Source organism: Rhodanobacter sp. G1 (assembly GCF_055397855.1).
This window is the reverse complement of sequence record NZ_AP039674.1, coordinates 853,691-907,791: the sequence shown is the minus strand read 5'-3', so window position 1 is coordinate 907,791 and position 54,101 is coordinate 853,691. Positions and strand designations below refer to the sequence as shown.

At 67.6% G+C, this 54,101-nt stretch carries 57 protein-coding genes and 1 pseudogene (2 of these 58 running past the window's edge); 18 read left to right on the top strand and 40 right to left on the bottom strand.

Features of this window, described 5'->3' with window-relative positions:
• Both ACZ5Z2_RS03935 and yjgA read left to right on the top strand, forming a co-directional pair.
• Positions 1 to 129 carry the 3' portion of a DUF1653 domain-containing protein gene (locus ACZ5Z2_RS03935; RefSeq protein ID WP_464760681.1) on the top strand. It extends 126 nt beyond the left edge of the window, so 129 of the gene's 255 nt are visible here — the last part of the coding sequence; its start codon lies beyond the left edge, outside the window; the stop codon is at positions 127 to 129.
• Positions 126 to 659, top strand: coding sequence for a ribosome biogenesis factor YjgA (gene yjgA, locus ACZ5Z2_RS03930; protein WP_464760680.1), 534 nt, complete (start codon positions 126 to 128; stop codon positions 657 to 659). The genes ACZ5Z2_RS03935 and yjgA overlap by 4 nt, the downstream gene beginning before the upstream one ends.
• Before the next feature lie 34 nt (positions 660 to 693).
• On the opposite strand, the gene ACZ5Z2_RS03925 is transcribed toward yjgA, so the two are convergent.
• The 4 genes from ACZ5Z2_RS03925 to lgt all read right to left on the bottom strand — a co-directional run bounded on the left by ACZ5Z2_RS03925 (position 694) and on the right by lgt (position 3,959).
• The gene (locus tag ACZ5Z2_RS03925) at positions 694 to 1,647 is read right to left on the bottom strand and encodes a Nudix family hydrolase (RefSeq protein ID WP_464760679.1); all 954 of its coding nucleotides are present in this window, start codon (positions 1,645 to 1,647) and stop codon (positions 694 to 696) included.
• A gap of 8 nt (positions 1,648 to 1,655) precedes the next feature.
• Positions 1,656 to 2,144: a dihydrofolate reductase gene (locus ACZ5Z2_RS03920; protein ID WP_464760678.1), complete on the bottom strand. Its 489-nt coding sequence runs from the start codon at positions 2,142 to 2,144 to the stop codon at positions 1,656 to 1,658.
• A 100-nt stretch (positions 2,145 to 2,244) separates the two neighbouring features.
• Positions 2,245 to 3,060 (bottom strand): thymidylate synthase, encoded by an 816-nt coding sequence (locus ACZ5Z2_RS03915; RefSeq protein ID WP_464760677.1) that lies wholly within the window; start codon positions 3,058 to 3,060, stop codon positions 2,245 to 2,247.
• Positions 3,057 to 3,959 carry a prolipoprotein diacylglyceryl transferase gene (gene lgt, locus ACZ5Z2_RS03910; protein WP_464760676.1) on the bottom strand — a complete coding sequence of 301 codons (903 nt, stop codon included), beginning with the start codon at positions 3,957 to 3,959 and terminating at the stop codon, positions 3,057 to 3,059. Before lgt ends, ACZ5Z2_RS03915 begins: the two co-directional genes overlap by 4 nt.
• A gap of 333 nt (positions 3,960 to 4,292) precedes the next feature.
• Between lgt and ACZ5Z2_RS03905 the strand changes: the two genes are divergently transcribed.
• On the top strand, positions 4,293 to 6,302 hold the full coding sequence (locus ACZ5Z2_RS03905; RefSeq protein ID WP_464760675.1) for an alpha/beta hydrolase family protein: 2,010 nt from the start codon (positions 4,293 to 4,295) through the stop codon (positions 6,300 to 6,302).
• Between the two features lie 46 nt (positions 6,303 to 6,348).
• Here the strand turns inward: ACZ5Z2_RS03905 and ACZ5Z2_RS03900 are convergent, their stop codons facing one another.
• From ACZ5Z2_RS03900 to ACZ5Z2_RS03885, 4 genes are all read right to left on the bottom strand, one after another.
• A complete protein-coding gene (locus tag ACZ5Z2_RS03900; protein ID WP_464760674.1) occupies positions 6,349 to 6,852 on the bottom strand; it encodes a TPM domain-containing protein in 504 nt (167 codons plus the stop codon).
• A 1-nt stretch (position 6,853) separates the two neighbouring features.
• Entirely contained in the window at positions 6,854 to 7,741 is an 888-nt protein-coding gene (locus ACZ5Z2_RS03895; protein WP_464760673.1) for a TPM domain-containing protein, read from the bottom strand.
• A gap of 1 nt (position 7,742) precedes the next feature.
• A complete protein-coding gene (locus ACZ5Z2_RS03890) occupies positions 7,743 to 8,363 on the bottom strand; it encodes a LemA family protein (protein WP_464760672.1) in 621 nt (206 codons plus the stop codon).
• Positions 8,364 to 8,425: 62 nt separating this feature from the next.
• A complete protein-coding gene (locus tag ACZ5Z2_RS03885; RefSeq protein WP_464760671.1) occupies positions 8,426 to 8,794 on the bottom strand; it encodes a diacylglycerol kinase in 369 nt (122 codons plus the stop codon).
• 182 nt (positions 8,795 to 8,976) lie between these two features.
• Here ACZ5Z2_RS03885 and ACZ5Z2_RS03880 point away from each other — a divergent pair, with 182 nt between their 5' ends.
• The 6 genes from ACZ5Z2_RS03880 (at position 8,977) to ACZ5Z2_RS03855 (ending at position 16,549) form a co-directional block, all read left to right on the top strand.
• On the top strand, positions 8,977 to 10,524 hold the full coding sequence (locus ACZ5Z2_RS03880; protein WP_464760670.1) for a peptide MFS transporter: 1,548 nt from the start codon (positions 8,977 to 8,979) through the stop codon (positions 10,522 to 10,524).
• 54 nt (positions 10,525 to 10,578) lie between these two features.
• Entirely contained in the window at positions 10,579 to 11,853 is a 1,275-nt protein-coding gene (locus tag ACZ5Z2_RS03875) for an ATP-binding protein (protein ID WP_464760669.1), read from the top strand.
• Positions 11,854 to 11,904: 51 nt separating this feature from the next.
• On the top strand, positions 11,905 to 12,495 hold the full coding sequence (locus tag ACZ5Z2_RS03870) for a response regulator transcription factor (protein ID WP_464760668.1): 591 nt from the start codon (positions 11,905 to 11,907) through the stop codon (positions 12,493 to 12,495).
• A gap of 87 nt (positions 12,496 to 12,582) precedes the next feature.
• Positions 12,583 to 14,817: a TonB-dependent receptor gene (locus ACZ5Z2_RS03865; protein ID WP_464760667.1), complete on the top strand. Its 2,235-nt coding sequence runs from the start codon at positions 12,583 to 12,585 to the stop codon at positions 14,815 to 14,817.
• Between the two features lie 98 nt (positions 14,818 to 14,915).
• The gene (locus ACZ5Z2_RS03860) at positions 14,916 to 16,085 is read left to right on the top strand and encodes a sialidase family protein (RefSeq protein ID WP_464760666.1); all 1,170 of its coding nucleotides are present in this window, start codon (positions 14,916 to 14,918) and stop codon (positions 16,083 to 16,085) included.
• Entirely contained in the window at positions 16,085 to 16,549 is a 465-nt protein-coding gene (locus ACZ5Z2_RS03855) for a thioredoxin domain-containing protein (protein ID WP_464760665.1), read from the top strand. Before ACZ5Z2_RS03860 ends, ACZ5Z2_RS03855 begins: the two co-directional genes overlap by 1 nt.
• A 66-nt stretch (positions 16,550 to 16,615) precedes the next feature.
• On the opposite strand, the pseudogene ACZ5Z2_RS03850 reads toward ACZ5Z2_RS03855, so the two are convergent.
• The 3 genes and pseudogenes from ACZ5Z2_RS03850 to ACZ5Z2_RS03840 all read right to left on the bottom strand — a co-directional run bounded on the left by ACZ5Z2_RS03850 (position 16,616) and on the right by ACZ5Z2_RS03840 (position 19,438).
• Positions 16,616 to 17,629 (bottom strand): annotated as a pseudogene (locus ACZ5Z2_RS03850) (isoaspartyl peptidase/L-asparaginase family protein).
• A gap of 122 nt (positions 17,630 to 17,751) precedes the next feature.
• Positions 17,752 to 19,080, bottom strand: a complete 1,329-nt coding sequence (locus ACZ5Z2_RS03845) for a M56 family metallopeptidase (RefSeq protein ID WP_464760664.1) — start codon at positions 19,078 to 19,080, stop codon at positions 17,752 to 17,754.
• Entirely contained in the window at positions 19,073 to 19,438 is a 366-nt protein-coding gene (locus tag ACZ5Z2_RS03840) for a BlaI/MecI/CopY family transcriptional regulator (protein WP_464760663.1), read from the bottom strand. Before ACZ5Z2_RS03840 ends, ACZ5Z2_RS03845 begins: the two co-directional genes overlap by 8 nt.
• Before the next feature lie 398 nt (positions 19,439 to 19,836).
• On the opposite strand from ACZ5Z2_RS03840, the gene ACZ5Z2_RS03835 reads away from it, so the two are divergent.
• On the top strand, positions 19,837 to 21,195 hold the full coding sequence (locus ACZ5Z2_RS03835; protein WP_464760662.1) for a 3-oxoacid CoA-transferase subunit B: 1,359 nt from the start codon (positions 19,837 to 19,839) through the stop codon (positions 21,193 to 21,195).
• A gap of 38 nt (positions 21,196 to 21,233) precedes the next feature.
• Here the strand turns inward: ACZ5Z2_RS03835 and ACZ5Z2_RS03830 are convergent, their stop codons facing one another.
• Positions 21,234 to 21,962, bottom strand: a complete 729-nt coding sequence (locus ACZ5Z2_RS03830; RefSeq protein WP_464760661.1) for a response regulator transcription factor — start codon at positions 21,960 to 21,962, stop codon at positions 21,234 to 21,236.
• Between the two features lie 76 nt (positions 21,963 to 22,038).
• Complete coding sequence (locus ACZ5Z2_RS03825; protein ID WP_464760660.1) at positions 22,039 to 22,656, bottom strand: arylesterase; 618 nt, start codon at positions 22,654 to 22,656, stop codon at positions 22,039 to 22,041.
• Here ACZ5Z2_RS03825 and ACZ5Z2_RS03820 point away from each other — a divergent pair.
• A complete protein-coding gene (locus tag ACZ5Z2_RS03820) occupies positions 22,655 to 23,341 on the top strand; it encodes an ABC transporter ATP-binding protein (protein WP_464760659.1) in 687 nt (228 codons plus the stop codon). The genes ACZ5Z2_RS03825 and ACZ5Z2_RS03820 overlap by 2 nt on opposite strands.
• Before the next feature lie 215 nt (positions 23,342 to 23,556).
• Here the strand turns inward: ACZ5Z2_RS03820 and ACZ5Z2_RS03815 are convergent, their stop codons facing one another.
• Genes ACZ5Z2_RS03815 through ACZ5Z2_RS03800 form a run of 4 tightly spaced genes read right to left on the bottom strand, consistent with a single transcriptional unit; the run spans position 23,557 to position 34,372 of the window.
• A complete protein-coding gene (locus ACZ5Z2_RS03815; protein ID WP_464760658.1) occupies positions 23,557 to 24,405 on the bottom strand; it encodes a hypothetical protein in 849 nt (282 codons plus the stop codon).
• A 3-nt stretch (positions 24,406 to 24,408) separates the two neighbouring features.
• A complete protein-coding gene (locus ACZ5Z2_RS03810; RefSeq protein ID WP_464760657.1) occupies positions 24,409 to 27,855 on the bottom strand; it encodes an SPRY domain-containing protein in 3,447 nt (1,148 codons plus the stop codon).
• Complete coding sequence (locus ACZ5Z2_RS03805; protein ID WP_464760656.1) at positions 27,852 to 29,150, bottom strand: Ig domain-containing protein; 1,299 nt, start codon at positions 29,148 to 29,150, stop codon at positions 27,852 to 27,854. The genes ACZ5Z2_RS03810 and ACZ5Z2_RS03805 overlap by 4 nt, the downstream gene beginning before the upstream one ends.
• Positions 29,147 to 34,372 carry a tape measure protein gene (locus ACZ5Z2_RS03800; RefSeq protein WP_464760655.1) on the bottom strand — a complete coding sequence of 1,742 codons (5,226 nt, stop codon included), beginning with the start codon at positions 34,370 to 34,372 and terminating at the stop codon, positions 29,147 to 29,149. The genes ACZ5Z2_RS03805 and ACZ5Z2_RS03800 overlap by 4 nt, the downstream gene beginning before the upstream one ends.
• A gap of 17 nt (positions 34,373 to 34,389) precedes the next feature.
• Between ACZ5Z2_RS03800 and ACZ5Z2_RS03795 the strand changes: the two genes are divergently transcribed.
• On the top strand, positions 34,390 to 34,581 hold the full coding sequence (locus ACZ5Z2_RS03795; protein ID WP_464760654.1) for a hypothetical protein: 192 nt from the start codon (positions 34,390 to 34,392) through the stop codon (positions 34,579 to 34,581).
• Here ACZ5Z2_RS03795 and ACZ5Z2_RS03790 read toward each other — a convergent pair.
• From ACZ5Z2_RS03790 to ACZ5Z2_RS03685, 22 genes are all read right to left on the bottom strand, one after another.
• Complete coding sequence (locus ACZ5Z2_RS03790) at positions 34,559 to 34,837, bottom strand: hypothetical protein (RefSeq protein WP_464760653.1); 279 nt, start codon at positions 34,835 to 34,837, stop codon at positions 34,559 to 34,561. The two genes, ACZ5Z2_RS03795 and ACZ5Z2_RS03790, sit on opposite strands and share 23 nt — an antisense overlap.
• 74 nt (positions 34,838 to 34,911) lie before the next feature.
• Complete coding sequence (locus tag ACZ5Z2_RS03785) at positions 34,912 to 35,250, bottom strand: hypothetical protein (protein ID WP_464760652.1); 339 nt, start codon at positions 35,248 to 35,250, stop codon at positions 34,912 to 34,914.
• Between the two features lie 82 nt (positions 35,251 to 35,332).
• On the bottom strand, positions 35,333 to 36,274 hold the full coding sequence (locus tag ACZ5Z2_RS03780) for a phage tail tube protein (protein ID WP_464760651.1): 942 nt from the start codon (positions 36,272 to 36,274) through the stop codon (positions 35,333 to 35,335).
• Positions 36,275 to 36,277: 3 nt separating this feature from the next.
• Complete coding sequence (locus ACZ5Z2_RS03775) at positions 36,278 to 36,460, bottom strand: hypothetical protein (RefSeq protein WP_464760650.1); 183 nt, start codon at positions 36,458 to 36,460, stop codon at positions 36,278 to 36,280.
• A gap of 22 nt (positions 36,461 to 36,482) precedes the next feature.
• Complete coding sequence (locus ACZ5Z2_RS03770; protein WP_464760649.1) at positions 36,483 to 36,947, bottom strand: hypothetical protein; 465 nt, start codon at positions 36,945 to 36,947, stop codon at positions 36,483 to 36,485.
• The gene (locus tag ACZ5Z2_RS03765) at positions 36,944 to 37,453 is read right to left on the bottom strand and encodes a hypothetical protein (RefSeq protein ID WP_464760648.1); all 510 of its coding nucleotides are present in this window, start codon (positions 37,451 to 37,453) and stop codon (positions 36,944 to 36,946) included. Before ACZ5Z2_RS03765 ends, ACZ5Z2_RS03770 begins: the two co-directional genes overlap by 4 nt.
• 11 nt (positions 37,454 to 37,464) lie before the next feature.
• Positions 37,465 to 38,148, bottom strand: coding sequence for a hypothetical protein (locus ACZ5Z2_RS03760; RefSeq protein WP_464760647.1), 684 nt, complete (start codon positions 38,146 to 38,148; stop codon positions 37,465 to 37,467).
• Positions 38,149 to 38,207: 59 nt separating this feature from the next.
• Positions 38,208 to 40,538, bottom strand: a complete 2,331-nt coding sequence (locus ACZ5Z2_RS03755; protein WP_464760646.1) for a phage major capsid protein — start codon at positions 40,536 to 40,538, stop codon at positions 38,208 to 38,210.
• The gene (locus ACZ5Z2_RS03750; RefSeq protein WP_464760645.1) at positions 40,528 to 40,830 is read right to left on the bottom strand and encodes a hypothetical protein; all 303 of its coding nucleotides are present in this window, start codon (positions 40,828 to 40,830) and stop codon (positions 40,528 to 40,530) included. Before ACZ5Z2_RS03750 ends, ACZ5Z2_RS03755 begins: the two co-directional genes overlap by 11 nt.
• An 86-nt stretch (positions 40,831 to 40,916) precedes the next feature.
• A complete protein-coding gene (locus tag ACZ5Z2_RS03745; RefSeq protein WP_464760644.1) occupies positions 40,917 to 41,780 on the bottom strand; it encodes a hypothetical protein in 864 nt (287 codons plus the stop codon).
• 2 nt (positions 41,781 to 41,782) lie between these two features.
• Complete coding sequence (locus ACZ5Z2_RS03740) at positions 41,783 to 43,285, bottom strand: hypothetical protein (protein WP_464760643.1); 1,503 nt, start codon at positions 43,283 to 43,285, stop codon at positions 41,783 to 41,785.
• Positions 43,286 to 43,289: 4 nt separating this feature from the next.
• Positions 43,290 to 44,957 carry a hypothetical protein gene (locus tag ACZ5Z2_RS03735; protein ID WP_464760642.1) on the bottom strand — a complete coding sequence of 556 codons (1,668 nt, stop codon included), beginning with the start codon at positions 44,955 to 44,957 and terminating at the stop codon, positions 43,290 to 43,292.
• Entirely contained in the window at positions 44,954 to 45,535 is a 582-nt protein-coding gene (locus tag ACZ5Z2_RS03730; RefSeq protein WP_464760641.1) for a phage protein Gp27 family protein, read from the bottom strand. Before ACZ5Z2_RS03730 ends, ACZ5Z2_RS03735 begins: the two co-directional genes overlap by 4 nt.
• A gap of 1 nt (position 45,536) precedes the next feature.
• Positions 45,537 to 45,827: a hypothetical protein gene (locus ACZ5Z2_RS03725; RefSeq protein ID WP_464760640.1), complete on the bottom strand. Its 291-nt coding sequence runs from the start codon at positions 45,825 to 45,827 to the stop codon at positions 45,537 to 45,539.
• Positions 45,824 to 46,231, bottom strand: a complete 408-nt coding sequence (locus ACZ5Z2_RS03720; protein ID WP_464760639.1) for a hypothetical protein — start codon at positions 46,229 to 46,231, stop codon at positions 45,824 to 45,826. The genes ACZ5Z2_RS03725 and ACZ5Z2_RS03720 overlap by 4 nt, the downstream gene beginning before the upstream one ends.
• Positions 46,231 to 46,467 (bottom strand): hypothetical protein, encoded by a 237-nt coding sequence (locus tag ACZ5Z2_RS03715; protein ID WP_464760638.1) that lies wholly within the window; start codon positions 46,465 to 46,467, stop codon positions 46,231 to 46,233. Before ACZ5Z2_RS03715 ends, ACZ5Z2_RS03720 begins: the two co-directional genes overlap by 1 nt.
• Position 46,468: 1 nt before the next feature.
• Positions 46,469 to 46,903 (bottom strand): hypothetical protein, encoded by a 435-nt coding sequence (locus tag ACZ5Z2_RS03710; RefSeq protein WP_464760637.1) that lies wholly within the window; start codon positions 46,901 to 46,903, stop codon positions 46,469 to 46,471.
• Positions 46,900 to 47,598, bottom strand: coding sequence for a transglycosylase SLT domain-containing protein (locus tag ACZ5Z2_RS03705; protein WP_464760636.1), 699 nt, complete (start codon positions 47,596 to 47,598; stop codon positions 46,900 to 46,902). The genes ACZ5Z2_RS03710 and ACZ5Z2_RS03705 overlap by 4 nt, the downstream gene beginning before the upstream one ends.
• Entirely contained in the window at positions 47,595 to 47,924 is a 330-nt protein-coding gene (locus ACZ5Z2_RS03700) for a putative holin (RefSeq protein WP_464760635.1), read from the bottom strand. The genes ACZ5Z2_RS03705 and ACZ5Z2_RS03700 overlap by 4 nt, the downstream gene beginning before the upstream one ends.
• Positions 47,925 to 48,040: 116 nt before the next feature.
• Complete coding sequence (locus tag ACZ5Z2_RS03695) at positions 48,041 to 48,667, bottom strand: hypothetical protein (RefSeq protein ID WP_464760634.1); 627 nt, start codon at positions 48,665 to 48,667, stop codon at positions 48,041 to 48,043.
• 356 nt (positions 48,668 to 49,023) lie between these two features.
• Positions 49,024 to 49,422: a hypothetical protein gene (locus ACZ5Z2_RS03690; protein ID WP_464760633.1), complete on the bottom strand. Its 399-nt coding sequence runs from the start codon at positions 49,420 to 49,422 to the stop codon at positions 49,024 to 49,026.
• Positions 49,423 to 49,516: 94 nt separating this feature from the next.
• Entirely contained in the window at positions 49,517 to 49,933 is a 417-nt protein-coding gene (locus ACZ5Z2_RS03685; RefSeq protein ID WP_464760632.1) for a helix-turn-helix domain-containing protein, read from the bottom strand.
• 137 nt (positions 49,934 to 50,070) lie between these two features.
• Here ACZ5Z2_RS03685 and ACZ5Z2_RS03680 point away from each other — a divergent pair, with 137 nt between their 5' ends.
• The gene (locus tag ACZ5Z2_RS03680) at positions 50,071 to 50,346 is read left to right on the top strand and encodes a helix-turn-helix domain-containing protein (protein WP_464760631.1); all 276 of its coding nucleotides are present in this window, start codon (positions 50,071 to 50,073) and stop codon (positions 50,344 to 50,346) included.
• Positions 50,347 to 50,615: 269 nt separating this feature from the next.
• On the opposite strand, the gene ACZ5Z2_RS03675 is transcribed toward ACZ5Z2_RS03680, so the two are convergent.
• Positions 50,616 to 50,894, bottom strand: coding sequence for a hypothetical protein (locus tag ACZ5Z2_RS03675; RefSeq protein ID WP_464760630.1), 279 nt, complete (start codon positions 50,892 to 50,894; stop codon positions 50,616 to 50,618).
• Positions 50,895 to 51,056: 162 nt separating this feature from the next.
• Between ACZ5Z2_RS03675 and ACZ5Z2_RS03670 the strand changes: the two genes are divergently transcribed.
• The 5 genes in view from ACZ5Z2_RS03670 to ACZ5Z2_RS03650 are tightly spaced (at most 12 nt apart) and all read left to right on the top strand, a layout consistent with a single transcriptional unit that may run on beyond the window.
• A complete protein-coding gene (locus tag ACZ5Z2_RS03670) occupies positions 51,057 to 51,506 on the top strand; it encodes a hypothetical protein (RefSeq protein WP_464760629.1) in 450 nt (149 codons plus the stop codon).
• Complete coding sequence (locus ACZ5Z2_RS03665; protein ID WP_464760628.1) at positions 51,503 to 51,736, top strand: hypothetical protein; 234 nt, start codon at positions 51,503 to 51,505, stop codon at positions 51,734 to 51,736. Before ACZ5Z2_RS03670 ends, ACZ5Z2_RS03665 begins: the two co-directional genes overlap by 4 nt.
• Positions 51,736 to 52,044, top strand: coding sequence for a hypothetical protein (locus tag ACZ5Z2_RS03660; protein WP_464760627.1), 309 nt, complete (start codon positions 51,736 to 51,738; stop codon positions 52,042 to 52,044). Before ACZ5Z2_RS03665 ends, ACZ5Z2_RS03660 begins: the two co-directional genes overlap by 1 nt.
• A 12-nt stretch (positions 52,045 to 52,056) precedes the next feature.
• Positions 52,057 to 52,902: a hypothetical protein gene (locus ACZ5Z2_RS03655; RefSeq protein WP_464760626.1), complete on the top strand. Its 846-nt coding sequence runs from the start codon at positions 52,057 to 52,059 to the stop codon at positions 52,900 to 52,902.
• Positions 52,903 to 52,905: 3 nt separating this feature from the next.
• Positions 52,906 to 54,101 carry the 5' portion of a transposase gene (locus ACZ5Z2_RS03650; RefSeq protein ID WP_464760625.1) on the top strand. It continues 556 nt past the right edge of the window, so the window shows 1,196 of its 1,752 coding nt (coding positions 1–1,196); the start codon lies at positions 52,906 to 52,908; its stop codon lies beyond the right edge, outside the window.

Sequence of the window (54,101 nt, the reverse complement as noted above, 5' to 3'; positions counted from 1 at the left end):
CTGTGGGTACGCCCCGTGGCGATGTTCGCCGAAAGCGTGACCGTGGACGGCGCAACCGTGCCCCGTTTCGCGCTGGAACAGGCCGAACTTGGCTTGCTCGAAAATCCGGGCCTGCTGGAAAACCCATGAACCGCAACTACACCGACGATCCCGACCACGACTACGGCCCTACCCGCACCCAGCAGCGCCGCGACGCGCTGGCTGTGCTGGAGCTGGCCGGCCTGCTGGTCGAACTGCCGCCGACGCGGCTGGCGAAGCTGGAGCTGCCCGACGACGTGCGCGACGAGATCGCCCACGTGCGCCGCATCACCTCGCACATCGCGCGCAAGCGCGAGCTGGCCTTCCTCGCCAAGCTGATGCGCCGCCACGACAGCGCGGCCTTCGATTCGGTGCGCGCCGCACTGGGCGAGAACCGCGACCGCCAGCGGCAGGAAACCGCCGCGATGCACCGCATGGAAGCGCTGCGCGAGCGCCTGCTGGGCGACGACGGCGACACGGCGGCCTCCGAACTGATCGAGCAATACCCGGACGTGGATCGCCAGCACCTGCGCGCCTTGATCCGCCAGGCGCGCGTGGAGAAAGCCACGCCGAACAAGCCGCCGCGCGCGTTCCGGGAGCTGTTCCAGTTACTCAAGTCGCTGCAAGGCGACGAAGCCTAGGCGCAGCGGCAGCCAGTGCGCGCCAGCGGCGCCGCTACGCTGCGGGCCAGAAACCGCGGATGCCCGCCACGCCCTGCGCGCCTGCCGCGTGTGCCTGCGGCAGTTGCACCGGCGACATGCCGCCCAGCGCGTAGACCGGCATCGCGGCGGCTTCGGCCAACGTTTCGAAGCGTGCCCATCCCAGCGGCACTGCATCCGGGTGGCTGGCCGTGGCCGTCACCGGCGACAGCGTGACGAAATCCGCGCCCAGTTGCAGCGCTTTCGCTAGCTGCGTGGCGTCATGGCAACTCGCGCCGACGGTTTGCCGCAGCGGCAACGGGCGCGCATCGAGCGCCGCCAGCTGCGCGCCGGTCAGATGCACGCCCACGCCCAGCGACAGCGCGCCTTCGATATCCGCATTGAGCAGCAACTGCGCGCCATGTCCGTGCGCCACGGGCGACAATGCCACGGCAAGTTCGCGCACGGCATCGCGCGGCCACAGCGGCAGGCGCAACTGCAGCAGGCGCTCGCCGGCTTCGATGGCGCCTGTGATGCGCTCGAACCATGCATTGCGTTCCTGCAATGCCACATCCGCCGGCGTAATGAGGTAACGCGGCGGCAGGCGCAGCGCCTGCAGGATCGCGTGGTCGGCGGGCGCCAGCGTCGCCGGATCCACCTCCGCCGGCAGGCGCCAGCACAGGCCCTGCCCTTCCAGTGGGCGCGGCTCGCCGCGCCAGTGCGTCACGACCCACGCATCCAGCAGCAGCATGCGTTCGCCATAGCACCAGGGCACGCGGATCAGCGGCGCGGCCTCGACCGGCGTGACGCCGAGTTCCTCCTCCAGCTCACGCGCCAGCGCCGCCAGCTGCGTCTCGCCGGGCTCGCGTTTGCCGCCGGGGAATTCCCACAGGCCCGCCAGATGCTTGCCCGCAGGCCGCTCGGCCAGCAGCACGCGGCCATCGCGGTCGCGCAGCGCGCCGGCCAGCACGTGCAACGGCGCGTCGCTCACCGGCCTGCTCAGCTGCCGCGCACGTACTCGACCATGTCGAAGTCGTAGGCGTGCTCGGCGTCCCGCTTGTGGTGCACGCGAGAGACTTCCGTCCAGTCGCTGAAATGCACGCCGGGGAAGAAGGCGTCCGCGCCATCCACCGCCGCACTGACCCAGGTGAGGTACAGCCGGCGCGCCAGCGGCAAGGCCTCGCGGAACACCTGGCTGCCGCCGATCACCATCAGCCCGCTGTGGTCGCTGCGCACCTGCGCTTCTTCGATGGAACGCACGGTGATCTGGCCGGGAAACGGCGCCTCGTGCCGGCGCGACAACACCAGGTTGGTGCGATCCGGCAGCGCACGGCCGATCGACAGTGCCGTGTTGTAGCCCATCAGCACGTGCTTGCCCACGGTGAGCTGCTTGAACCAGCGCAGGTCGTCCGGCAATTGCCAGGGCAATTGCCCCTTGCGGCCGATGGCGAAGTTCTCGTCCAGCGCAGCAATCAACGAAATAGCCATCTGAACTCCCTGCTGGGTTCACGAAATCGAATCGCGCCACCGTGGCGCGATCAGTGGAACATTGTAGCGATTCGTGGATGCGTGGCGCGTGACGGCGCCGCTACACCGCCACCGGCGCCTTGATCGCGGGGTACGGCTCGTAGCCCTCGATGGCGACGTCCTCGTAGCGAAAATCCTCCAGCGCACGCACGCCGGGGTTCAGCACCAGCCGCGGCAAGGGGCGCGGTTCGCGCGTCAGTTGCAGCCGCGCCTGTTCCACGTGGTTGCTGTACAGGTGCGCGTCGCCCAGCGTGTGCACGAAGTCGCCCACGCCCAGGCCGCAGACCTGGGCCACCATGTGGGTGAGCAGCGCGTAGCTGGCGATGTTGAACGGCACGCCGAGGAAGATGTCGCCGCTGCGCTGGTAGAGCTGGCAGCTCAACTTGCCCACCTGCCCCGGGGCCGCCGCAGGGGCCACGTAGAACTGGAACAGCGTGTGGCAGGGCATCAGCGCCATCTTCGGCAGCTCGCCCACGTTCCACGCGCTGACGATCAGCCGGCGCGAATCGGGGTTGCGCCGGATCTCGTCCACCACCCAGCGGATCTGGTCGACCGCCCCGCCGTCGGCGGTGGGCCAGGCGCGCCATTGCTTGCCGTAGACCGGGCCGAGGTTGCCGGCGGCATCGGCCCATTCATCCCAGATGCTGACGCCGTTTTCCTTGAGATAGGCGATGTTGGTGTCGCCTTTCAGGAACCAGATCAGCTCGTGGACGATGGACTTCAGGTGCAGCTTCTTCGTGGTGACCAGCGGGAAGCCTTCGGCGAGGTCGAAGCGCATCTGCCAGCCGAACACGCTGCGCGTGCCGGTGCCGGTGCGATCCATCTTCCCGGCGCCGTGCTCCAGCACGTGGCGCAGCAGGTCGAGGTAGGCCTTCATCGATCGCCCTGAGCCGGCAACGCCACTTCGTACAGGCGCAGCGTGGGCGCCTTGCGCGACAGCCACAGCAGCCACAGGCCCGCGACGATCAGCGGCAGCGAGAGGATCTGCCCCATCGTGAGCCAACCGAAGGCGAGATAACCGAGCTGGATGTCGGGCAGGCGCACGAACTCCACCCCGAAGCGGAAGCAGCCGTACATCAGCGCGAACAGGCCGGAGATCAGGTAGCGCGGCCGCGGCTTCATCGACACCAGCCACAGCACGGCGAACATCACCACGCCCTCCAGCGCCAGTTCGTACAGCTCCGAGGGCTGGCGCACCAGCCCGCCGAACTGCTGCAACTGCGCCTGCCACGCCGGATGCGCGGCGGCGTAGGCCACGTCCTCGCCATGCGCATTCGGAAAGATCATGCCCCACGGCAGGTGCGTGGGCTTGCCCCACAGCTCGCCGTTGATGAAGTTGCCCAGCCGGCCCAGCCCCAGCCCGATCGGCACCAGCGGCGCCACGAAGTCCACCGTGTCCATGAAGTGCAGCTTGTGCCGGCGCGACCACCACAAGCCGGCCACCAGCACGCCGACCAGGCCGCCGTGGAAGCTCATGCCGCCGTCCCACACGCGGAACAGCGCCAGCGGATCGGCCCAGATCCAGCGCAGGCCGCCGGTGTAATAGAACAGCATGTAGCCGATGCGCCCGCCGGCGATCACGCCCATCATGCCGTAGAAGAACAGGTCGCTGAGCGCATCGCGCGTCACCGGGAGACGCCCCTGGCGGCGCCGGTATTCGCCCAGCACGGCGGCGCTGAGGAAACCGACCAGGTACATCAGCCCGTACCAATGCACCTGCACGGGGCCGAGGTGGAAGGCGATGGGGTTGATGTCGACGATTGGAGGTGTGCCCATGCTTGCCGAGCGTAGCCGCGAAAACGGGCAGTGTAGCGGACGCATCCCAAACCGCGTAACACCGCCAGTTCCCGCTGCCGTCGCGGGTGCGATGCATCCGGAATTGATCTAGACTCGTGGCCAGATCGATGCGACGCGCCCGTCGCGACGCGTCGATCGCGACGGCACCTGCAATGCCGTACGCCGGGGAATCAGGGGGAATCCATGTCGTCTTGCGCCGGGTCTGTGGTCGCGCGGTTGTCCGTGCCCGATCGCACCCGATGTCGCGATACGCTGCATGCCCCCGCCCTTCGGCGCCGCTGCGGAAAGTTCACGACATTCAAGGAATCGATCATGCCCTCCACCCCATCCCGCCTGCCCATTCGCGTGCTGCTTGCGCTGGCACTGGCGTCTCCCTTCGGGCTGCTCGCGGCACCGGCCGCGCCCGTCGACTCGCCACTGCCGATCTCGGACTTCGCGCGCAGCGGCCAAATCAGCAACCCGAGCATCTCGCCCGACGGCCAGTTGCTTGCCGTCACCGTGCGCATCCCCGGCAAGGACGCCGGCGATCGCAGCAACTACCAGCTCGCCGTGCTGCACCTGCCTGACCTCAAGCCGGTGAGCCGGCTGGACATGGCGCCGCACAACCTGCCGGCGCGCGCCGTTTGGGTGAGCAACCAGCGGCTGGTGGTGGCGGTGGCCTACGAATCGACCTGGCTGGACGTGCCGCAACTGACCGGCGAGATCGTCGCGGTGAACTACGACGGCAGCCACAAGGCGACACTGTACGACCTGGCCACGCGCGGCAAGACGCTGCACTCGCAGGACATGCCGCGCGGCTTCGCCAGCATCGCCGGCGTGCCGGCCACGCGCAACGGCCATATCTATCTGGACTTCAGCCCCGAATCCTCGGGCAACTTTACGGTGTACGAGGCCAGCAAGAGCATGGTCTACGACGTCGACAGTTCGAACGGCAAGGCGGTGGAAGTCGGCGAGATCGATCGCGGCGGCATGAGTTTCGTGCTGCACGATGGCGTAGCCCGCTACGCCTATGGCACTCCGGGCAACGCAGTAACGATGGAAACCTGGATCCGCGACGGCAAGGGCAAGCCCTGGCGCAAGCTCGACGTCGGCGGCCAGTTGCGACCGCTGCGCCTCAGCGCCGACGGCAGCACGCTGTGGTCGCTGTACGCCGCCAACGGCGGCCCCGAGGCGCTGGTGGCCAGCAAGCCCGATGGCAGTGGGCGCAAGGTGCTCGCAGGCGACGATTTCGCCTCGGTGATGGATGTGCTGTATGCCCCGAAAGGCGGCGCTCCCTATGCGGCCGCCATCGGCGGCGGCCGGCCGCGCTTCGTCGACTTCGGCAACGACCCGCTGGCGCAGATCCATCAGGCGCTCAGCGGCAAGTTCCCGGACGAGTTCATCAACATCACGGGCGCGAGCGACGATGGCAACATCCTGCTGATCCACGCCGCCAGTGATCGCGACCCCGGCACCTATGCGCTGTTCGAACGCTCCACGATGAGCCTGCGCCCGCTGTTTCAGGTGGAGCCGTGGATCAAGCCCGCGCAAATGGCGCAACGCGAACCCATCCGCTTCAAGGCCAGCGACGGACAGGAACTGGGCGGCTTCCTCACCTTGCCCGCCAGCGGCAGCAAGCCTTACCCGCTGGTACTGGTTCCACATGGGGGCCCGATCGGCATCGAGGACAGCTGGTTTTACGACAACGATGCCCAGTTCCTCGCCAGCCGCGGCTACGCGGTGCTGCAGGTGAACTACCGCGGCTCGGCCGGACGCGGCCCCGCCTTCCTGCATGCGGGCTTCAAGCATTTCGGCGACCGCATCCAGCAGGATCTGGCCGACGGAGTGCGCTGGGCCATCGCCCAGGGCGACGCAGACGCCAAGCGCATCTGCGTCTACGGCGGCAGCTTCGGCGGCTACTCCTCGCTGATGCAACCGATCCTCGCGCCGGATCTATACAAGTGCGCCATCGACTACGCCGGCGTATCCGACTGGACCATCGGCATGGACAGCAGCGACACCAGCCACTTCGCCTCCGGCCTGCGCTATTTCGCCGACGCCATCGGCGACAAGGCTGCCGCGCGCGCGATCTCGCCCCTGTACATGCTCGACCGCTTCAATGTGCCGGTGCTGATCGCCCACGGCGAATCCGACCCGCGCGTGCCCTACCGCAACGCCACCGCATTGCGCAGCGCGCTGGACAAGGCCGGCAAGCCCTACGTGTGGCTGAGCAAACCCAAGGAAGGCCACGGCTTCTATACCGAGCAGGATCGCACCGACATGTACCAGCACATGCAGGACTTCCTGGCCAAGTACATCGGCAAAGGCGCCACCGCGCCCTGATCCGCACAACCATCTGCCGCGCCCATAACCGGGCGCGGCAAACGGCTCAGAGCAGCACCGGCCTGTCCGGCAGCTCGTCCCTTCGCGGCTCGCCGTCGGCGGGGAAATGCCGTTCGAGCAGCGCATGCACGGCCTCGATGCCGCGCAGGCTGCCTTCGCGCCACTGGCCGCACGCATAGGCTTCGCGCATGCGCTCGCATGCCGCCACCCACTCGCTGGGCGCCACGTGCCGCGCGATGCCGCGGTCGGCGACGATCTCGATGCGGTGCTCGGCCAGCAACACATAGACCAGCACGCCGTTGTTGTGCTCGGTATCCCACACGCACAACTGCTCGAACACCTGGCGCGCGCGCGTGGGCGCATCCAGCCCGGCAAGCACGGCCAGCGGCGACAGCCGCGATTCCACGGCAAGGCGGACTTCGCCCAGGTGCCGGCGCTCGCCCTCGGCGACCGCGACGGCGATCTCGTCGAGCAGGCTGGAGGGAAAACGGCGGCGCAGCTGGAACCAGCCTTCGCCGAGATTCGTCAGCAGGCGTTGCAGGCGGCCCATGTCACCAGCTCCCTGAGGCGCCGCCGCCGTTGAAGCTGCCGCCGCCACCGCTGAACCCGCCACCGCCGCCGAATCCACCGCCGCCGCCAAACCCGCCGCCGCCCCAGCCACCGAAGCCGCCCCAGCCACCACCGCCGATGGAGCGCCCGGCACCGGCCGGCAGCAACATCAGCAGGCCGCCAGCGATACCGCCGAAGATGCCCATGCCGGCGGAGGCCATCAGCCAGAACAGCCCTCCGATGACCAGCCCGCCCAGCGGCGCGCGCACGAAGGCATGCGCACGCCCCAGCACGCCGCGCAGGAAGATCCACGCGAAGAAGCCCACGGTGAGCAGGGTTTGCAGATCCAGCCCCCGCTTTTCGTGCGGAGCGCCCTGCACGGGCGGCGGCAGGGATTCGCCGTCGATGAGCAGCGTGAGCGCACCCACCGCATCGTTGATGCCGCCGGCGTAATCGCCCTGGCGGAACTTCGGCGCGATGTATTCGCGGATGATCCGCGCACAGGCCGCGTCGGGGATCGCTCCCTCCAGCCCCGCACCGACCTCGATGCGCACGGCATGGTCGTCCTTGGCGACCAGCAGCAGCACGCCGTCGTCGATGCCCTTGCGGCCCACCTTGTTCGCCATCGACACGGCTAGCGAATAGGCATCGAGATCCTGCGGTTGGGTGCTGCCCACCATCAGCACCACCAGTTGCGCGCCCTTGGCCTTCTCCAGCGCCGTCAACTGCGCGTCGAGGCTGTCCACCTGCTGCGCGCTGAGCGTGCCGGTGAGGTCGGTGACGTGCCGCACAAGCTTGGGCACGGCGGCATCGGCGTGCAGCAGCGCCGGCAGCAGCAAGGCCACTGCCAGCAGCCATGCCCACAGCGCATGCGGGCGGCGAGCGGTCATCTCAGTGCGCCGAGGCGGCAGGTGCCGGCGCGGCGCCCCCGAAATCGACCTTGGGCGCGCTGGAGATCGCCTGCTCGTTCTGCACGCTGAAGTTCGGCTTCACGGTGTAGCCGAACATCTTGGCGGTGAGGTTGTTGGGGAAGGTGCGGATCATCGAGTTGTAGTCCTGCACCGCCTGCACGTAGCGCTGGCGCGCCACGGTGATGCGGTTCTCGGTGCCTTCCAGTTGCGCCTGCAGGTTCTGGAACAGGCCGTCGGCCTTGAGCGTCGGATAGTTCTCGCTGACCGCCATCAGGCGCGACAGCGCGTTGCCTAGCTCGCCCTGCGCAGCCTGGAACTTGGCCAGCGCAGCGGGATCGTTGGCCAGCTCCGGCGTCACCTGGATGCTGCCCACCTTGGCGCGCGCATCGGCCACCTCGGTGAACACCTTCTCCTCGTGCTGGGCGTAGCCCTTCACCGTGGCGACCAGGTTGGGCACCAGGTCGGCGCGGCGCTGGTACTGGTTGAGCACCTCCGACCACGCGGCCTTGACCGCCTCGTCCTGCCGCTGCATGGCGTTGTAGCCGCAGCCCGTGAGGGCAATGGCGAGCAGCAACAGCACGAGATTGCGCAAGAGTTTCATGGCGAGGCTCCGTTCCGGTGAGGTTGGCATTGCAGCATCCCGGAGATGGCGGCGCAATCGGCCTAGCGCAAGCCCAGCACCAGCCCCCAGCTCAGCACCGTCAGCATCATCAGCAGGAACACGGCGGCCGAGCCCATGTCCTTGGCGCGGCCGGCAAGTTCGTGGCGACCGGGGCTGGCCAGATCCACCACCGCCTCGATGGCCGAGTTCAACAGCTCGGCCGACAGCACGAGGAAGGCCGGCGCCGCCAGCGCGAGTTTCTCCAGCGCGCCCTGGCCCAGCCACAGGCCCAGCGGGATCAGCACCACCGCCAGCGTCGCCTCCAGCCGGAACGAGGCCTCGTGCCGCCAGCCAGCGCGCAAGCCCAGCATCGACCAGCGGAAGGCGTTCCAGAGCTGGCGCGGGTTGCCGCGGAAACCGGGGCTGGGCATGGGACGTGGATCTCCGGCGCGTCGCGGGGCCAAACGGCAATGATGCCACAGGCCGCATATTGCGCTGCAACGGGGCCGGCGGGGCGGATGGGGTACGCTTCGGCGGTTGTGGCGCGTCTGGCGCCGCGATTCGCCGGCCGCGCCAGCGCGGCCGTTGTACTTCATCAGCACGGAACCGATGCATGGCAACCCAGAATCCACCCGTTTCGCAAACACGGTCGTTCAGCACCGTCTTCCTGATCGAGATGTGGGAGCGCTTCGGCTTCTACGGCATGCAGGTGCTGATGGTCACCTACATGATGAAGAAGCTGGGCTTCGTCGATACCAAGGCGAACCTGATCTGGGGCGCGGCCGCCGCGCTGATCTACGTGACGCCGGCGATCGGCGGCTGGGTGGGCGACAAGCTGATCGGCACCCGCCGCACCATGCGCATCGGCGCGATCGTGCTGATGCTGGGTTATGCGCTGCTGTGGATTCCCACCGACAACGCCTCGTTCCTGTACATCGCGCTGGGCGTGATCATCGTCGGCAACGGCATGTTCAAGCCGAACGCCGGCAACCTGGTGCGCAAGATCTACGAGGGCGACGACAGCAAGATCGACAGCGCCTTCACCATCTACTACATGGCGGTGAACATCGGCTCGACCATCTCGATGCTGCTCACGCCGTGGATCCGCGACTACGTGGGCAACCACGTCAGCGACGACTGGGGCTGGCACACCGCCTTCGGCGCCTGCGCGGTCGGCCTGCTGCTGGGTCTGTTCAATTACGCGCTGATGAGCCGCACTCTGAAGCACATCGGCTCGCCGGCCGACAACGCGCCTGTCGACCTGAAGAAGCTGGCCGGAGTGCTGGGCGGCGCCATCGCGCTGGTGTTCGTCTCCGCCTTCATCCTCAACAACGAAACGGTGGCGCGCGTCTGCGTGTATGCCGCTGGCGTGGTCGTGCTCGGCATCTTCGTCCACCTGATCCGCTCCAGCCACCGGGACGAACGCGCCGGCCTGATCGCCGCGCTGGTGCTGGTGGTGCAGACGATCTTCTTCTTCATCTTCTACCAGCAGATGTCCACCTCGCTGAACCTGTTCGCGCAGAAGAACGTGAACCTGGATTTCAGCCTGTTCGGCTGGCACGTCCTCACCTGGATCCCGGAGCAGTTCCAGTCGCTCAACGCGATCTGGATCGTGCTGCTGAGCCCGGTGCTGGTGTTCATCTACAACGGGCTCGGCCGCGTCGGCAAGGACATTTCCGTCGCCGCCAAGTTCGCCTGGGGCTTCGCCGCGGTGGCCGCCGGCTTCTTCATCTACGGCGTCGGCGCCAAGTGGGCCGTGGACGGCCAGGTGTCCTCGTGGATCATGGTGTGGGGCTACGGCCTGTACTCGCTGGGCGAGCTGCTGGTGTCCGGCCTGGGCCTGGCGATGATCGCCCGCTACGTGCCCGAGCGCATGGGCGGCTTCATGATGGGCGCCTACTTCGTGGCCTCGGGCATCTCGCAGTACCTGGGCAGCGTGGTGGCCAACTACGCGCACATCCCCGAGGGCCTCACCGACCCGGTGCAGTCGCTGGACATCTACACCAACCTGTTCAACAAGCTCGGACTGGTCGGCGTGGGCTGCACCGCGATCGCGCTGGCCGTGCTGCCGCTGATGAAGAAGCTGTCGGCCAGCCACGCCGACGTGGCGAACCGCGAACCGCTGCCCGCCGTGCGCAGCGAGGAGTTCGACGCGACCTGATCGCAGCGCCGGGATGCCGCCCGCGCGGCGGCTCCCGGCAAGTCGTGGAACCGCATGCCACACCGCTCCATCAAGAACCGCATCGGCCCGTTCGCGCTGGCGCGCACGCTGGCCTGGCTGCGGCTGTGCGCCATCGGCGGGCAGAGCGTGGCAGTGCTGGTCTGCGCGCTGTGGCTGCGCCTGCCAATACCGCTGCTGCCGCTGCTGTGCTGCATCGGCCTGCTGGCGGTGTTCGCGGTGCTGGCGGCGTGGCGCCTGGGCCGACCGTGGCCGGTGGCCGAATCCGAAGCCGTCGCGCACATCGGCATGGACACGCTGGTGCTGGGCGTGCTGCTGTACTTCACCGGCGGCGGCAGCAACCCCTTCGTCACCCTGCTGGTGGTGCCCATCGCGCTGGCCGCCGCGGCGCTGTCGATCCGCGCCATCCTCGCGGTGGCCGCCATCGCCGGCACCGCCTATCTGTCGCTGATGCGCTGGTACGTGCCGCTGCCGATGCCGGACAGCGCGCGCGACCACGGTTTCGGGCTGCACGTGGCCGGCATGGGCGTGAACTTCGTCATCACCGCGCTGCTGCTGGGCTTCTTCGTCAACCGGCTGGCGCGCGCACTGCGCATGCAGCAGTTGGCCACCCAGCGCGTACACGAGCGTGCGCTGCGCGACGAGGGCATCCTCGCCATCGCCACCCAGGCCGCCGGCGCCGCGCACGAGCTCAACACGCCGCTCTCCACCATGCGCACCCTGCTGCCCGAGCTGCGCCGCGAACACGCCGGCGACACCGCGCTGGCCGAGGATCTCAGCCTGCTCGAAGGCCAGGTGGATCGCTGCCGCGACATCCTGCGCGAGATGGTGGCGTTCGGCCAGGCGCAGCTCTCGCAGGAGCCGGAGCGGCTCGACGTGACGCAATTCCTGCATGGCTGCGCCGAACGCTTCCAGCTGCTGCATCCCGAAGCCGAACTGGAGCTGCAACTGGACGAGGGCATCGCCCATCTGCCGCTGCACGCGCCGCCCGGCCTGCGCCATGCGCTGCTGAACCTGCTGAACAATGCCGCCGACGCCTCCGCCCAACACGACTCGCGCGAGGTGCTGCTGCAGGTGGAGCGCGAAGGCGACTGGCTGCAGTTCACGGTGATCGACCGCGGCCCCGGCTTCGCCAGCGCCGAAAGCAGCGTGCGGCTGGGCCAGTCGCAAAAGCAGGACGGGCTGGGCATCGGCCTCACGTTGGCCGTGGCCACCGCCGAACGCCTGGACGGCGAGCTGGTGGCGCGCAACACCGGCGACGGCGCCGTGGTGTGCCTGCGCCTGCCGCTGGCGGCCGTATCGCGGCATTGAGTCGCACCCGGCATGCGTGCATGCTGTGCCGCCCGCGACGAAAATACGCACATGAACGAATACTCCGGCCCCGCCAACGCCCGTCCGCTGCTGCTGGTGGACGACGACGCCACCTTCGTGCGCGTGCTGGGCCGTGCGCTGACTTCGCGCGGCTTCGAGGTGATCTCGGCCACCAACCTCGCCGACGCGCGCGCGCTGGCGCGCCGCCACCAGCCGCGCCATTGCGTGCTCGACCTCAAGCTGGGCGAGGAAAACGGCCTGCGCCTGATCCCCGAGCTGCACACGCTGGTGCCGGACATGCGCGTGCTGCTGCTCACCGGCTACGCCTCGATCGCCACCGCGGTGGAAGCGATCAAGCGCGGCGCGCACGACTACCTCGCCAAGCCGGTGGACGCCGATGCCGTGGTGCGCGCCCTGCTCGACGGCGACAACGGCAGCGACGCCGACGACGACGACCTGCCCGACGCCCCCGAGGCGCCGCTGGCGCTGCGCCGGCTGGAGTGGGAACACATCCAGCGCGTGCTCACCGAGTGCAACGGCAACATCTCCGAAACCGCCCGCCGGCTCGGCATGCACCGCCGCACCCTGCAGCGCAAGCTGAGCAAACATCCGGTGCGCGAGCGGCCCGACGGCGGTGATTGACCGCTGCCTGCGACAACGCGCCGTCTGGCGCCGCCGGAAAGCGCGACTAGACTAAGAAACCCTAGACCCAAGTCCAGAGTTTCCCCCATGAACTCGTGCCTCCCCTTCGCGCTGCTGCTGTGTGCAGCAGGCACGACGCTGGCCGCCGAAACGCCGCAAGCCGTCACGCTGTCGCCGGTGCAAGTGCACGCCAGCGACACCGCCGTGCTGGATGCCTCCAGCGTGACGGTGCGCATCGACCGCAAGCGACTGCAACAGCAGAACATCGTCGCCAGCAGCGACGTGCTGCGCTACGCGCCCAACCTGCAGGTGCGCGAGCGCTACATCGGCGACCCGAACGCCACGATCAGCGGCCGCGACTCGGGCACCCTGCAGAGCGCGCGCAGCCTGCTCTACGCCGACGGCCTGCTGCTCTCCAACCTGATGAGCAACGGCTGGGACGGCGCGCCGCGCTGGGGCATGGTGGCGCCCGAGGAAATCGGCGCGGTGGACGTGCTGTACGGCCCCTATTCCGCGCTGTATCCCGGCAACGCGATGGGCACCACGGTGCTGATCCACACCCGCCTGCCCGAACGCCTGATCGCCAGCGTCGACGCACAGTATTTCAGCCAGGACTACGGCGACCACTACGGCGCGGGCGGCCACTACGACGGCCACCGCCTCGCCGCCGTGCTCGGCGACAAGCAGGGCCGCTGGCGCTGGCTGCTTTCGCTCAACCGGCTCGACAACCACGGCCAGCCGATGCAGTACGCCACCGCGCAGGCCGGCGGCAACGCGGCCAACGCCGTGCCGGTGAGTGGCGCCACGCTGGATCGCAACCCCAGCGGCACGCCGCGCCTGGTCTACGGCGCCAACACCATCGAACACACCAAGCAGACCCAGGCCAACCTGCAGCTGGGCGTGGACATCAGCGACCACGTCGGCGCGCTGTTCACCCTGGGCTGGTGGCACAACGACGCCTTCGACGCCACCCGCAGCCTGATCCGCGACGCCGCCGGCCAGCCGGTCTACGGCGGCACCATCCTCGCTGGCGGCAAAGTCTGGACATTGCCTGCCAGCGGCCTGGCGCCCAGCGCCTACGACCAGACCCACGTGCTGTATGGCGCCGAGCTTGACGGCCATCTCGACAACGGCTGGCACTGGGAGGCCGTGGCCAGCCGCTACGACTACCGGCGCGACCTGCAGCACGATGCCGGGGCTGCCTTGCCCGCCGGCGGCCCCGGCTCCGTGGCCGACATGGGCGGCTCCGGCTGGAGCACCGCCGACCTGCGCAGCTCCGGCCCGCTGGGCGGCTCGAACATGCTCTACGCCGGCGCGCACCTCGACCGCTACGTGCTCGACTCGCGCGTGCAGGCCGCCAGCGACTGGCTGAGCCCCGCCGACGGCGCGCAGATCAGCGCCTACGGCGGCCGCACGCAGACGCGCGCGCTCTACCTGCAGGACGTGTGGAGCTTCGCCGAAGCCTGGGCATTGACCGCCGGCCTGCGCTGGGAACAGTGGCGCGCCTACGACGGCCTGCTCGCCAACGCCAGCGCCGCGCTCGCCTACCCCGCGCGCCGACGCAGCGACTTCTCGCCCAAGGCGTCGCTGAACTGGGACGTGGCCGAGGACTGGCAACTGCGCCTGTCCTCCGGCAAGGCCGTGCGCTACCCCACCGTCGAGGAGCTGTTCCAGGGCTCGATCTCCAACGGCGCCATCGTCCACAACGACCCGAACCTGCAGCCGGAACGCGACTGGTCCACCGACCTCAGCCTGATCCGCACCCTGCCGCACGGCCACTGGCGCGCGTCGCTGTACCAGGATCGCGTGGCCGACACGCTGTATTCGCAGACCGACATCACCCTGCCCGTGCCGGTCACCAGCGTGCAGAACATCGCCAGCGTACGCACGCGCGGCGTCGAGGGCGAACTGGTGCTCACCGACGTCGGGCTGTCCGGGCTGGACATCAGCGCCAGCGTCGCATGGAACCAGGCGATCACCCTGCGCGACCGGCAGTACCCCGCGGCCGACGGCAAGGATTTCCCGCGCATCCCGCGCCTGCGCGCCACCGTGTTCGCCGACTGGCGCTTCGCGTCCGGCTGGGACGCCTCGCTGGGCGTGCGCCGCTCCGGCCGGCAATACAACAGCCTCAACAACGGCGACACCCTCGACACCTACGGCGCCGTCAGCAGCTTCACCGTGGCCGACGCCAAGCTGCGCTGGCGCTTCGCGCCGCAGTGGACGGCCTCGCTGGGCGTGGACAACCTCACCAACGAGCACTACTGGGTCTACCATCCCTACGCCGGCCGCACCTGGTTCGGCGAGCTGCGCTGGGAGCTGTAACCCCGCGATTTCCTCCCTCTCCCGCTTGCGGGAGAGGGCCGGGGAGAGGGCAAGCCATGCGCCACACCCCTCCCTTTCCAGCCGCTTCAAGACACGCCATGCGCAAACTGATCCTCACCCTGCTCTGCCTGCTGCCGCTCACCGCCTTCGCCCACGACATGCCCGGCATGAAGATGGCACACGGCCCCGCGCTGGGCGCCAGCGCCGCGTTCGACGCGCATGGCCGCCTGTGGGTGGTGGACGCCGCCGACGGCCACGTGCGCATCCGCCACTCCGACGACCTCGGCAAGACGCTGAGCGCGCCGATGGACGTCAACGCCATCGCCGAGCCGATCTACGACTCCGGCGAGAACCGGCCCAAGATCGCGTTCGGCCCCAAGGGCGAGCTGTACGTGAGCTGGTCGCAGCCGCGCGCGAAGCCGTGGACGGGCTTCGTGCGCTTCGCCCGCTCGCTGGACGATGGCGCGCACTTCTCCGCGCCGATCACCGTGCACCACGACACCGCCGAGATCACCCACCGCTTCGACGCGCTGGCGGTGGACGGCCGGGGCCGCGTGCTGCTCGCATGGATCGACAAGCGCGACCTCGAGGCGGCGAAGGCCAAGGGCAAGCCGTATCTCGGCGCCGCCGTGTACTACAGCTGGTCCAACGACGAGGGCCGAACCTTCGTGCCCGAGCGCAAGGTGATGGATCACTCCTGCGAGTGCTGCCGCATCGCGCTGGCGCACGCGCCCGACGGCGAGATCGCCACGTTCTTCCGCGGCGTGTTCGGCGACAACATCCGCGACCACGCCTACGCCCTGCTGCCCACCGACGGCAGCCCCGCGCATGCCGAGCGCGCCACCTTCAGCAACTGGCACATCGCCGCCTGCCCCGAGCAGGGCCCCGGCCTCGCCATCAGCGACGACGGCACGCGCCACGCGGTGTGGTACGAAGCCAGCCACGGCCCCGCAATCTGGTACGGCCAGCTCGATCCCGGCCAGCCGCCGCAGCATGTGCTGAAACTCGCCGGCCCCGGCGCCAGCCATGCCGACGTGGCCGTGCACGGCCAGACCGTGTGGCTGGCGTGGAACCAGGTGGACGCGCGCGGCTATTCGCTGATGCTGCGCGTCTCCGACGACGGTGGCCTGCACTTCGGCGCACCGCGTGCCGTCGCCACATCTTCCGCCGCCGTGGGCTCGCCGCAACTGCTCGTGCGGCAAGGCCATGCCTTCATCGCGTGGAATACCGCCGGCGGCTTCCGCCTGGTTCCCGTCGAGGCACGCTGATGCGCCGTGCCCTCCTCGCCGCCTTGCTCCTGCTGGCACCGGCCGCCTTCGCCCGCGCCGGCACGCCCGTGCCGCTGACCGCCGCCGACGTGCCTGCCTTGCTCAAGCCGCCCGCGCACGGCGTGCGCATCGTCGCGATCTGGTCGCTGGACTGCGCCTATTGCGAGGCGAACATGCAGGCGCTGGCACAGCTGCAACGCGCGCATCCGCACGACGTCGAACTGCTCACCGTGGCCACCGACAGCGTCGCACGCCATGCGGAAATCGCCGCCCGCCTCAAGGCGGCGCACATGGACGGCTATCCGGCCCGCGCCTACGCCGAAGCCTCGCCCGAACGCCTCGATTTCCTGATCGACCCGAACTGGGGCGGCGAGACGCCGCGCACCGAGATCATCCGCGCCAACGGCAATCGGCAGGGCATCAGCGGGCAACTCACCGCGGCGCAGCTGCAAAAGCTTCCGTAGGAACGCATCCTGCGTGGGACGGTTCCTCGCCACGCAACGAAAGGGCATCGCGCACGGGATGCACCGCTACGGCTGATCGTCGGCGCCATCCGTGCTGTCGGCCGGCGCGGGCGCAGGCGGCGCGGAGGTGCCGTCGTCCTCGTCGCCGTAGATCGCCACGTGCGGCACGCCGCTGGCGTCGATCCAGCCGCGGTACATGCCATCGGTGTTGAACGGGATGGCGATGTTGCCGTGCGCGTCCAGCGCGATGGCACCGCCGTTGCCGCCCAGTGCGGGAATCTCCTGGTTGATCACCACCGCCGCGGCGCGCTTGATCGGCACGCGCATCTCGCTCACCTGCATGCAGATCGAATGCGCCGCCACGGTGCGGATGTAGTACTCGCCCCAGCCGGTGCCGGACACCGCGCAATCGCCGTTGGCGTAGGTGCCCGCGCCGATGATCGGCGAGTCGCCGATGCGGCCCCAGCGCTTGTCGACCATGCCGCCGGTGGAAGTGCCGGCGGCGAGATGGCCCTGCGCGTCCAGCGCCACCGCGCCCACGGTGCCGAAGTGCTTCGCGGTTTCCTCGTCTTCGTGCGACTTGCCGGCCGCGTCTTCCTTCAGCGCCTTCTGCAACTGCTGCCAGCGCTCCTCGGTGCGGAAGTAGGAAGGATCGACCAGCGGCATGCCGGTGCTCTGCGCGAACGCCTCGGCGCCCTGGCCGGAGAGCATCACGTAAGGCGTCTGCTCCATCACCGCGCGCGCCAGCAGGATCGGATTCCTGATCCGCTGCACGCCGGCCACCGCGCCGGCACGGCGGCTGTCGCCGTCCATGATCGCCGCGTCCAGCTCGTTCTTCCCGTCGTGGGTGAACACCGCGCCCTTGCCGGCGTTGAAATGCGGATCGTCCTCCAGCACCACGATGGCCGCGCTCGCCGCATCCACCGCGCCCTAGCCGGCCTTCAGCTCGGCGTAGCCGCTCAACAGCGCCTTCGTCATCGCCGCGCGTATCGCCTGCTCCTTCGCCGGGGTGAGGTCGTGCTTGACGACGCCGGCGCCGCCATGGATCACCAGCACCGGCGGCACGGCGGCATGGCTCATCGCGGCGACTCCGAGGGCGGCAAGGGCGGGCAACAGGCGGCGCGGCTTCACGGGGCTCTTTCCCTGAGGACGACTGGAGAAAGTATGGCGAGCCGTGCCTGCCGGGCTTCGTGCGGCGGAACTCAACAGCCGACGCTGGGCGTCAGGTCGATCCTGATCGTGTCGTCCTCGACAACCTTGCCATCCTTGTCTTCCAGCTTCTTGCCTACCTGGATGGTGCCCTGCTGCCCAGGCAACATGCGGATCCACGGATTGGAAGGCTTTGCCAGCGGGCCGCCACTCATCGCGACTTGAACCTCCAATTGCCCGCGCTCGGCGGGAACCACGGTGAAGCGCCCGTGCCATGGCGGCAGCTTGCCGATATTGCTCTCGGTCACTTCGTAGAACTGACCGGGCTTCAAGCACATGGCGGCATGCAAGCGCGGCGGCTCACTCCCGATGCCCAACACCAGCTTCAACATGTGGCGCTCCGCGGCATTCGCCTGCCCTGCGGTTTTCGCTGGGGACGCCGGCCGTGTGGTCGCGTAGACGCTGCTTGCAACCATCAGCGCCACGCTAAAGACGACGAGCGAACCGCACATGCGGCGGAATCTTCCTGGTTCATGCTGCTTCAACATCGCGATACGCTCCGTGAGTGGATGACGAGGTGACCAACTGCAGCCCACGGGCAGCGCGAGCGCGGCCGACTGGGTTTTCAACATCGCATTCGCATAGCAGCGGCGTTGTTCGCCGTATTCGCGCAGCACGGCGGCGTCGCAGGCCAGCTCCTGGTCGTGGCGCAGCGCGGCCAGCGCCCACCACGCCAGCGGGTGGCACCAGAACAGCGCGACGAGCACGTGCGCGAACAGGCCCCACCAACCGTCGCCGCGGCGTGCGTGCGCGGCCTCGTGGGCAAGGATCAGCTCCTGCTCGGTGGAGTCGTATCGATCATGGAAATCCGCAGGCAGCACGATACGGCTGCGCCATGCGCCGACCAGCGCCGGGCCGACGCCGACACTCGCGGCACGCAATACCGGCCGGGAAGCCAGCGCACCGGCCATCGGCGTGGCGCCATGCAATTGCGCGCGATAGCGGCGCTGCGCCACGACGGCGAACACCGACACCACCGCCATGCCGGCCAGCCACAGCAGCAAGGCCACGATGTGCCAGTCGAAACCGCCGGCGGCGTCCGCATGCGGCGTCGCCGTACCGACTGCCGAGGTGATCGTGTACACCAGCGGCGGCAGCGGCGCCGTCGATGCGACGGCATGCGGCAACTGGCTGGCCAACACGGTCAGTGGCGGCAACAGCCAGAGCTGGAAGGCACGCGCGGCGCCGAACCAGCGTCGGCACGGCCTGCGCAGCGCGGCGACCAGCAGCACCGCCGCGGTGAAGGCCAGCAGCGCCAGCCAGCCGCGCGCGGCCCATGCCGCCGCCAGCGATTCGAGGCCCGGCACCCGAAGGTCATTCATCGTCGAGCTCCTTCAGCAATTTGCGCAGCTCGGCAATGTCCTTCTTGCTGAGCTTGCGCTGCTCGGAGAAGTGCGCCACCAGCGGCGCCACGCGGCCGTCGAACAGGCGGTCGAGCAAGCCCTTGCTCTCCTGCGAGACGTACTTCTCGCGGCTCAACAGCGGCGTGTAGAGGTAGCGGCGACCGTCCTTCTCGGCCTTCACCGCCTTCTTCTTCAGCAGGCGGTTGAGCAGGGATTTCACCGTGCCCTCCTGCCAGCCCTGCGCAGGGCCGACCTCGGCAAGGATCTCCTCCGCGCTGCGCGGCGCCGTGCGCCAGAGCACTTCCATCACCACCGCCTCGGCTTCGCTGACTGCCATGACGCCACCGTTTACACATGTAAGTGAATCGATGTTTACATGCGTAAATGAAGACGTCAAGCCTGGCAGGTTCCTATCCCGCCCGTCATCCCGGCGAACGCCGGGATCCAGTGCTCCAGGACACTATTGATCCGGCCCGCAAGCAGTTTCACTCGGTGTCCTTCGACTCCGCTTCGCTACGCTCAGGACGAACGGGGTACGCGACGTATTTGCTGGCCGGATCAATAAGCGCATCGGCACTGGATTCCTGCTTGCGCAGGCATGACAGGCAAGAAGCCGATCGATCGGAGCGTCCCCGGCATCACCGCCACGAAAGCTCTTGCGACTTTGGTACGAATCGGCCGGACGACAATCCGTCGTATCATTTGCAACCAATTCCCCTGCATGAAGGCACGGCAATGGACAAGGTTTGCGCAAGCGCGGGCAAAGCCCTGGAAGGCCTGCTGTTCGACGGCATGACGATCGCCGCCGGCGGCTTCGGCCTGTGCGGCATCCCGGAGAACCTGATCAGCGCGCTGCTGGAAGCCGGCACCAAGGAGCTCACCATCGTGGGCAACAACGCCGGCGTGGACGATTTCGGCATGGGGCCGCTGCTGAAGACCCACCAGGTGAAGCGCGTGTACGCCTCCTACGTGGGCGAGAACAAGGAATTCGAGCGCCAGGTGCTGGCGGGCGAGCTGGAGCTGCACCTCACCCCTCAGGGCACGCTGGCCGAGAAGCTGCGCGCCGGCGGCGCCGGCATCCCCGGTTTCTATACCCGCACCGCGTTCGGCACCAAGCTGGCCGAGGGCAAGGAAACCAAGGTGTTCGACGGCAAGGAATACGTGCTGGAGGAAGCGATCCACGCCGACGTCTCCATCGTCAAGGCGTGGAAGGGCGACCGCCTTGGCAACCTGGTATTCCGCGAGACCGCGCGCAACTTCAACCCGATGATCGCCACCTGCGGCAAGGTCTGCGTGGCCGAAGTCGAGGAGCTGGTCGAGGTCGGTACGCTGGATCCGAACAACATCCACGTGCCGGGCATCTACGTCGACCGCATCATCCAGGGCGCGAAGTACGAGAAGCGCATCGAGATCCGCACGCTAGCCGGCGCCAACACCGGCAAGGAAAACCCCACCCGCACGGCGATGGCGCAGCGCGCCGCCAAGGAGCTGCGCGACGGTTTCTACGTGAACCTCGGCATCGGCATCCCGACCCTGGTGGCGAACTACATCCCCGCGGGCATGGACGTGGTGCTGCAGTCGGAGAACGGCCTGCTCGGCATCGGCCCGTTCCCCACCGAGGATCAGGTCGACCCCGACCTGATCAACGCCGGCAAACAGACCATCACCACCCTGCCCGGTTCGGCGTTCTTCTCCAGCGCCGACTCGTTCGCGATGATCCGCGGCGGCCACATCGACCTGTCGATCCTGGGCGGCATGGAAGTCTCCTGCCGCGGCGACCTCGCCAACTGGATGATCCCAGGCAAGATGGTGAAGGGCCCCGGCGGCGCGATGGATCTGGTGAGCGGCGTGCGCCGCGTGGTGGTGCTGATGGAGCACACCTCCAAGGATGGCGCACCGAAGATCAAGGACGAGTGCGAACTGCCCATCACCGGCAAGGAATGCGTGGATCTGATCATCACCGAGCTGTGCGTGTTCGCGGTCGAGAAGGGCAAGGGCCTCACCCTGATCGAACTCAACCCCGGCGTGACGGTGGACGAGGTGAAGGCGAAGACGGGCTGCGCGTTCGCGGTCGGCCCGTCGTTGTCGCAGTAAACATCAAGGTGCGCCGCGAGCCTTCCTCGCGGCGCACATCAAGCCGTGCGCGCCGCCGCCACTTCCGCGTCGAGATCCGCGAGCCGGTAGCCTGCGGAGTGGATGGTGTGCAGCAGGGGCCGTGCGAAGGGCTTGTCGATGATGCGGCGCAGGTTGTAGAGGTGCGAGCGCAGGGTGTCGGAGTCGGGCAGCATGTCGCCCCAGATCTCGCGCTCGATGTCGCGCCGGCTCACCACGCGCGGCGATTCGCGCATCAGGATCGCCAGCAGCTTCAGGCCGATCGGCGACACGGTGAGCTCCTGCCCGGCGCGGGTCAGCCGCAGCGTGGCGGTGTCCAGCGTCATGTCGCCCACGTGCAGCACCTCGGCGGACACCTGGCGACGGTCGCGGCGGATCAGCGCATGCAGCCGCGCCTCCAGCTCGCGCACCTCGAACGGCTTGACGAGGTAATCGTCGGCGCCGGACTCCAGGCCGGTGAGCTTGTCCTCCAGCGTGCCGCGCGCCGTGAGCATCAGCACCGGGGTGGCCTTCTTCGCTTCGCCGCGCAGCTTGCGGCAGATCTCCAAGCCATCCATGCCGGGCAGGTTCAGATCCAGCACGATCACGTCGTAGCTGCCGGTGACCGCCAGGTGCAGGCCGCTGGTGCCGTCGGCCGCGTAGTCCACCGAATAGCCGCCGCGCTCCAGCGCCGCGCCCACGGTTTCGGCGATCTGGCGGTTGTCTTCCACCAGAAGAATCAGGCCAGCCTGCTCGTCGAGTCCGCTCATGTCGCTCCTCCGATGATGGCTTCACATTTGTGAAGAGCTAACCGGGTACGTGGTGATGACGACGTGAAAACGCCGTTCAGGGGCGCAGCAAGGGCTGCAGCCGGCCCCATACGTTCTCCAGCACCCTGGGCTCGCCTGCGGCGGTGGGATGCAGGCCGTCGTCCTGCATCAGCGCGGGATCCAGCGCCACGCCGTCGAGCAGGAACGGCAGCAGCGCCACGTGCTTGCGCTTCGCGAGGTCGGCATACACCGCGCGCAGGCCGTCGCGGTATTGCGGGCCATAGTTCACCGGCAACTCGATGCCGAGCAGCAGCACCCTGGCATGCGTGGCCTGCGCGGCGCTGACCATGGCGGTGAGATTGTCGCGCAGCTGCGTCAGCGGCAGGCCCTGCAGGCCGTCGTTCGCGCCCAGCTCGATCACCACCACGCCGGGACGATACGTCGCCAGCAAGGCCGGCAGGCGGTTGCGCCCGGACAGCGAGGTCTCGCCGCTGATGCTGGCATTGACCACGGCCCATGGCGGCACCATCTTGCCCAGACGGACTTCCAGCAGATGCACCCAGCCCTGCTCCGCCGCAATGTCGTGCGCGGCGGAGAGCGAATCGCCCAGCACCAGCACGGTACGCGCGGGCGCGGCCTGCGCCGTGGCGGCGACCCCGGACAGCAACAGCAGCAGAAACAGGAAACGACGCATGAGCGACACGCCCCGGTTGGTTCTCGATGTGCGCGATGTTAGCAAGTCGGTGCACGGCCCCGAGGGGCGGCTGGACATACTCGATGGCGTCGGCCTGCAGGTGGCGGACGGCGAGAGCTTCGCCATCGTCGGCGCCTCCGGCTCCGGCAAAACCACCCTGCTCGGCCTGCTCGCCGGGCTGGACACACCGAGCGCGGGCAGCATCCGGCTAGACGGCCATGCGCTGGAAAGCATGGACGAAGAGGCTCGCGCCGACCTGCGCCGACGCTTGGTGGGCTTCGTGTTCCAGTCCTTCCATCTGCTGCCCGCGCTCAGCGCCGAGGAAAACGTGATGCTTCCGCTGGAGCTGGAAGGCGACGCGCAGGCCCGCGCGAAGGCACGCGCGGCACTGGAAGCCGTCGGCCTCGCCGCGCGGCGCCGGCACTATCCGGCGCAGCTCTCCGGCGGCGAACAGCAGCGCGTGGCGATCGCCCGCGCCTTCGTGCACGGCCCACGCCTGCTGTTTGCCGACGAGCCCACCGGCAACCTCGACCAGCGCACCGGCCACCACATCGCCGACCTGCTGTTCGCGCTGAACCGCGACCATCGCACCACGCTCGTGCTGGTGACCCATGACGTGCAGCTCGCTGCGCGTTGCGGGCGGCGCATCGAGCTGGAGGAGGGGCGCGTGGTGGTGGGCGCATGAGCGCGGGTGCTTTTGTTCCCTTTTCCGCGGGATGTGGCGGATTGGGGATGAGTGCTTTTGTGTTTACGCAAGCGACAAAGCAGTTTCGTGCGCCTGCTGGCGCCCGAGCTACTTCTCTTTTGTGACGCGCGCCGAGATAAATCGGGCGGGAAAAGCTTGATAAATCGTCCACGAAAAGATTTTGCCATGCGAAAGCTAATGCCGCTGGGCGAAATCTACGCCGGAAGCTCCTCGAAGGTCACGTTCCTGCTGTAGTAGCTTCCGGCAGCATGCTGGATGTCGTCTTGCTTGGTCGCAGCCATCAGCATGGCCGTGCGTTGCAGATAATCCGCCGTCTGGCCGCGCCAGCGCGGAACAGCCGCACAGGGAGCGCCACTCAGCAACGCCGCCTCGATCTGTTCCCAATCGGAGCCGCCGTCGAGGCCATCGCCGCGAACGTCAGCTTCGACATCGGGGCTGAATTGCACTTGCAGCGTGCGCCAGCTGCGCTGCGGGCTGGCAAAGAGCTGAGAGCCCTTCGAGCGGCGCAGGACGCTCGGATCGGCAATGCCACGCGACCAGCCGGCTTCGTGCGGAATCTCCACCGTCGGCCCCACCCATGCTTCGCCGAGATCGACCGTGGCACCGGCAGTGATCGAGGCGGCGCCGTTCACGTCGTTCACCATGTGGAATTCCACGCCGATCACCGGATCCAGCCCGTCGTCCAGCACGAACCAGGCGCAGCGCGAGCCGTCCGGCAGCAGCACCACGCGCTGCTGGGGAATGTCCGCGAGGTAGGTGTAGCCGGCATCGGCAGGGCGGCGGAAGGCGAGCCGGATCAGCGTGCCCACCGGCAGCGTCACCCCAACCAGGCCCACCACGCGCGGCGCAATGGCCGTGCCCCACGTGCCGCGCAGGATCAGGATGCTGGCCGTGGTCTGGGCGCCGCTGAGCCATTGCAGGCGTGACGCAGCTGCCGGGCGCCCGTTGACCAGCGCGGCGCCGGCATCGTCGCTGAGCCATGCGGAGCCGTCGCCGATCAGACTCCAGGCGATATCGCTCGGTCGGTTGTAGGAGATCAGCATGGCTCAGCCCCAGAGAATGATGTTAGCGGTGTTGGCGAGCAGATCCGGCTCGTAGTCGATCACCATCACCGGCTTGCCGGCGGCGAGGCCGTACTTCGGATAGGTGAGCGTCCAGACCTGGCCGAGGTCGAGGCCGGGGAGTGCCTCAAGCTCCACGGTCACGGCGTAGAACCAGCGCGGGATGCCGTAGAGCGCGGCCACGCGGTCGATCTCGGCCTGGCCATCCGCCTGCTGGTCGAAGCAACTGGCCACCGGCGCGGCGTAGAGCGCGTGCCGGTACGCGCCAGCCAGCGGCGTGGCAGTGCTGGCCACCTGCTGGTAGTCGCGCAGCATCGATTGCCGCACGGCGAGCGGGAAGTTGAGGCTGGCCGCCACCAGGTCGCCATCGCTCAGGCTGGCCCAGTTGCGGCGCACGCCCATCTGTGTGGTCAGGCCAGGCGCGGTGTCCAGGACCGGCACCAGGTCGCCGTCCATCGCGTTGATGTCGATGGTGCCAGCGCGGTCGCCAGCGGCGATGCTGGCCGGGTCGATCAGGCGGGAGAACCGCAGCTTGCCGCTCCCATCCGCCCACTTGCAGGCGGTATAGCTGGCCAGCGCCATGTCCAGCGCCTGGGCGATGGTCTCGCCGCCGTCGAGGTAGACGCCGAGGCCGGCGTAGCCGGTGGCGGTGTCGATCGCCGCGGCGTCATCCTGCGACCAACTCACGCCGGCCTGCGCGCCACGTACGTCGAGCACCTCGTGCAGGTAGTCGGCCAGCTTGATGGCCTGTAGCAACGCCGGCGTGGTGTCGCGCGGATCAGGGGTGTAGGTGTCGTCGTAGCTCATCACCTGGATGCTGCTCACCGCCGGCGGATCCGGCACGATGCTGCCGCCGGCGCTGAGCGGGATCGAGAGCAGGTAGAGGGGGTGATCGGCATCGTCGGAATTCGTGATGGTCACCTCGTAGGTGCCGGCCTTGTTCCAGCTGGCCAGCACGGAGTCGATGGTCATACCGGTGGCCAGCGCGATATAGGTAAACCCGTCGTCCGGCAGTGAGTCGATGGTGATGTCCACCTTATAGCTCTTGCCGGCGCCGATCTTGACCGTGCTGATACCGGCCCAGCCGAGATAACTCACTGCCTGGCGCACGTTGGCCGGGCGCGCTGCCACCAGCGCAGTGCTGACGCCGGGCGCGCCGGGCGCATGCTCGGCATAGGCCGCGCCATCCGGCCCGTTCGCGCCCGCTGGCTGCAGTGACCATTGGGCACCCAGCACCCAGTTGGCTGCTTGGGTGAAGTCGCCCAGATCGATCAATGTACGGACGCCATCAGACGGCTCCAAGACGAAATCCATCGTGCATTCGTCGAACAGCGGGCCAGACGGAGGGGAATTCGGAGCATAGGCCTGCATGCCCAGTTGAGCATAAGCGGCACCGGCTGGAGCGGTACCTGCCACTGAAACCATGCTGAACTCGCCACCATTTCCTTTATGGACGACGGCGCTTTGGACGTAGCCAATTTCATTGTTCGATGCGTCGAGCCAAATGATGCGCAACGCACCGGCCGGCTTACCACCTCCACGTGTATCCAAGGCGATGTACCCCGTCGCGAACACGCGGGCACCTGCGGATATTGGAGCTACACCGTTGTTCGTCAGCCGTGAGTCACCGTTGCCGGTGAAATAGGCGCAATGCGGCGTAATCGGGTGACCCGATGGGATTTGCGACCATCCTGCGCTCAATGGAGTCCAGCCGCTCAGCCCATCCTCGAACGAAGCGTTGGTGAGCCCAATGGTCGTGTGGTCGCCGTAGCGTACGTAGTACGCCTCAATGGCGCCCGCGCGGATGATGCCGGCCGTGTGATTGGTGGTCGGCACACGCAGCCGAGCCGTCACTGCAGTAGCAGGTGCAGTGTCGATCAGGTCGATATCCGACCAGGCCTGCGTGCCGGTCACTGACATCGACGTCATGGTGCCGACCACGTTGCCAGCATCGTCGATCCAGTCCAGCTCCAGAGCCACGCTGCCCACGGCCCCACTGGTATACACAGGCACCTTGGCATAGATCGTCGGCTGGGCCTGTACCAAGGGAAATTGCAGCGCGCCGGAATTGAGGATGGGCGTGGCTTGCGGCACTTCGGCGCCCACGTCGTCCCAGCCGGTGGGCGCAGAGCCGTCGGTGCCGGTGAACGGCGCACCGGCACCGTCCAGGATGTCATCACTGGGCGCCGGCAACTGCTGGCCTCCCACGCTCGATGCGTCGATGGTCACCACACCCTGCGGCTGCGCATGCAGCACGATGTTCGACTTGTTCGTCGCCAGCGTGAAGTCCGGCGGTGCCGCTGCGGGATCGAGCGGATAGCCGCGGTCACGGCCAAAGCCGATGCCCAGCAGCGGCGCATCGGCCACCGCATAGGTGTATGTGGTGGCGTCCAGCAGCGGGCACGGCACGTTGCGGCAGGCGCCGAGCAGGATCGGCCGCGGCTGGTTGGCGCTGCTCACGTCGGCGTCGGGGCGAATCAGCCAGCGCTGCAGCGGCACATCCAGCAGCGCCAACGGGTCGCGGCAGGTCAGCTTCAGCTGCAGGTCGTCGACGGCCGTCACGTTGTCGATCACGGCACTGAACAGGCTCACGCGGTCGGCGTAGGTCTGCCCGTGCAGGATCCGGCCGATGCGCACCGGTAGGTCGCGCACGTCGCTGGCCAGCAGCTCGGCGAACATGCCGTCGGCATCGAGCGCAGTCAGCACCATCGCGCCGGTCTTAATGCCGCGCTGCCACGGCCAGAAGTCCAGGCTGCGCACTGCACGCAGCTCGTTATCCTGGCCGCTCAGAACGCCGCTATAGCGCGCGTTCGGCACATCGTCGGACGGATCGCTCAGCCAGTCCTCGCTGGCCAGTTGCAACCCGTGGATGGTCTGCGTCGGCGCGTACCAGCCATCGACGCCATTCGGCGCAAACTCGAAAGCACGCTGTCCGGCATTGAGGAAGCAGCGCAGCCCGTAGGCTTCGCTGGCGCCGAGGCTGCCGGCGAGCATCCACGGGCCGGTGCTGTCCAGCGTCTGCGTATTGACCGGCAGGCCGTTGCGATACCACGTCACCGTGGGCGTGCTCGTCGTGAGATCGAGCAGCACACCGATCATGTCGCCCTTCGCCGCGGCGGCGACGGTGGCCACGCTGGCGCCGGCGTTGTGAATCTCGCCGTCAGCGAGCCGGTAGCCGTAGCCGTTGGCGTCGCCGCCAGCATAGGTCGCCAGCGAGGCGCCGGCCCGCGCGATGCCAAGGCTGGCCAGCAGGTCGCCTGTGCCGAAGACCAGCAGTTCGGCGTACCAGCGACCAGAGGCCTGCGGCTGGATCACAAGCGCGGTGCGATTGATGTCGGCGACATCGGTCACGGTGAGCACAGTCCCAGACTGCTCTAGCTCCAAACTTGTACCAAGCAAGGACTGGTCGAAAATTGAGAAGCGTAGGCTCATGTGCCTATCCGTTGGCGCATGAAGTCGACCAGCAAATTGAATTCAGCAGCGGTCAGCACCCGATTGAGATAGACACCGCCGTACCAATCCATGCCTGTGAAAAACGAATTGCCCGCTCGCGCGGCCACGTAGTGTGTGGAGGACGGAAATTCGAGGCCATGTCCGTCAGCGGGGTACGTCATCGCTCCTGATATTTCGCTTCCATTTGCCCAGCCTCTGATCTGCTGGGAAACAGTGGTCTGTGTACGGTCAAACTCATACGACGACACCGTTTTGAACGTTGAGGATCCAAATTGCTTCTGCGTGTACGCGATGCTCTGATTGGTGGATCCGTTTACCCGCTGGGACGCTTTGGACGATCCATCTTCGATTGAGATCAGGAGCTGGCCGTAAGGCGCATTGTTGTAGTTGGTGCTGGACTCCAAAAATATCTGCGTCCCGCTCGTGCTATGCAGCGAATTCGCCATCGTGAGGTGGCGTAGCAGCCCTCCGCCTATAGCACCAAAGCTGGCATGAGAGGTGCTTCCATCGAACGCGAGATAAGGTGTCCCGTCCACGTCGATGGCGAGCGTTGCCGCGCAGCTCCAATGCAGTCCATTCCCCGATTTGTCGAGCATCTTGGACACGGCTTGTCCCGCCGTAGTGACCGGGATAGTCCCGGCAGCATCCTGGAACAGAGTCGATAGATCGGAAGGATCCCACCATCCCCCCACGGTATCCGACACAAACAGAGCACTTGGGTACCAAGTCACATTCATGCCATCGGTGATCGTAGCCTCAGCACCATTCGAGTCGGAGCAAGAGATCGACCAGGCAAAATCCCCAGTCGTCATCGGGACACCTGACAGCTCACCTGTGACGTCGTCGAGATTGATACCTTCCGGCAATGATCCAGCGATGCGCCAAACGTATGGAGGTACGCCACCAGTGGCTTGATAGGTATAGGAGTAATGCAACGCGTACGTGCTGTCTGGCGCATCTCCAGAGAGAGATAGCGGTTGTGGTACGACCTGTAGCGAAAACGTCCGTACTGCCGTCGCCCCACTCAAATCCATCACCGTCACCACAATGGCAAACGTCCCCGGCGTAGCCACATCCGGCGCCGAGAACACCCCCGTCGCCCGATCCAGCGTCAGCCCCTCAGGCAGCGTGCTGGCCGTGGTGAACGTGTACGGCGCCACACCGCCGCGCGCCACCAGCTTCGCCGAATAGGCCGCATGCAACGCCACGCTGGGCAGCACGCCGCTCAGCGACAACCCTTCGCCGATGTCCACCAGCACGATGCGCCGCGTCATGCCGTCAGCCCCGCGCGCGGCGAGCTGGCCAGGCGGTTGAGCAGGTCGCTCTTCGTGTTGTTGGCCATGCTCTTGTTCGTCGACGCCGTGTCGCTGGTGCTGCCCTCGATGGCAGCCAGGCGCTGATCGATCGACTTCAGCAATGCGGTCTGTTCCGCCGTGGCGGTGTTGGTGCTGGCGGCAACGCCGGTGGCACTCGTGATCGGCGCACCCGTGAGCGTGGCGATCAGATCGCGGCCCAGCTTCTGGATGGCATCCACGATGCTGGCGCTGTCGCCCATCGCGCTGCCGGCCACGTCCTGCAGCTTCAGGCTGTCGAGGTAGCCCGTGATGTTCTGCACGCCGAGATCCTTGGCCAGGTCGTTGAGGTTGAAGCCCAGCCCCTGTGCGGCCTCGGTGTAGCCGATGCCGTGCACCGAGCTGATCTCGGCGACGTACTGCGCCAGCGTCTTGGCATCGCTGAAGCGCTGGGTGGCATTGGCCTGCGCCTGCAGGTTCTGCTGCTGCGACGACAACGCGTTGTACTGCTTCACCATGTCCTGCACGCTCTGCGACGTGCCGTCGGAGCTGCCACCCACGATGGACTGCACCAGGTTGTAGAGGCCGGTGTAGTCGGCGCTGCTGGAGTAGAGCGAGCGGCCCAGCGAGAGCACGTCGTCGGCGCTGGTGAGGCCGCTGCGCAGGCCGCTGAGCGCGAGATCGAGCTTCTCTTTCCCGCTGAGCGGCGAGTTGTCGCCGATGGCGAGCTGCAGCGCGGTCTGCGTCTTGCCCTGCAGCTTGTCGAGCTGGGCGGACACGGCCGAGAGCGTGTTATTGCTCACGTCGTACAGCTTGGCGGCGAGATCCTGCGCAGAGCTGCTGAGCTGCGCGATCGCGGTGGCGGCCTGCTCGGCGGCAGCCTCGTGGATGTTGGCCAAGTCGCTTTCCGCCGCGGCCTGCATGCCCGCCGCCTGCGCGAGCTGGTTGGCCTGGTCGATGTTCGCCTGCATCTGTTTGGCGATTGCTTCCAGGCTGGCGCCGAAGTTGTTGCTGGTGGGCTGGAACTGGCCCACGAACTGCTCGTAGGCCTGGCTGGCCTGCATCAGGCGCGTGTACGTATCGGCCAGCTTCTCGCCGTCGGCCTGCAGGCCTTGCACGAAGCCGATCACCTCTTTCAGCGTGGCGCCGGTGCCCAGCGCCACGAAGCTGTTGCCGTGGACGATATCGGCTTGCGCCTGCAGCAACGTCTGCACGCCGTCCTGCAGCGTGTCGGCGCTGTCCTGCCACTGCTTGGCGATCTGGTTTGCCACGTCGCCGGCGCTGGCGGCCACGACGGACAGCAGTGCGTCGGCGCCGATGCGCTCGGCGGCGGCATCGGCGGTGGCTTCCTTCCAGGTCTGGCCGAGGTAAGTGACAAGGTAATCGGTGCCCTGCGCCTTGCCCTTCTTGTTGTAGGTGGTTTGCGCAGTGAGCGACGCGGTGATCATGTCGGGCACGGCCATGCCCAGTTTCGTGGCGCCGGATACCAGCACCTTCTCCACGTTGTCGTAGAGCTGCTGCGCGGCCTGCAGCATTTCCGGCGTTACCGCCAACTGCTCGGTCTTGGTCTTCTTGTCGCCCCACCAGCTGAGCTGCGACAGGCCGCCGGTGAGGAAGCCGCCGAGGCTGAGGCCCGTCTGGCCCTTGTACTTCCATAGCAGCTCGTTCGCGCTAGCCGTACTGCCGTCCGGGCTGATGCCTAGGTTCACGTTCGACTGCGCCGGCGACCAACCGGTGCCGAACACCTTGCCGCCGGAGAAGTGATCGAGTGCGGCCAGGCCCGCCATGATCCAACCTACAATCGGGATCCACGAAGTGCTCGCTGCCGCCGCGCCGAACGCGCTGGTAGCCGCGGTACCCAGCGACGCGCCGCCGGCTACGCCCGCCGCCGTGCCCGCGATGCCCGCGCCCAGCGCGCCGTAGCTCAAGGTGCTCATGCCCGTGCTGATGCCGCCGCCGCCCTGGTGCATGCCGTACAAGGCGCCCATCAGGCCGCCGGCATAGCTGGCATAAGGCACACCGCCCCAGCCCACGCCGCCGACGGGCGCATAACCGCCGGATCCCACCATCAGGCCATTACTGCCCACGTAGGCCATCTGGCCGCCCGGCAGGTTGATGCCCATTGCATCGGTGCCGGCCTGCGCCGACAGCGACGACGTGCCGGCGCTGCCCCACAGGCCGCCGGTGGATGCCCACTGGTAGGCCTTGTAGGCGCTGACGCCGTTCTGCAGGAAGCCTGCGTAGGTGTTCGCGCCACCGGCTGCGCCCGCGCCCGTGGCGCCAGTGCCCACCGAACCCGCCGTGGTGCCCAGCGTGCTGCCGCCGCCGTAATAGCCACCGGCCAGCGACAGCATGCTGCCGCTCAGGTCGCCGGTGATGCCGAGCCAGCTGGCCACGGTGCTCATGGCGCCGGAGAGCAGCGGCCCGATCACATGCAGGCGCAGGTATTGCGAGATGAGGTCGCTCACGAACTGCTGCGTGATGGATTTGATGTTGCTGTAGAAATCCTTCCAGCTCTTGGTCTGGCCGGTGATCAGGTCGCCGAAGGCCTTGGCGATGGAGCTGGCGCCGTTCTCCCAGAACCCCGCGAACTCCTGCGCGATCTGGTTCTGCTGCTGCGCGTACTGCTGCATGTCGTAGGCGGAGGCGGCCGCCTGTTCCACGAGTGCCTTGTTGGCTTGGATCTGGTCGTTCGTCAGGCCGTAGTTCTTCTCCCGCATCTGCTGTTCGTATTCCAGCCCCGCGCGCGCTATCGCTTGGTCGCGCGCGCTCATGGTCGAGAGCTGCGCTTCCTGCTGGAGCTGCTGGATCATCTTGCCGGCCACATCCATCTGCCGCTTCGCCGCTTCGACGTTGCGATCGCGCGCGGCAGAGAGATCGTCGATGGCTTGCGCGGTGGCGCGCTGCGCATCGGCCTCCACCTTGGCCACGTCCACGTTCTTGTCGCCGGCCTTGGCCGCGTCAATGGCCTTCTGGATGCGTTCGCCTTCGGCCTGGGCGACGTTGCGCACTACGGTGGCGTAGTCGTTCCACGCCTGCTGCAGCGGCGTCTCGGTCTTGTTGATGTAGGTGTTGACGGCCTCGGCCGCCTTCTGCGCCAGCTGGCGCTCGGCTTCCTGGTATTCCTGGTCGACCTTGGTCAGATCCTTGTGCTTGGCGGATAGCGCCTGCAGCTTGGCCACCGAATCCACGTAGGCCTGGTTGAGCTTCTGCTGGTTCGCCAGCGCGGCCGGCGTCCAGTTCGCGGCCTTCGCCGCATCCATCTGCGCCTTGGCTTCCTGCTGCGCAATCTGAACCTGCGTCTTGCCGGCCGTCTGCAGCTTGGTGGCCACTTCGGTTTGCTGCTCGGCGATCTTCTTCGCCAGCGACTGGGCCTGCACGTCCGAACTGACGATCTTGTCCACGGATCCCGCGTAGGCGCTCGCGCCTCCCATCAGGTCGTTGAACACGTCCTTGAGGCTGGCGGCATTGCGCAATTCGCCCAGCTTGCTGATCGCCACCTGCAGCGCGGGCGCGAAACGCTGTTGCATGTCATCGCCCAGCAGATTGCTGGACGTGCGCAGGTCGTCGACCTTAGACGTGAGCTGCGTCAGCTCACGTTCCTCGTCCTGCAGCTCGCGCGAATAGCTCGAATTGGCCGCGAGGCCGCTGGCGCCACCGACCGAGCCGGAGAACTGCTGGCTCTGGCGTAGCGCTGCAATCTGCGCCTGCTTCTGCGCCACGGCATCCTGCGCCTTGGCGAGTTGGTCGTAGTCGTCCAGCAGGGTCTTGACCGAATCCGCCAGCGGCGGCGTGTTCGCAAGGCTGGTCAGCGTGACGTGCAACGCCTGCGCCTTCTGGTTCGCTTCGTCCATCTGGTCGAGCGTGGCCTTGAAGGCAGCCTGGCGTCGCTGCTCCGCCTCGTTCACGGCCACCCACGCCGCCGCCAGTGCGCCGAGGCCGAGCACCACGGCACCGATCGGGCCACCCACCAAGGCCAGCAACCCGTTACCCATGCGCGCGAGCAAGCCCACCCGGCCCACGCCAGCCGCCGTGGCGGCTTCGGTGGCGGCGGCAGTGCGTGCCTGGGCCAGCGCCAATGCTCCTTCGGCGCGCGTCAAATTGAGTACGCCGGGGGTCACCAGCTCCAGCGCACGCAGCTTGGCCAGTTCGGCGGTGGTTTCTACCTCGGCAGCCTCTGCGGCGGACAGTTCGGCGGCGGCCTGCTTGGCGGTTTGCGCTTGCGAAAGTTGCGCGGCGACCATGCTGGCGGTACGCGCCGCGGCAAACGTCACCACGATGGTTTCCACCGCCTCGATGTTGTCGCCCAGCGCCTTGATACCGACGGTGGCGGCCTTCGCACCCTCGCCGACCAGATCCATGAAGCCAGCATCGCCGATAGCTGTTTTCAGGTCGAAGATGGCGTTCTTCAGGCGCTCGATCTGCGCCGGCGCGGCGCTGGATGCTTCCGCCGCGGTGGCGCCGTACACGGCATGCAGCTGGGCGGCGAGTTTGGGCAGCGCATCCTCGCTGAGGATCTGCCCCGCATCCATCATCTTGTCCAGCTGCTGCGTGGACACGCCCAGCGCATCGGCCAGCAGCTTCACCGCGCCAGGCAGCGCCTGGCCAAGCTGCAGCTTCAAGTCCTGCGCCTGGATGGTGCCCTTGCTCACCATCTGGTTGAGCGCCAGCAATGCGGAGGCGGTCTGCTGCGACGACAGGTGCAGTGATCGTGCGGCCTCGCTCACCGCGGTGAAGATCTCCTGCGTCTTCGCGCCTTCCAGCGAGGTGTTGCGCGTGGCCGCCGCGAGCTGAGTGAACGCATCGGCGTTCTGCACGATCGAGGTACCGAGCTTGTCCGAGATGCTGCGCACGTAGCCCAGCGCATCGGCGGCCTTCTGTGTGCTGCCGGTGGCGGCCTGCAGGCCGTACTGCCAGCCGATCAGTTTGTTGCTGGCCTCCACCACCTCGGCGGCGAACTCCTTCGCCACGTGCAGGCTGCCGATGGCGGCGGCCCAGTGCCCGACGGTACTGATGGTGCGCTGGATCTGCGCGTCCATGCTCACCGCGGCGTTGCCGGCGATCCTGAAGCTCTGCGCCGCCGCGTTGCTGGCGCTGGCGGCGGTCTGCCCCATGCCCTTGGTGGCGTCGGTCACCTCGTTCACGGCCTGCACGGCCAGGCGGCCGTCGCCGGTGATCTTGAGCGCCAGCGTGTAATCGGCCATCGCGCTACACTCCGCCCATGCCGCAGAACAAGCCCACGCCACCGATCCCCGCCCGCATCGCCGTGCCGGCCGTGCTGGCCGGCTGGGCGATCATCCTGGCGGTGGTGGCCACGCGGTCGGCAGGCTGGGTCTGCGGCTTGCTGTTCGGCGCGGTCATCGTCTACCTCGTCTTTCTCGTGCTGCGCGCTACCTGGCGCCTGCTTCGTTGATCGCCTTGGCGGCGGCCAGGCCCATCAGCCGCGCGCCGTCGCCCACCTCGTGCCAGTCCTGCTGCGGCACGCCGCATAGCTGAAGCGCGGCGACGATCTCCAGTGCGGCAATGCCCGTGCACACCACCTTGGTCATGCCCACCAGGCGGGTGAGCTGGCAGGCCTGGAACACCGCCACCGCCACCCAGTTGCAGGCCAGCACCTCGATCACGTCCGACGTGTCGGTGGCGGCGGCCGTCTCGGCCTCCGCCACCACGTCGGCAGGCGCGCCGATCGCGCGGAGCTGCTCGGCCAGGCTCTCGCCCTGCCCATGCCACGCCGCGCCGGTGGTCAGCGCCCGCGCGACGTCGGCGAGTTTTTTGCGGGCGCGCCGCCCAGCGCCTGCCAGAAGCTGCGGATCGTGGCCGAGCTGAGCGCCAGATCGTCCTGGATCGACGGCAGCACCACGGTGAAGGGCACGGGCTGCTTGTCGTCGTCCACGATGCCGGTGACGTTCACCAGCACGCGCTCCACGAAGTCGCGGTCGGGCAGGCTCTCCGCCATCAGCTCGTCGAGCTGCGGGCGCGTGTAGTACTTGAACTCGCCCTGGTAGTCGCCCTTGGAGCCGTCGGGGAAGACGACGTCCACGCGGGTCTTGAACGTTTCGACCTTTTTCAATTGCAGAGACATTGCGTGTGTCCTTGTGTGGGGTGGAACGGTGTTGCGGGTGGAAGAAATGGGCGCCCTGTGCCAGCGGCGCCCCTCGGGGGAATCACGCGGCTTCGAGGCGCAGCTCCCATTCGTCGTCGCCGGCGTCGGTGGGCACGAAGCTGAGGTCGGCGTCGAGCGTGGCGCGGTCGGAATCGTTGCCGTATTTCGGCGTGAGCAGCTGCGCCTGGGTGGAGTTGAAGACCACCCGCAGCGTGTCGTCCGTGCCGTGCGCGAAGCTGAGGTTGCCCAGCTCGTTGTTCTTGGTGCTCTCGAAGTAGTTCTTGTCGCTGATCGCCGGCGCCAGGATGGAGATGCTGCCCTTGCTGGCGCGGTCGGTGATAACCACTTCCTGCTCGCCGGGGTTGTCGAAGTACGTGACGGTGTTGCCGCAGTCGAAGCTCAGCGTCTTGAACACGCTGGCCAGCGTGTGCAGGGTCACCTCCTGCGTGTTGTCGAAGGTCACCGGCACCGGCACCTTGAACTTGGCCCAGCCCGCGGCCGGCGCGATCGCCGCCACGCTGGCCGGCGTGTTGTAGATGCCGGTGAACGTGAAGGTGAAATGCGGGATCTGGCCGCTCTCCACCGACAACGTCCAGGTGCCGCGCGCGCCGGTCAGCATGTGCTGCTGGCCGTCCATGTTGAAATACAGCGTGAGCGATTCGGTGCTGGCCGAGTCGGGGGCATAGACCACCGAGGTGGCGGCGGTCACGGTCTCCTTCACCGCGCAGGCCTTGAGCAAGGGGCCCCACGCCGGGGCGGTGCCCAGCGTGCCGCTGCCCACCAGCTCCACGTCGAACTGCAACATCACGTGCGTGCCTACATGCAGCTGCAGGTCGTTGCCGAAGGTGGGCCGGTCCAGGTTGCGGCTCACCGTGGAGCCTTCCAGCGGACTGAGCTGGGCGTTGCTGGTGACGATCGCGCCGGTGCCGGCGGCAGCCACGGCCGTGCCGTAGGTCACCTCCGCCATCGCGATCACGAGTAGGGTTTTGGCGCGCAGGGTCATGGCTTACTTCTCCGTCTGTGCCGGGCTCGGGGTAGCTGCGGCTTTGTTGCTGGTGGTCGGCGCGGGCGCAGGCGCCGGGCTGGGCGCGGGCGCCGGTGCGGCCGGCTGGGGCTTGCGCGCACGCGGCTGCGTGCCGGCGTCGGTGCGGGTCACGTTGCCTTGCTTGTCGCGGTACACGGTGGTCATGGCGGATGTCCTCGCGGTGAAATCAGAGAAGGCGTTGCGTGGTGAGCTGCAGTCGCGCGCTGTGGCACACCACGCCGGCAAAGCTCACCGTGCCGGCATCGAGCAGCTGCAGGCCGGCCTCGCTGCCGTCGGGCAGCGCGCACTGGTTCACGGTGCCGCTGAGCGTGTCGTTCGCGCGGAAGGCATCGCGCAGCTGCTCGACCAGGTCGTCGAACACCAGCTCGCTGGCCGCGGCATCGTCGAACGCCATCACGCCCTGGATGCGCCAGCGCGTGTATTCGTTCGAGCGCGGCAGCACGCGGTCGCGCTCGGCCACGGCGATGCGCCGCACGAACCAGCCGCGCAGGCCCAGCGTTGGCGTGCTGTAGAACGGCTTGAGGTCGGCCAGGCTCTTGGCGTAGCGCTCGCGGTTCTGCACGATGCCGATGTCCGGCACGGCCTGCATCACGGCAACGATGGCGGCGCGGATGTCGGTGTTGGCGCTCATGCCGCACCTCCGGCCAGGCGCTGCACGATGCGCTGCACGCCCTGCGCCAGCTTGGCCTTCACTTCGCCCAGCTTGGTCTTGTAGACCGTCTGCCAGACGGGCTGCGCCGGCGTGCCGTGGTGGCGGATCTTCCAGGCGATGCCCTCGGCGGCATCCTTGGCGGCCTTCTCGTCCAGGCCGATGCGCGCCTGCGCCCAGTCGGCCAGCGACTGGATGGCGCTCTCGCCGACCGGATGCGGCTTGGTGCCCGTCTCCACGTATTCGGCATAGGGTTCGTTGGTGGCCACCAGGCCGATCACGCTGTCGGCCAACACGTGCTCCTCGCGGAAGATCGAGCTGGTCAGGCCGGCGCCGTGCAAACCGCCGGCGCCGCGCGGCAGCTTCTGCATCAGCTCGCCCTGCCAGAGCAGGTCGGCCTCGGTCGTCGAGCGCTGCATTTCCTCGGCGGTGATCTCGGGCGCGCGCTGCCAGAGCTTGAGCAGCCCGTCGAGGTCGCCGGTGGTCATCGCGATATCCATCAGCGCGGCCAGTAGCGGGTGGGGTGGAACAGACGCGGGCCGCCCAGCGCATTCGTGCGCTGGAGTGGCACCGTCACGCTGGCCGGCTGCGCGCGGTCGCTGGGCGCGGGGCCCACGACGTCGACGTAGTCCGACGCCAGGTCTTTCTGGCGCAGGCGCCAGCGCTGGCTCTTGTCCTTGTAGTCCACCGTATCGGCCTGGATGCTGGCCTCGCCTTCGCTGGCGTAGTAGCTGGCCAGCTGTCCGCACACGATGCTCGCGGCCAGGCTGGCCAGCGCCTGGCGATGCTTCGCCGGCACGGTGTCGTCGTCGGCATCGAGCAGGTGCGCGGCGGTGTAGGTAACGCGCAAGGTGTCGCCGTCCACCGTCACCACGGGCAGGTCGAGCTGGCGTTCCGTGGGCGCGGCGTAGATCGACACGTCGCCCATCGGCAGCTCGCTGGTCGGGATCTGGCCCACCGGGTATTCGATGCCGATAAGGCTCGAATCGTCGGTGAAGCCGGCCGGCAGCGCGATGCGCTGGCCGCCGGCGGAAACGACGTCCACCACGACCTGCCGCGGCCGATCCACCGAATAGCGCGCCAGCGCCGCGGTGATTGCGGCGTCGCGCTGATCGGAGGTGACCACCTGGTCGCGGTCGCGCACCAGGTCGTCCACCAGGGTCTGGATGTCGGCAAGGGACATGGGAGTCGTCGTCGAAGAAGAAGGGGCCATCCGTGGCCGGTTGCACGCAAGCGAAGCGATCAGGCGACGATGGCGCCGTAGAAGCCGCGGTAATCGCGGACAGTGCCGCCGTAGATGTGGCGGATCTTGTAGGTGATCTTGTCGTTCGTGAACACGCTGCCCGAGGTGGGCTGATCCTGCACGAACAACTCGGGATCCTCGTTGCCGTTGTAGAAGCCCAGCTCGATCAGCGGCACGTCCGCGTTGTCAGCGGTGGCGTACCAGTTGTTGGCGTCCGTCCAGTGCGTGACCACATGCACCGTCGGGTCCTGGCTCTGCACGAAGGTCTTGTCCAGGTTGGTCGCACGCTGGAACATGTCGTAGGCGGTCTGCTGCAGATCGCTGGGGATCGCCAGGTGGCGCATCGGAATGCCCAGACGCTCGTTGCTGCTCAGCTCGGTCTGCTGGAACATTGCCAGGCGCGCCGCCGCGAAGCTGGCCGCCGAGAACGCCGTGGTGCCCAGGTTGCCGTGGTCGGCATGGAACAATGCCTTGGTGTCGTAGATGACCGCGTTGGCGTCCAGGAACTTGTAGACGAACTTGTACAGCGTGCGCCCGGCGGACGTGGCCAGCTTGAGCGGGATGCGCCGGATCAAGCCCACGTCGTCGTTGGCGATGGTTTCCAGCGTGATTGTCTGCAAGCCGCCGCGCTTGGAAGCGGCATAGCTCGCGGCTTCGTCATCCGGTGGGTTCAGCTCGGTGTAGGCCGCGCCTTCGGCCACGGCCGGAAGATCGCCGAAGCCGCCCACGCGGGTACGCTCCTGCGTGCGGAAGTCATGCACCGGCACGATGTCGCACAGCCAGCGCCAGTCGCTCCAGGTCGGCAGGTTGGCGTATTCGCGGATCATCGCGCGGGTGATGGAATCGCCCAGCACGTCGCCAAAGGTGGTCGAGGAGATCGCCTCGCGGAAGGCGCGTTCGCCCGCCGCTTCGCGCAGGCGATCCATGTCCATGTCGCGCAGCAGGCCGGTCACCTTGCGGTCGCCGGTGATCTCGATGTAGCACTCGCGGAACGACATCGAGCGCTTGGAACGGTCGAAGAAATCGTCCAGCATCTTCCCGACCTTCTCGGCGCGGCCTTCGCCCATCTCGATGCCTTCGCCCAGGCCACGCACCTGCGCGCCCTCGACCAACCGGCCGAGGAACTTGCGCTCGCCATCGATGGCGTCGGTCACATCCTGCGCGGTGAAGCTGGCGGCTTCGACGAAGCGCTGGACAAGCCGCTCCTGCACGGGCGCGGGCAGCTTGCTGCCGGCGATGGCCACGCGCGCATCGGCGCGGGCCTCCACCATGCGGATCTGCTGCTGCACCTGCTCGGCGGTGATGCCGCCCTGGATGTCGTTGTCCTTGGTCGGCGCCGCCACCGCTTCGCGGTACGCGGTCAGCACAGCCTCGTCGCTGGCGTCGGCCAGCCCTTCCGCGCGCTTCGGGTCGCGGGCGGCGATGTCGTTGATCATCTGCTGGCGCAGCATGGTGTCGGTCTCCTGGTGAGCTTCGGCGAAACGGATGACTTGCCCGCCGGCGCCGGGCTCGATGATGAGATCCACGCTGGCCACCTTGGTGAGCCGGGTGGCCTCGCGGAACTTGCCGGTGGTCTTGCTCTTGCCGCTCGCGTCGATCGAGAGGCCGAACAGGTTGGTCATGCCGCGCTGCACGGCTTCGCGCAGCTTGGCGGCCACGTCGCTCGACTCCAGCACGTCGAGCGTGGCCAGGATCTGGCCGCCGTCGGCCTCGACGTAGCGCGCGTCACTGAGCTGTCCGACCAGCTGGCGGAAATCCTTGCCGCCGCCCTTGATGTGCTCGGCGTCCGACTTCACGAACACGCGCACGCCGTCGAACAACGGCGCGGCCTCGCGCAGCACGTCCTTGGGGTAGGTGACGCCGTTGAGGCTGGTGCCGGCCTTGATGACGCGCACCAGGTAGCGGCTGGGCGCGCTGCCGTCTTCGCCGTCGACCGCTTCGATGAAGGCATCCCCGTGGAGGATGGCCGGGCTCTCCCGGCCATCCTTGCGGCGCTCCATACGGCCGCTCCCTCTCTCCGTCGGCATGTTGTTCGGTGCGGCTTCGCGCATGTCCGTGGCGGGCACATGCTGCGACACCACTTCGTAGGGCGTGCCCAGGGTGACCTGGTTGTTGTCGTCGATGGTGTACGGGTAGGCGTACTGGCGGCCGTCGCTGTTGCACACGATCACGCGGTCGCCATAGAACGCCCCGAAGTTCCAGATCGACGGATCCACGCGCTGCACCGCGGCGCGCACTAGCTGCATCATCTGGCCGAACTCGGTGGCCGCCGCCTCGCGCAGCGCCGTCTCGCCGACGATACCCGCCGCCGGGATCGGCTTACGCTTCATGGAAGAACTCCTTCCACACGCGCTTGCCGTCGCTCAGCACGCGGCAGATCAGATCCTCGGCATGCTTGGCCTCGGCGATGATCTCGATGCCGAGCTTCTTCAGCGCGGAGGCGCTGGCAGCCTTGCTCGGGGATTCCTTGGTGCCGGTGGGCTCGGCTGCCGGCGCGGACGCGGCTTCGGCCGTCGCATCGGCTGCGGGCGCAGCAGCCTGGTTGGCGTCATCCGCCGCCGGCGCAGGCGTTTGCGTCTTGGTGTCGGTCGTCGGCTTCGGATCGCTGGACTTGGGGGGCATCGTCGTCGTCTCCAGTTCGCCGCACGCAATGCGGTGTGGAGACGACTTTGCCCATCCACGGGCGTGGAATCTTTTAGTGCAGCCTATTAAACCTCGACCACCTTGCGCAGGGCGCCGTCGTCGGTAAAGCGGATGGTGCTGGCGCCGAAACTGGAGCCGTCGACGACGGGGATGGAATGGCAACCGCAGTTGATCGTATTGCCGGCGCTCCCTGCAGGATCACGCGGAAACTGCAGCTTCTCGCCATCGACCAGGTAAGGCTGATTGTAGGGCACGATCTGGTTGTTTGCCTGCACGTGCGCCACGCGCGGATGCAGCTTGCCGCTCTTGAGCCAGCGCTTGCGCAGATCCGGCACGATGCTGCCGGCCTGCTGCATGGCGGCGTCCTGCGCGATGGAATAGTCGCGGCCGATCTCGGTGTAGGCCACGGTCATGGCCCGCGCACGCGGCGCGCCGCCGAGGATCGTCTGCACCTGCGTGATCGTGTCGGAAAGCGGCACGGCGCCGATGATGTGCTGCATCAGCGCGCCGTTGAGCTTGTTGAGCGCGCGCGTGCTGATGTCGGTGATGCGGTCGGTCAGCAGCCGCTTGCTGGCCATCAGTTTGCCGGCGTCGATGCGCAAGCCGCTGAGCGCCACGCCGGCGGCGTCGAACGGCGCGCTGATCGCGCGGATGCCGCCGCTCCAGGCCGTGTCGGCGCCCTGCGTGCTGGCCGCCAGGGCGGCCTGGCGAAAATCTTCCATCGCGTTCTCGATCTCGCGCTGCAGCTGGCGCAGGCGGCGTTGCGCCGCCTGGCTGGGCGATGCTGAAAGTTGGGCGATCACCAGCTGCTGCGCGATACCGAGCTGCTTGATGATCTCGGCCAGCACGTCCTTCTGCACGCGCGGCAGCGAGCCCGACTCGGAGCTGGCCGACGCCGCGAAGCGGCGGGCGCGTTCGTCAGCGTCCATCGTCAGGACGCGTCGGCGCCGACGCTGTCGTCCGGGGTCGCCTTCGGCGTAGTGCGAAGCGGAAAGCCCAGCAGCTCGCCACCGCCGCGGTCGGCATGTTCCTTGGTGGCCGCTTCCAGCTCGGCCTCCACGTCGATGGTCACGCCCAGCCGGTCGGCCAGCGCCGTCACCAGGCGCAAGGCCGTTTCGCGGGTGACAAGCCCTTCCTCCAGCAACCCGGCGATGGCCGACACCACCTGCATAATCGCGGCGGCGTACTTGGTGATGTCCTTGCTGGTCATTTCCGGCCACGCCACTTCCACGTCGGTGAGGATGTCCTGCTCCGCGTCCGTCAGCTCCCGGTCGAGCGCATCCCAGGCGCTGCGCAGCACGTAGCGGCCGATGTCGGCGAGCATGTAGCCCACCAGGCTCTGGCGCATCGCCAGCACCTTCTCGGTGGGCTCGGACATGCTGTCGCCGGTGCTGCGATTCACGTTCTCCGCGCCGCCGAACCAGTGTTCCGGCTGCGTGGCGCCGCCGAGGATGTGGTTGCGGAACAGGCGCGCGCCTTCGGCGGCATCGGCCGCCTGCAGGCTCGGCGCCTTCGGCTCCCAGGCCTCGCTGTCGTTGTGCACGCGTACGCTGCCGGGCGGCGGCGCGGTGATGTGCTTGGCGCGCTCCTTCACTTCGTCGGGCGAGGAGCCGGTCAACGTCACGTCCCACACGAAGGCGCGCAGGAAGCTGGCGCGGTCCAGCTCGCCGAAAAGGTACTGGTCGTAGGCATCCAGCCAGTCGATCTGCGCCAGCAGGTCGCTGCGGCCGCGGCTGGCGCTGCTGAGGTCGTTCACCCGGTAGTAGAAGCAATCGCCGTCGGTGCAGGTGGCCCGGATGGCCCGCGCGGTTTCGGCGAACGCCGTCTCGGGCACGTTGACGATCACGCGGTAGCGTTTGGCGATGCCCTTCTTGTCCTTCTTGGTCACGATGCCGATGGGCTGCTCGCGGTTGTCCGGGTCGGTCACCACGGTTTCGATGAGCGCCGGATCGAGATAGCCCAGCCGCACGAAACCCGTGTTCGCGTCGCGAAACGCCGGGTAGCATTGCTCGCCGAACAGCCCCAGCTCGCGCACGCGCTTGGGCAGTTTCAGATCCCAGGCATTGAGGCCGTCGTTCCAGTGCCGCTTGAGGATCTGCTGCGCATCGTCGTCCTTCGCCGTGAGCCGCACGCCGCCGGCGAGCAGGTAGGCCACCGGCAGCTCGATCAGCCGGTTCGCCAGCAGGTTGGTCTCCCACTGGTAATGCGCCAGGCGCTGCATGCGCTGCTGGGTGAGCGGGGTGAGATCGCGACGTCCGTCGCCGGTCAGGCGGCGCCATCCTTCCTCGTCGGCATCGACCGTGGTACCGGCGGCTTCGCGCAGAGGTTTGGCATCGGATTCGGTCGATTCCGGGGTTGCACCCGCAAACCAGCCCAGCAGGCGACCGAAGAACCGTGGCTGGGACTTTTCCTGAAAATTCACAGCGTCATTCATGGCCTCACCGTGTCCCATCGTGGCGCCCAGGGCGCGCGCGGCGCTCCTGGGGGCTGTTTTGAAGATCGGCCCGGCGGCCGAACATGGACGACTGCAGCCCGCGGCCGAAGCCGCCGGCGCGGTAGGTGTCGGTGCCCGCCTCCACGGACTCGCCCGCCGCGGGCTGCGCCTCCTGACGCGCCGCCGCCCACATCAGCACGCCGGACACCGCGGTATCGCCGTGGCGGTCGCCGCCGTCGCTGCCCTTGATACGGGCATCGCTCATGCGCGGGCTGCCCTTGGTCAGCACCACGCTGCGGTGATCGGCGATCCAGTCCTCGTCGCCGAAGGTCTCGATGTCGCCGTCCTCGAACGCCTGGTGGTAGCGCGGGAACCAGGTGTCGTACCAGGCGCCAGTGAGCTGCACGCATTCCACGCGTTGCGGGCCGACCAGCTGCAGCGCCGCCTCGGCGTGGCTCTGGCCGTTGCCGCGCGCGTCGAACTTGGCATGGTGGAACAGCGGCAGGTGTTGCAGCAGCCACGCCACGATCAGCTTCTGGCAGTCGAACGGCACCTTGCGCAGCTCCACGCGCAGCGGCGTGCGCCAGCGGCGCGATGCCGGCACGGCCTGGCCGATGACGATGGGCGACAAATCGCCGTCGCGCGCGAAATCCTGGCCGAGCACTGTGCGCCGATCCTGCGGCAGCGCATCCACCGCCGGCTTGAGCACGTCGTCGATCCACTGCTGGGTGATGCGCAGGCGATCCGGGTCGAGCACGAACTCGGGCTTCCTGGCATAGCGCAGCACCTCCACGGCTTCGGTTGCGCACTTCTCCAGCAGCAGCCGGCTGAAATACACGCCGGTGCCGCGCATGGGGATGCACTCCAGCTCCTCGTCGGCGGCCTCGCTGGTGCGGTACTTGCTGCGCACGTCGGCCACGAACTTGGCCTCGGCCTCTGGCGACCACGGCTTCTTGGTCACCAGGCAGATGCGCCGGTAGAGCCCCTCGCGCACTGCCTGGCTGAAAGGCACGTGATGGTGCGACCACGGCAGCTTGCCGGCCTTCACGTCCTTGAGCAGGTCGTTGAAGGGGTTGTCCTCGCCGTTGTGCGTGCCGCCGATGGATACACGCCCGCCCCAGATCAGGTACGCCATCGCGCCGTCGATCACGGGCCCGAGGTTGTCGATGTGGCCGGCCTCGTCGATGCGCGCATGCCCCTGGCGACCGCGCCAGTTGTACGGCATGGCCGAGAGCGCCTCGATCTTGTGGTGGCTGGCCAGCGTGATCTTGTAGCGCACAACGTCGCGCCGCTCGTTGTCGATGATGGCCTTCTCGTAGGCCACGTCGATCTGACTGCAAGCCACGTTGAACCAGCGCGCGAAGTTGGCGCAGTCGCCGATGAACTCGGCGGCCATGCCCTGGTTGTAGCCCATGTAGAACTGATCCATGCCGCCCTGGTCGCGCGCGGCCTCGCCGACGGCTTCCGGCGCCCATGCGCCCCAGGTGAAGCCGATGCGGCGACCCTTGTCGCAGATACGCACGTCGGCGTTGTCCAGGTGCCAGCGCACCTGGTACGGCAGCAGGATGCTGGGGATCTCCGAGGCCGGCGCCTGCGCCAGCGCCACGCCGGCGCGCTCGGCTTGCTTGTCCGCCACCAGCTGCAGGGCTTCCTCGCGTTCTTCCGGCGTCACGGCGCGGCCTCGGCATCGGCCTCCACCGGGATGCCGAGGAACTGCGCACGCAGCTGCGCCCAGTGCTCCGACGACATGCCCTGTTTCTTCGCCACCTTCTCGGCGGCTTTGGTCTGGCGCTCCAGTGCCTGGCGCTCAATCTTCTCGCGACGCTCGATGCTCGCCTTGGTCGATGCCTCCATGTCGCGGATGGCCTTGGCCAGCAACATGATGTCCATCGGGTTCGGCGCCTTCGGCTTGCCGTCCTTGCCGCGCGGGCCGTCCTCGCTGCCGATGTCGGCGAGCGTGCGGAACGCGACCGTCTTGAGCATCTCCGCCAGCAGCGCGCTGACGTCGCCGCCGGGGTTCTCGCTGAGCTGGCTCACCCACTGGCCGGCCACGGCCTGCGCCTCGCGGTAGTGCGCCATCTGCTCGCGGGCGCCCTTCACGTAACGGCCCACCGCCGACTTGCTCACCTCCGCGTCCAGCCCGTTCAGAGCGTCGGTGATCTCGTGGATCGTGCGGCCCTCACGGATCAGCCGGTGGCACAGCTCGGCCAGCTCCTTCGGCAACTGCTCGATGCTGGATCGACGGCCCATGTCAGTCCTCCAGCAGCTTCACGCCGGGCACGTCCAGGTCGCCGCTGACGATGTCGCGGCCGGCCTGGGTGATACGCGCCAGCTCCACGTCGCCCAGCGTGCGCAGCACGGCAAAGCCGTGGCGGCTCAGCCACGCCAGGTCGATGGCGATGCTGTCGGCGTCGGCCTTGTAGCCCCAGCTGCGCACCATGCTGCGGATCAGCGGCGCGCTGGCGCCCTGGTCGTTGCTCTCGGACAGGATGCGCAGGATGCGGCCGCGGCGGAACTGGCTCTGTTCTTCGGTGAGGTTCATGGCTTGCTCCGCATCAGGTGTTCCTGCAGCACGCGCAGCTGCTCGCGCATGGCATTGGTGCTGGCCGTGTTGGCGGCGAGGTTCTCGGCCACCCGGTTGATCTTTTCGTGCACGGCGCCGAGGTCGCGCGCGGTGAGGTTGTGCAACTGCTGCTGCTCGATGCGCGCCACGCCATCCTCCAGCTCGGCCAGCCGCTGGGACTGCTTCGCCAGCACCTGGCGGATCTCCCGCGACGACTCGTCGGCATGCAGCCGCGCGGCGCGATCGCCCCGTTCGATCTTGGCGCTCAGATCCTTGGACTCGGTCTTGCGCCAGGCCTTGATGCTCACGACCGCCGCGATGACGGCGCACACCGCCGACACGATGGCGGCCCAGGCAACCAGGCTCTGCAGGTCGAATGGCATTACTTGTCCCCCGGCGGCGCAACGGATGGCGGTGGTGCGGCAATCTTCGCGGCGGTGGCGCGGTCGGCATTGGCCTGGTGCAGCACGCCGCGCCAGTCCTCGATCCAGTTCAACGCATCGAGCACGCACACGGCCGGCTGGCCGTGCTCGTCGCGGCAATGCGCGGGCGGCGGCGCGGGCTCGGGCAGCGGTGCGGTGAGCTGCGCGGGCAGCGGCCGCCACGCCGGGAGCGGCACTTCAATGACTGGGCACGGTTTTGGGATCGGGCGTGTGGCCTGCCGGGTGAATCCGCAACCGCTCAGCCACGGCAGGACACACAGGCAGATGCACAAGGCCCGTGCATGCGGCGTTCGCATGGGCGGCTTCCTCGTTCTGGGTCTTTCGTTGCGCCACCAGCTGGTCGTACTGGCGCTGCAGGCGGTTGCGATCGGCGATGGCCGCATCGGCATAGTTCGCGTTGCTGCGCAATGCGGCTTTCTGGTCGGCAAGCTGATGGCGCACGTCGGCCAGTGTCTGCGCGGCGGCGTCGCGTTCGGCGCGCATCTGCTCGGCATCGGCCTGCGCGGCCTGCTGCGTGGCAGCCACGCCGTCGTCGTAGCCGCGGTGGTGGCCGTGCCATTCCAGCGCGCCGGCCAGCGCCAGCAGCGCGAGCAAGACATACACGTACTTCATGGGCAGACCCTCGTGCCAGGCCAATCCGCTGCGAGATACGCCGGCTCCAGCACCAGCAGGATCCGGCGCACGTATTCGCGGTTCTCGTGCCAGGCGACGGCGCTGCGCGACTGGACGCGCGCCACCAGGCCAAACCACACAGGCGGCTCGTCGCGGGCGTGGTATGCCAGGCGAATCTCGCGGTCGCGCGCGCCTTCGCCGCCGTTGTAGGCGCTGAGCGTCATGGCCCAGCGGTCGCAGGGCGTGGCCCCTGGTGCGCGGTCGAACAGCCACCCGTCGTAGCAGACCACCGCACGGATCGACCAATCCGGATCCCACGGATCGGGCTTGCCGATGCTCGGGCAGATCGACGGCAACCACTCGGCCGTCGTCGGCATGAACTGCGCCAGCCCCTGCGCGTAGATGCTGCGCGCCGAAGGATCCCAGCCGGATTCCTGCTGCAGCTGCGCGGCCACGCGCGCCACCGGCGCATCCAATCCCCAGCGCTCGCCCGCGGCCCGCTGCAGCTGCATGCGGTAGCGCACCGACTCGGCGGGGATGCGCACGCCGTCCGCCGCCGATGCGGGGCAGCACGCCAGCATGCAGGCATAGACCAGCATCATCAGCAGCAGCCAGCGCAACTGCTGTGGCTTGCGCGCCGCGGCAACCCACAGCAACAGCATCAGCACCAAGCACAGGCCCATGAGCCAGATCACGGCAGCATCGACCCGGCGATCAGCGCCGCGGCGACGATCAATGCGCGCCGCTTCCACGCGGTGCCCTCGGCGATGCCGGTGAGCGTGTGCGGGCGCGCGTAGGGGAAGATGACGCGATCCACCCAGTAGCCCAGCCACGCGTACACGCCGATGCGCGCCACGCCCCAGATCAGCAGGCCGGCCTTGGCGGGGTTGAGCACCAGCACCACGACGAACGTGGCCGCGCCGAACAGCAGCAGCGGCGAGGCGCGCAGCTTGTCGCGCAAGGTGGGCCACACCGCCTGCAGGCGGCGCCAGAAACGTGCGGGGAGTGAGTTCGTGTTCATGGGGCGAAAATGCCCCATGCACGGGTGGTGAATCTTTTAGTGTGGCCTATTAAACGGAGGCATCAGGGACGATGCGCAGGCCTAGCCATCGGCATCTACGCTACCACGACCTGTACTCAGTTTGGATCGCGCAACAGCCAGCCAAGGCGATGTTGTCGCATCCAGCGCGGCACGATGTGCTGCATCCACAGCTCTACGCGCATGACCAGCTGCTCCAGGAAGCCAGTGAACAGCACGATGCCCAGCAGGCCACCCGCGGTGGTGTTTGCCCGGCCGTCCAACAGCTTCGGATAGTTGTAAAGGATCAAGCTCACGGCCAGCACGGCCACGACGAAACACAACCCAAAGCGCATGTCTCCCAGCCGGCGCAGCCACCACTTCCGACGCGCTTCGGCCGCTTCGCGGATCCGGTGCTCTGCGCCTATGTCATTGCCACAGTAACGGCAGGTGTCGGTCTTGGGCGGCTGGCCCTGCAGGCCGCAATGGTCACAGTGCATGCAGCGGGGGTTGCTGGCGTGCTTGGCGAAGCGATGCTGCAGCTCGCGGAACCACGGATCGACCACGTCGGCGTCATGATGGTGATGCTCGTGATAGTCGCGTCCCGCCACGCGAAGGTCGCCCTGGCTCGTGAGTTGGTTGCCGTGGTGCGCGTGCCATTCGCCGATGTTCGCATCGCGACCGGCGGCCACACTGCGATGCCGCGCACGCACCCGCGACGCAGGAGATGTTTGGGTGTCTTGCATGGTGCCCCCTGTGGCATCCGACGTTTAATTTGGTGGAGGCTGTGGCAAGCTTCCGAGTGGCTGGAATACTCCTGACTTGTAGCCCACCAGATAGGCATGCCAAGTTGGACGTTGCAACGTGCAATACACCAACGCCTTGCCTGGATCGGCACTCCCATCCGCGAGCTTGTAATAAAACTCACCGCAATCATTCGCATGATTTTGTGCGAGCACCGATGCAATGGCGACATACTGCGGGCCACTGCTCTGCCAAGAGCCTGTGTAAGTGGTGTCAGCCATGCACGCAGATAGCAACCATGCCAAGCAGCACGGTAAAAGCGTTCGTTTCATTCGCATCACACCCCCTATAGGTGACGTCAATCGGTCGGTGCGTTATTGCCGCACCAAATGCTGAGCGCAGTGCGATGCGGATCGTCCGGATCACGAATCGTTGCGACGCCAGAATGAACATAGAACCAGCGATATCCGACGTACCCGCCCATGCGATTGCGCGCGTTCACTTGCCCGCACACGTAGTGCCCGTCATACGCGGCATAGATGAACATGCCGCGGATCTTGGCTGAATCCGGATCGGTCAAGACGCTCAACACCGCATGTTGTGCTTCCTGGTACTCGCTCCAGTGCTGCACGCCATCCAAGAAATCGACGGCATGACTGTTGATACCGCGCATTGCGTAGACGGCAGTGGCAGCGCCCGCTGCAGCGACGAATCCCGCAATAAAGCTGAAGGCAACGATCTTGCCGAGCTTGCTCATGACGCCCCCTGTTGCGTGCTGAGTCTCGATTCTGGGTTGGAAACCTCGCGATGTGCTGTGGGCCTTCGCCTACAGGCTGCGTAGGAATGTATCGCTATTTCTTGCGCGCCCCGGAGCCGGGGCCAATATGCACACTGCCACCTGCTGCGATGCTGCCTCCACCAGCGAACACCTGGTGGCCGCGTGCTCGCGACTCTCCCTCGCGCGGCAGGCCGTGTTGAGCCATTCCAAGCAGCCGATGTCGGTCGGCGGCGCTCAAATCGCGATAGACCAGAACCAACTGGCGCTCGTCATCGGACAAGGTCAGCTCGCCTTCGCCGTACCACTGCGGCCATAGCTCCAGCAGTGTGCGACCGGTCGCGGCGGCGATCCAATCCTCGACTTGCTTACTTCGGCCACGACCGTTGACGACCATGCTCACGGCAGAGCGGGTCACACCACACGCGTCGGCCGCGCTCACCTGCGAAAACCCCTTGATAGCCAAGGCTGCCTTGATCTCAGCAGGGTGCATACCGCCCCCGCGAAGGCAAGGGAGTTGACATGTCGTCAAATTCCATAGTTCAATTCACTCGTCAACTTAATCTGCGTTAGCAACTTCATTTCTATAGCGCGAACGATCGCGCACACGCCTACAGGTCACCTCATCGCATGCAACCGTCCGTCATCAAAGCCCTCCTGAAGCTGCGCGGCGTCTCGCAGGCCGATATCGCTCGGCAGTGCGGCCATTGCGCACCCTCGCAGGTGTACCAGGTGATCGAAGGCATCGCGCGCAGCAAGAAGATCGAAGTGCGCATCGCCACCGCCACGCGCCTGCCTCTGGCCGAGCTGTGGCCCCAGTGGTACGGCCCGAACGCCCAACCACGCAGCCGCCGCTCCATCGAAAAGAGCGAGATCGCCGACGCGCTCCGCGCGCTGGCCGGCTGAGCGGGGGCGCCTCGACATGGCCACCAGCCGTACCTGCGAACATCGCGGACAGCGCATCGAGCTGTTCCGCCTCGGGCGATACATCCCGCTGCATGCGGAGCATTGCCCAGCCTGCATGCTGCTCGGCGACGAGCCGGGGCTGAACAAATCCGACACGGTCCTGGAAGCCATGCGCTGTCGGGCGGAAGTGATCGAGCGCTCGATTACACCTGCCGAACTTCCTGCCATCCGTGCCGGCGTCACGTTGTATGCCACGACCGTCGAAGCCTTCATGGCGGCGACGCAAGCGCATCGTCTAGCGCTTCCATTGTCGGCTCCCACGCCACCGCATTCCCATGCAGGAGCGCGGCAATGACGGGATGGCCCAAGCGATCCTGCGGATCGTGCAGGCGCGCATTGCGCCCGAGCTGCAGCAGCCATTCGTGCGTGGGACGCCCCGGCGTGTTGTCGTCAGCCAACGCCAGGCAGCGCCCGATGATGGCGGACTGCAGCCGCAGCGCATCTTCCAGCGCGTCCACGCGTTGTTCGAGCAGTGCCACCCGGCTCATGCGGTTCTCCCTGCGAATTCCGGTTGTGTATGGACTGGTGTCCATGTTTGCGCCATTGCACAACGCGCAAACCCTTTTCGCAAGGTCAAACATCGCCGGTGTTTGGATGGCCACCGTGCCCGCCCTTATGCGGGGTGTGCAATGAGGGGGCGGAATTGGAAGGTGTGGCGCCCCACCAGCCTGCAGGATGCGGTGGAGGGCTGCGTGCTGTACGCGCAGCACCACGACCCGCGCGCCAGCGTGGAGCGCATCGCCGACCTGGTCGGCGAGGGCAAGTGGACGGTCTACAAGTGGATGCAGCAGGGCAGCATCCCCGCCAAGAAGATCGCCGGGTTCGAGCTGGCCTGCGGCGCCACCTACGTCACTGAGTACCTGGCCGGCAGCGCGCGCAAGCTGCTGATCGACCTGCCCACCGGCCGGCTGCCCACCGGCACGGACATCCATGCGCTGCAGGAGGCCTGCACCGCCGCCATCGGCGCGCTGCTGCGCTTTGCGGAGGGCCGCTGCGACGCGGCCGAAACCACCGACCACATCACCGCCGCCATGACCCGGCTCGCCCACGAGCGTGCCCAGGTGGAGCGGCACCAGCAACCGGAGCTGAGCCTGTCATGAGCCTTGCCACCCTGCAGCGGCGCCTGGACGCCGAAGCCCTGGTGCAGCTGCGCGCGGAAGCCGCGCGGCTCGCCGCGGAGAACGATGAACTGCGCAACCGGTGCATCTATGCCGAAGAAAACGCGGAGTTCTGGTGGAGCGAAGCCACCAGCTTGCAACTGCAATTGTGCGAGCAGCGCGGCGGTAGCCCCGGCATCACGCAGGGCGGCCACCTGGTGGTAGCGCGCTGATGGCCGCAGGCAACTACATCAATGCCGCGCAACAGCGCGTGCTGAGCATCTTGATGCTGCTGGCCGGCCACGAAGTGATGGGCCTGGCGCCGGGCGAGATCGCCAAGGCCGTGCGCACCAGCGCCAGCAACGTCACCCGCGACCTGGCCAACCTGCGCGAGGCCGGCATGGCCGAGCCGTTGGCCGACACCGGCCGCTGGCGAATCACCCCGCGCGTGGGGCAGATCGCGCTCCGCGTCCTCAACGCCCTCGGCGATGCGCGTAAGCGCGTCGACGAGGTGGCCCAGCGCTTCATGACCGAACGATAGGAGCACCACCACATGGCACGCCCCAAGACCGCACGCACTGCCGAGCAACTGGACGCCCCCGGCGCGCGCATCGATCATGCCGCGCTGGACGAAGCTGGCAGCGCCCTGGCCACCATCGGCGCCAACGTCGCCGCGGTGGAGCGCGAGTTCGGCATCGACATGCCGTACTCGCTCGACCTCTACATCCAGACCATTCGCCTCAAGGCGGCCGAGTCCGCGCAGCGGCTGATCGAGATCGGCCGGATGCTGGTGATCATCCGCGAGCGTGAGCCGCAGGGCACGTTCCACGATGCGCTGGAGCAGATCGGCCTGGGCGTGCGCTTCGCCCAGCGCGCCATGCAAACGGCAACGAAGCTGCACAACCTGCCGCGCCTGCAGAGCCTGGGCGTGAGCAAGGCGCTGGAGCTGCTCAGCGAGGACGACGACACGCTGGAGGCGCTGGAAACCGGCGGCACACTGGCGGGCCTCACGCTCGACGAGCTGGACAGCATGACCGTGCGCGAGTTGAAGGCCACGCTGCGCGCCGAGCGCAAGGAGCGCGACGAGGAGAAGGCTGCTGACGAGGAGATCATCCGCGCCAAGGACGAGCGCATCAACAAGCTCACCCGCGACAAGCGCAAGGGCAGTGACGAGGACAAGCTGCGCCGATCCGCCGAGAATCTGCTGCGCGATGCCGACGAGGCGGTGGTTGAGGCGCAGTCGCAGATCGCGCGCCTGGTGAGCATCGCTGGCGAGATCGAGCAGATCTACGCCGACGCAGGCATGGCCGTGGACGGCGACGTGCAGGCGCGCCTGCAGGACAACGCCAGCTGGGCCCAGGCCAAGCTGGCGGAGCTGTCGGCGGTGTCGGGCGAGTAAGCCATGCACGCTGCCGATCTCGCCCAGCTCGACTATCTGCGCCAGGTGGGGGAGCGCTTGCGCTCCGCCATCCACGGCGACCGCGGCGACATTGCTGCGGATGCAGCGCGTTGGTTGGGCGTGAGCAAACAGACGCTCTACAACCGCCTGCGCAAGCTGGGCTATGGCAGCGACCGCCAGCTGCGCAGCGACAAGGGCGATAGCCGCGTCAGCGTGGCGGAAGTGAAGGCGGTGGCCGGCATCCTGCGCGCCAGCCAGCGGCAGACGGGCAAGGAGCTGCTGCCGGTGGGAGATGCCATCGACGTGGCCCTGGCGAACGGCCTGCTGGCCGAGCGCGTGGCGCCGGTGACGATGCTGCGGCTGATGCGCCAGCACGACTGCCACCCGCGCCAGCTGTCGCAACCGGAGCCGCACGTGCAGATGCGCAGCCTGCATCCCAACCACGTGTGGCAGCTCGATGCCTCGGTGTGCGTGCTGTACTACCTACGCAACGGCCGCGTGGGCGTGATGGACGAGCGCAAGTTCAACGTGCGCAAGCCGCGCGACCTGGCCAAGGTGAGCAACCAGCGCGTGATGCGCTACGCGCTCACCGACCACAGCACGGGCAACGTGCTGTGCCGCTACTACAACGTGGCGGGCGAAGACCAGGCCACGCTGTTCGAGTTCCTGATGTGGGCCATGCAGCGCAGCGAGGCGCACGTGATGCACGGCGTGCCGTGGATGCTGGTGTGGGATGCCGGCAGCGCCAACCAGAGCCACGCCATCGGCGCGCTGCTGACCGCCCTGATGATCCGCCACTGGGCGCACAAGCCGGGCAACCCGCGCGCCAAGGGCCAGGTGGAGGGCGTACACAACGTCATCGAGCGCAAGTTCGAGGGCCTGCTGACCTTCACGCGCATCGACAGCGTGGAGCAGCTCAACCAGGAGATGGATCGCTGGCTGCGGGCGTTCAACGGCACCGCCGTGCACAGCCGCCACGGACACACCCGCGACGGCTTGTGGCAGACCATCCGCCAGGACCAGTTGCGCCTGTGCCCGCCGGTGGAGCTGTGCCAGGTGCTGATGCACAGCAAGCCGCAGCCGCGCACGGTAAAGGGCAACCTGATCGTGCAATACACCGTGAAGGGCCACGAGCCTGCGGTGTACTCGGTGGAGCACGTGCCGAACGTGCGCGTGGGAGACACCGTGATGGTGACGGT

Bases quoted from the DNA above. Each gene is read 5' to 3' on its own strand.
- ACZ5Z2_RS03835 (WP_464760662.1), top strand. From the start codon at position 19,837: ATGGACAAGGTTTGCGCAAGCGCGGGCAAAGCCCTGGAAGGCCTGCTG.
- ACZ5Z2_RS03915 (WP_464760677.1), bottom strand. From the start codon at position 3,060: ATGAAGGCCTACCTCGACCTGCTGCGCCACGTGCTGGAGCACGGCGCC.
- ACZ5Z2_RS03730 (WP_464760641.1), bottom strand. From the start codon at position 45,535: ATGGGCCGTCGATCCAGCATCGAGCAGTTGCCGAAGGAGCTGGCCGAG.
- ACZ5Z2_RS03830 (WP_464760661.1), bottom strand. From the start codon at position 21,962: ATGAGCGGACTCGACGAGCAGGCTGGCCTGATTCTTCTGGTGGAAGAC.
- yjgA (WP_464760680.1), top strand. From the start codon at position 126: ATGAACCGCAACTACACCGACGATCCCGACCACGACTACGGCCCTACC.
- ACZ5Z2_RS03880 (WP_464760670.1), top strand. From the start codon at position 8,977: ATGGCAACCCAGAATCCACCCGTTTCGCAAACACGGTCGTTCAGCACC.
- ACZ5Z2_RS03665 (WP_464760628.1), top strand. From the start codon at position 51,503: ATGAGCCTTGCCACCCTGCAGCGGCGCCTGGACGCCGAAGCCCTGGTG.
- ACZ5Z2_RS03700 (WP_464760635.1), bottom strand. From the start codon at position 47,924: ATGAACACGAACTCACTCCCCGCACGTTTCTGGCGCCGCCTGCAGGCG.
- ACZ5Z2_RS03660 (WP_464760627.1), top strand. From the start codon at position 51,736: ATGGCCGCAGGCAACTACATCAATGCCGCGCAACAGCGCGTGCTGAGC.
- ACZ5Z2_RS03860 (WP_464760666.1), top strand. From the start codon at position 14,916: ATGCGCAAACTGATCCTCACCCTGCTCTGCCTGCTGCCGCTCACCGCC.
- ACZ5Z2_RS03710 (WP_464760637.1), bottom strand. From the start codon at position 46,903: ATGAAGTACGTGTATGTCTTGCTCGCGCTGCTGGCGCTGGCCGGCGCG.
- ACZ5Z2_RS03655 (WP_464760626.1), top strand. From the start codon at position 52,057: ATGGCACGCCCCAAGACCGCACGCACTGCCGAGCAACTGGACGCCCCC.
- ACZ5Z2_RS03800 (WP_464760655.1), bottom strand. From the start codon at position 34,372: ATGGCCGATTACACGCTGGCGCTCAAGATCACCGGCGACGGCCGCCTG.
- ACZ5Z2_RS03875 (WP_464760669.1), top strand. From the start codon at position 10,579: ATGCCACACCGCTCCATCAAGAACCGCATCGGCCCGTTCGCGCTGGCG.
- ACZ5Z2_RS03920 (WP_464760678.1), bottom strand. From the start codon at position 2,144: ATGGCTATTTCGTTGATTGCTGCGCTGGACGAGAACTTCGCCATCGGC.
- ACZ5Z2_RS03895 (WP_464760673.1), bottom strand. From the start codon at position 7,741: ATGACCGCTCGCCGCCCGCATGCGCTGTGGGCATGGCTGCTGGCAGTG.
- ACZ5Z2_RS03720 (WP_464760639.1), bottom strand. From the start codon at position 46,231: ATGCCATTCGACCTGCAGAGCCTGGTTGCCTGGGCCGCCATCGTGTCG.
- ACZ5Z2_RS03725 (WP_464760640.1), bottom strand. From the start codon at position 45,827: ATGAACCTCACCGAAGAACAGAGCCAGTTCCGCCGCGGCCGCATCCTG.
- ACZ5Z2_RS03780 (WP_464760651.1), bottom strand. From the start codon at position 36,274: ATGACCCTGCGCGCCAAAACCCTACTCGTGATCGCGATGGCGGAGGTG.
- ACZ5Z2_RS03690 (WP_464760633.1), bottom strand. From the start codon at position 49,422: ATGAGCAAGCTCGGCAAGATCGTTGCCTTCAGCTTTATTGCGGGATTC.
- ACZ5Z2_RS03820 (WP_464760659.1), top strand. From the start codon at position 22,655: ATGAGCGACACGCCCCGGTTGGTTCTCGATGTGCGCGATGTTAGCAAG.
- ACZ5Z2_RS03685 (WP_464760632.1), bottom strand. From the start codon at position 49,933: ATGCACCCTGCTGAGATCAAGGCAGCCTTGGCTATCAAGGGGTTTTCG.
- ACZ5Z2_RS03675 (WP_464760630.1), bottom strand. From the start codon at position 50,894: ATGAGCCGGGTGGCACTGCTCGAACAACGCGTGGACGCGCTGGAAGAT.
- ACZ5Z2_RS03905 (WP_464760675.1), top strand. From the start codon at position 4,293: ATGCCCTCCACCCCATCCCGCCTGCCCATTCGCGTGCTGCTTGCGCTG.
- ACZ5Z2_RS03745 (WP_464760644.1), bottom strand. From the start codon at position 41,780: ATGGACGCTGACGAACGCGCCCGCCGCTTCGCGGCGTCGGCCAGCTCC.
- ACZ5Z2_RS03805 (WP_464760656.1), bottom strand. From the start codon at position 29,150: ATGACGCGGCGCATCGTGCTGGTGGACATCGGCGAAGGGTTGTCGCTG.
- ACZ5Z2_RS03760 (WP_464760647.1), bottom strand. From the start codon at position 38,148: ATGTCCCTTGCCGACATCCAGACCCTGGTGGACGACCTGGTGCGCGAC.
- ACZ5Z2_RS03810 (WP_464760657.1), bottom strand. From the start codon at position 27,855: ATGAGCCTACGCTTCTCAATTTTCGACCAGTCCTTGCTTGGTACAAGT.
- ACZ5Z2_RS03885 (WP_464760671.1), bottom strand. From the start codon at position 8,794: ATGCCCAGCCCCGGTTTCCGCGGCAACCCGCGCCAGCTCTGGAACGCC.
- ACZ5Z2_RS03775 (WP_464760650.1), bottom strand. From the start codon at position 36,460: ATGACCACCGTGTACCGCGACAAGCAAGGCAACGTGACCCGCACCGAC.
- lgt (WP_464760676.1), bottom strand. From the start codon at position 3,959: ATGGGCACACCTCCAATCGTCGACATCAACCCCATCGCCTTCCACCTC.
- ACZ5Z2_RS03785 (WP_464760652.1), bottom strand. From the start codon at position 35,250: ATGTCTCTGCAATTGAAAAAGGTCGAAACGTTCAAGACCCGCGTGGAC.
- ACZ5Z2_RS03845 (WP_464760664.1), bottom strand. From the start codon at position 19,080: ATGAATGACCTTCGGGTGCCGGGCCTCGAATCGCTGGCGGCGGCATGG.
- ACZ5Z2_RS03890 (WP_464760672.1), bottom strand. From the start codon at position 8,363: ATGAAACTCTTGCGCAATCTCGTGCTGTTGCTGCTCGCCATTGCCCTC.
- ACZ5Z2_RS03840 (WP_464760663.1), bottom strand. From the start codon at position 19,438: ATGGCAGTCAGCGAAGCCGAGGCGGTGGTGATGGAAGTGCTCTGGCGC.
- ACZ5Z2_RS03825 (WP_464760660.1), bottom strand. From the start codon at position 22,656: ATGCGTCGTTTCCTGTTTCTGCTGCTGTTGCTGTCCGGGGTCGCCGCC.
- ACZ5Z2_RS03795 (WP_464760654.1), top strand. From the start codon at position 34,390: ATGCCGCAGAACAAGCCCACGCCACCGATCCCCGCCCGCATCGCCGTG.
- ACZ5Z2_RS03870 (WP_464760668.1), top strand. From the start codon at position 11,905: ATGAACGAATACTCCGGCCCCGCCAACGCCCGTCCGCTGCTGCTGGTG.
- ACZ5Z2_RS03815 (WP_464760658.1), bottom strand. From the start codon at position 24,405: ATGCTGATCTCCTACAACCGACCGAGCGATATCGCCTGGAGTCTGATC.
- ACZ5Z2_RS03900 (WP_464760674.1), bottom strand. From the start codon at position 6,852: ATGGGCCGCCTGCAACGCCTGCTGACGAATCTCGGCGAAGGCTGGTTC.
- ACZ5Z2_RS03695 (WP_464760634.1), bottom strand. From the start codon at position 48,667: ATGCAAGACACCCAAACATCTCCTGCGTCGCGGGTGCGTGCGCGGCAT.
- ACZ5Z2_RS03770 (WP_464760649.1), bottom strand. From the start codon at position 36,947: ATGAGCGCCAACACCGACATCCGCGCCGCCATCGTTGCCGTGATGCAG.
- ACZ5Z2_RS03755 (WP_464760646.1), bottom strand. From the start codon at position 40,538: ATGAAGCGTAAGCCGATCCCGGCGGCGGGTATCGTCGGCGAGACGGCG.
- ACZ5Z2_RS03765 (WP_464760648.1), bottom strand. From the start codon at position 37,453: ATGACCACCGGCGACCTCGACGGGCTGCTCAAGCTCTGGCAGCGCGCG.
- ACZ5Z2_RS03750 (WP_464760645.1), bottom strand. From the start codon at position 40,830: ATGCCCCCCAAGTCCAGCGATCCGAAGCCGACGACCGACACCAAGACG.
- ACZ5Z2_RS03740 (WP_464760643.1), bottom strand. From the start codon at position 43,285: ATGAATGACGCTGTGAATTTTCAGGAAAAGTCCCAGCCACGGTTCTTC.
- ACZ5Z2_RS03855 (WP_464760665.1), top strand. From the start codon at position 16,085: ATGCGCCGTGCCCTCCTCGCCGCCTTGCTCCTGCTGGCACCGGCCGCC.
- ACZ5Z2_RS03680 (WP_464760631.1), top strand. From the start codon at position 50,071: ATGCAACCGTCCGTCATCAAAGCCCTCCTGAAGCTGCGCGGCGTCTCG.
- ACZ5Z2_RS03865 (WP_464760667.1), top strand. From the start codon at position 12,583: ATGAACTCGTGCCTCCCCTTCGCGCTGCTGCTGTGTGCAGCAGGCACG.